This is a genomic window from Bradyrhizobium sp. UFLA03-84, from assembly GCF_002289535.1.
GTDB classification, from domain to species: Bacteria; Pseudomonadota; Alphaproteobacteria; order Rhizobiales; family Xanthobacteraceae; genus Bradyrhizobium; species Bradyrhizobium viridifuturi.
The window spans coordinates 54233-109174 of the sequence record NZ_NSJY01000003.1 but is presented as its reverse complement, the minus strand read 5'-3'; the positions used below and the strand labels follow the sequence as shown (position 1 = coordinate 109174).

Annotated in this window: 57 protein-coding genes and 2 tRNA genes (1 of these 59 running past the window's edge); 35 read left to right on the top strand and 24 right to left on the bottom strand. The window is 64.8% G+C overall.

What is annotated here, in order from left to right:
- Window positions 1–44 precede the first annotated feature (44 nt).
- Window positions 45–572, top strand: a complete 528-nt coding sequence (locus CK489_RS00605) for a tautomerase family protein (protein WP_095730930.1) — start codon at window positions 45–47, stop codon at window positions 570–572.
- A gap of 14 nt (window positions 573–586) precedes the next feature.
- Window positions 587–1570, top strand: coding sequence for a carbon-nitrogen hydrolase family protein (locus CK489_RS00600; protein ID WP_095731172.1), 984 nt, complete (start codon window positions 587–589; stop codon window positions 1568–1570).
- 52 nt (window positions 1571–1622) lie between these two features.
- Here CK489_RS00600 and CK489_RS00595 read toward each other — a convergent pair whose 3' ends face one another.
- Entirely contained in the window at window positions 1623–2597 is a 975-nt protein-coding gene (locus CK489_RS00595) for a threonine/serine dehydratase (protein WP_095730929.1), read from the bottom strand.
- Window positions 2598–2624: 27 nt separating this feature from the next.
- Between CK489_RS00595 and CK489_RS00590 the strand changes: the two genes are divergently transcribed.
- Together CK489_RS00590 and CK489_RS00585 are read left to right on the top strand one after the other, a co-directional pair.
- Window positions 2625–2942 (top strand): ArsR/SmtB family transcription factor, encoded by a 318-nt coding sequence (locus tag CK489_RS00590; RefSeq protein ID WP_095730928.1) that lies wholly within the window; start codon window positions 2625–2627, stop codon window positions 2940–2942.
- A gap of 249 nt (window positions 2943–3191) precedes the next feature.
- Window positions 3192–4886 (top strand): vWA domain-containing protein, encoded by a 1695-nt coding sequence (locus CK489_RS00585; protein ID WP_095730927.1) that lies wholly within the window; start codon window positions 3192–3194, stop codon window positions 4884–4886.
- A 93-nt stretch (window positions 4887–4979) separates the two neighbouring features.
- Here the strand turns inward: CK489_RS00585 and CK489_RS00580 are convergent, their stop codons facing one another.
- The 3 genes from CK489_RS00580 to CK489_RS00570 form a co-directional block, all read right to left on the bottom strand.
- Window positions 4980–6347 (bottom strand): MFS transporter, encoded by a 1368-nt coding sequence (locus CK489_RS00580; protein WP_198960793.1) that lies wholly within the window; start codon window positions 6345–6347, stop codon window positions 4980–4982.
- A 74-nt stretch (window positions 6348–6421) separates the two neighbouring features.
- On the bottom strand, window positions 6422–7951 hold the full coding sequence (locus CK489_RS00575) for an aldehyde dehydrogenase (RefSeq protein WP_095730925.1): 1530 nt from the start codon (window positions 7949–7951) through the stop codon (window positions 6422–6424).
- A complete protein-coding gene (locus CK489_RS00570; protein ID WP_095730924.1) occupies window positions 7948–8601 on the bottom strand; it encodes a GntR family transcriptional regulator in 654 nt (217 codons plus the stop codon). Before CK489_RS00570 ends, CK489_RS00575 begins: the two co-directional genes overlap by 4 nt.
- A 142-nt stretch (window positions 8602–8743) precedes the next feature.
- On the opposite strand from CK489_RS00570, the gene CK489_RS00565 reads away from it, so the two are divergent.
- Window positions 8744–9538, top strand: a complete 795-nt coding sequence (locus tag CK489_RS00565) for an alpha/beta fold hydrolase (protein ID WP_095730923.1) — start codon at window positions 8744–8746, stop codon at window positions 9536–9538.
- Window positions 9539–9669: 131 nt separating this feature from the next.
- On the top strand, window positions 9670–10155 hold the full coding sequence (locus CK489_RS00560; protein ID WP_095730922.1) for a Crp/Fnr family transcriptional regulator: 486 nt from the start codon (window positions 9670–9672) through the stop codon (window positions 10153–10155).
- Here CK489_RS00560 and CK489_RS00555 read toward each other — a convergent pair.
- A complete protein-coding gene (locus CK489_RS00555; protein WP_095730921.1) occupies window positions 10094–10921 on the bottom strand; it encodes a metallophosphoesterase family protein in 828 nt (275 codons plus the stop codon). The two genes, CK489_RS00560 and CK489_RS00555, sit on opposite strands and share 62 nt — an antisense overlap.
- A gap of 153 nt (window positions 10922–11074) precedes the next feature.
- Window positions 11075–15127: a PAS domain-containing protein gene (locus tag CK489_RS00550; RefSeq protein ID WP_095730920.1), complete on the bottom strand. Its 4053-nt coding sequence runs from the start codon at window positions 15125–15127 to the stop codon at window positions 11075–11077.
- 357 nt (window positions 15128–15484) lie between these two features.
- Here CK489_RS00550 and CK489_RS00545 point away from each other — a divergent pair, with 357 nt between their 5' ends.
- The 4 genes from CK489_RS00545 to tenA all read left to right on the top strand — a co-directional run bounded on the left by CK489_RS00545 (window position 15485) and on the right by tenA (window position 17885).
- Window positions 15485–15883, top strand: a complete 399-nt coding sequence (locus CK489_RS00545) for a phasin family protein (protein ID WP_095730919.1) — start codon at window positions 15485–15487, stop codon at window positions 15881–15883.
- 257 nt (window positions 15884–16140) lie between these two features.
- A complete protein-coding gene (locus CK489_RS00540) occupies window positions 16141–16578 on the top strand; it encodes a phasin (protein WP_050626002.1) in 438 nt (145 codons plus the stop codon).
- A gap of 186 nt (window positions 16579–16764) precedes the next feature.
- Window positions 16765–16841: transfer RNA gene (locus tag CK489_RS00535), tRNA-His, on the top strand.
- A gap of 369 nt (window positions 16842–17210) precedes the next feature.
- Window positions 17211–17885: a thiaminase II gene (gene tenA / locus CK489_RS00530; protein WP_095730918.1), complete on the top strand. Its 675-nt coding sequence runs from the start codon at window positions 17211–17213 to the stop codon at window positions 17883–17885.
- A 29-nt stretch (window positions 17886–17914) separates the two neighbouring features.
- Here the strand turns inward: tenA and CK489_RS42835 are convergent, their stop codons facing one another.
- Complete coding sequence (locus tag CK489_RS42835) at window positions 17915–18106, bottom strand: helix-turn-helix domain-containing protein (RefSeq protein ID WP_095731171.1); 192 nt, start codon at window positions 18104–18106, stop codon at window positions 17915–17917.
- Between the two features lie 116 nt (window positions 18107–18222).
- Here CK489_RS42835 and CK489_RS00520 point away from each other — a divergent pair, with 116 nt between their 5' ends.
- Window positions 18223–18423 (top strand): hypothetical protein, encoded by a 201-nt coding sequence (locus tag CK489_RS00520; RefSeq protein WP_095730917.1) that lies wholly within the window; start codon window positions 18223–18225, stop codon window positions 18421–18423.
- Between the two features lie 631 nt (window positions 18424–19054).
- On the opposite strand, the gene CK489_RS00515 is transcribed toward CK489_RS00520, so the two are convergent.
- On the bottom strand, window positions 19055–19549 hold the full coding sequence (locus tag CK489_RS00515) for an Lrp/AsnC family transcriptional regulator (RefSeq protein ID WP_095730916.1): 495 nt from the start codon (window positions 19547–19549) through the stop codon (window positions 19055–19057).
- A 304-nt stretch (window positions 19550–19853) separates the two neighbouring features.
- On the opposite strand from CK489_RS00515, the gene CK489_RS00510 reads away from it, so the two are divergent.
- The gene (locus CK489_RS00510; protein ID WP_095730915.1) at window positions 19854–20336 is read left to right on the top strand and encodes a GAF domain-containing protein; all 483 of its coding nucleotides are present in this window, start codon (window positions 19854–19856) and stop codon (window positions 20334–20336) included.
- An 83-nt stretch (window positions 20337–20419) separates the two neighbouring features.
- Here the strand turns inward: CK489_RS00510 and gabT are convergent, their stop codons facing one another.
- Together gabT and CK489_RS00500 are read right to left on the bottom strand one after the other, a co-directional pair.
- A complete protein-coding gene (gene gabT, locus CK489_RS00505; RefSeq protein WP_095730914.1) occupies window positions 20420–21724 on the bottom strand; it encodes a 4-aminobutyrate--2-oxoglutarate transaminase in 1305 nt (434 codons plus the stop codon).
- Between the two features lie 156 nt (window positions 21725–21880).
- Window positions 21881–22225 (bottom strand): tRNA-binding protein, encoded by a 345-nt coding sequence (locus CK489_RS00500; protein WP_095730913.1) that lies wholly within the window; start codon window positions 22223–22225, stop codon window positions 21881–21883.
- A gap of 178 nt (window positions 22226–22403) precedes the next feature.
- Between CK489_RS00500 and CK489_RS00495 the strand changes: the two genes are divergently transcribed.
- Entirely contained in the window at window positions 22404–23873 is a 1470-nt protein-coding gene (locus CK489_RS00495; protein ID WP_095730912.1) for an NAD-dependent succinate-semialdehyde dehydrogenase, read from the top strand.
- Window positions 23874–23893: 20 nt separating this feature from the next.
- Here the strand turns inward: CK489_RS00495 and CK489_RS00490 are convergent, their stop codons facing one another.
- Entirely contained in the window at window positions 23894–24463 is a 570-nt protein-coding gene (locus CK489_RS00490) for a PAS and helix-turn-helix domain-containing protein (protein WP_095730911.1), read from the bottom strand.
- Window positions 24464–24660: 197 nt separating this feature from the next.
- Here CK489_RS00490 and CK489_RS00485 point away from each other — a divergent pair, with 197 nt between their 5' ends.
- The 7 genes from CK489_RS00485 to CK489_RS00455 are packed head-to-tail and all read left to right on the top strand — an operon-like array spanning window position 24661 to window position 31848.
- Window positions 24661–25437 (top strand): ABC transporter ATP-binding protein, encoded by a 777-nt coding sequence (locus CK489_RS00485; RefSeq protein WP_095730910.1) that lies wholly within the window; start codon window positions 24661–24663, stop codon window positions 25435–25437.
- Window positions 25434–26168, top strand: a complete 735-nt coding sequence (locus tag CK489_RS00480; protein ID WP_095730909.1) for an ABC transporter ATP-binding protein — start codon at window positions 25434–25436, stop codon at window positions 26166–26168. The genes CK489_RS00485 and CK489_RS00480 overlap by 4 nt, the downstream gene beginning before the upstream one ends.
- A 34-nt stretch (window positions 26169–26202) precedes the next feature.
- Entirely contained in the window at window positions 26203–27414 is a 1212-nt protein-coding gene (locus tag CK489_RS00475) for an ABC transporter substrate-binding protein (RefSeq protein WP_095730908.1), read from the top strand.
- 22 nt (window positions 27415–27436) lie between these two features.
- Window positions 27437–28324: a branched-chain amino acid ABC transporter permease gene (locus tag CK489_RS00470; RefSeq protein WP_095730907.1), complete on the top strand. Its 888-nt coding sequence runs from the start codon at window positions 27437–27439 to the stop codon at window positions 28322–28324.
- On the top strand, window positions 28321–29277 hold the full coding sequence (locus tag CK489_RS00465) for a branched-chain amino acid ABC transporter permease (RefSeq protein WP_095730906.1): 957 nt from the start codon (window positions 28321–28323) through the stop codon (window positions 29275–29277). The genes CK489_RS00470 and CK489_RS00465 overlap by 4 nt, the downstream gene beginning before the upstream one ends.
- Window positions 29264–30844 carry an amidohydrolase family protein gene (locus CK489_RS00460; RefSeq protein WP_095730905.1) on the top strand — a complete coding sequence of 527 codons (1581 nt, stop codon included), beginning with the start codon at window positions 29264–29266 and terminating at the stop codon, window positions 30842–30844. Before CK489_RS00465 ends, CK489_RS00460 begins: the two co-directional genes overlap by 14 nt.
- The gene (locus tag CK489_RS00455) at window positions 30841–31848 is read left to right on the top strand and encodes a CobW family GTP-binding protein (RefSeq protein WP_158226394.1); all 1008 of its coding nucleotides are present in this window, start codon (window positions 30841–30843) and stop codon (window positions 31846–31848) included. The genes CK489_RS00460 and CK489_RS00455 overlap by 4 nt, the downstream gene beginning before the upstream one ends.
- Window positions 31849–31898: 50 nt before the next feature.
- Here the strand turns inward: CK489_RS00455 and CK489_RS00450 are convergent, their stop codons facing one another.
- A complete protein-coding gene (locus CK489_RS00450; RefSeq protein ID WP_245350206.1) occupies window positions 31899–33209 on the bottom strand; it encodes an FAD-binding oxidoreductase in 1311 nt (436 codons plus the stop codon).
- A 483-nt stretch (window positions 33210–33692) separates the two neighbouring features.
- Between CK489_RS00450 and CK489_RS00440 the strand changes: the two genes are divergently transcribed.
- Window positions 33693–34418: a haloacid dehalogenase type II gene (locus tag CK489_RS00440; protein WP_095731169.1), complete on the top strand. Its 726-nt coding sequence runs from the start codon at window positions 33693–33695 to the stop codon at window positions 34416–34418.
- Window positions 34419–34648: 230 nt separating this feature from the next.
- Here the strand turns inward: CK489_RS00440 and CK489_RS00435 are convergent, their stop codons facing one another.
- Together CK489_RS00435 and CK489_RS00430 are read right to left on the bottom strand one after the other, a co-directional pair.
- Window positions 34649–36019: a tyrosine-type recombinase/integrase gene (locus tag CK489_RS00435; protein ID WP_095730902.1), complete on the bottom strand. Its 1371-nt coding sequence runs from the start codon at window positions 36017–36019 to the stop codon at window positions 34649–34651.
- Between the two features lie 212 nt (window positions 36020–36231).
- A tRNA-Leu gene (locus CK489_RS00430) sits at window positions 36232–36316 on the bottom strand.
- Window positions 36317–36472: 156 nt separating this feature from the next.
- Here CK489_RS00430 and CK489_RS00425 point away from each other — a divergent pair.
- On the top strand, window positions 36473–37045 hold the full coding sequence (locus tag CK489_RS00425; RefSeq protein WP_095730901.1) for a disulfide bond formation protein B: 573 nt from the start codon (window positions 36473–36475) through the stop codon (window positions 37043–37045).
- A 138-nt stretch (window positions 37046–37183) separates the two neighbouring features.
- On the opposite strand, the gene CK489_RS00420 is transcribed toward CK489_RS00425, so the two are convergent.
- A complete protein-coding gene (locus CK489_RS00420; protein ID WP_095730900.1) occupies window positions 37184–38269 on the bottom strand; it encodes an AbrB family transcriptional regulator in 1086 nt (361 codons plus the stop codon).
- 121 nt (window positions 38270–38390) lie between these two features.
- The gene (locus tag CK489_RS00415) at window positions 38391–38669 is read right to left on the bottom strand and encodes a PsiF family protein (protein WP_050629811.1); all 279 of its coding nucleotides are present in this window, start codon (window positions 38667–38669) and stop codon (window positions 38391–38393) included.
- A 209-nt stretch (window positions 38670–38878) separates the two neighbouring features.
- Here CK489_RS00415 and CK489_RS00410 point away from each other — a divergent pair, with 209 nt between their 5' ends.
- A complete protein-coding gene (locus CK489_RS00410) occupies window positions 38879–39370 on the top strand; it encodes a hypothetical protein (protein ID WP_050629766.1) in 492 nt (163 codons plus the stop codon).
- Between the two features lie 67 nt (window positions 39371–39437).
- Here CK489_RS00410 and CK489_RS00405 read toward each other — a convergent pair whose 3' ends face one another.
- On the bottom strand, window positions 39438–39995 hold the full coding sequence (locus CK489_RS00405; protein ID WP_095730899.1) for a TetR/AcrR family transcriptional regulator: 558 nt from the start codon (window positions 39993–39995) through the stop codon (window positions 39438–39440).
- Window positions 39996–40169: 174 nt separating this feature from the next.
- Between CK489_RS00405 and CK489_RS00400 the strand changes: the two genes are divergently transcribed.
- From CK489_RS00400 to CK489_RS00375, 6 genes are all read left to right on the top strand, one after another.
- On the top strand, window positions 40170–40604 hold the full coding sequence (locus CK489_RS00400; RefSeq protein ID WP_050629764.1) for an acyl-CoA thioesterase: 435 nt from the start codon (window positions 40170–40172) through the stop codon (window positions 40602–40604).
- A 5-nt stretch (window positions 40605–40609) separates the two neighbouring features.
- The gene (locus CK489_RS00395; protein ID WP_050629810.1) at window positions 40610–41050 is read left to right on the top strand and encodes a PaaI family thioesterase; all 441 of its coding nucleotides are present in this window, start codon (window positions 40610–40612) and stop codon (window positions 41048–41050) included.
- Between the two features lie 257 nt (window positions 41051–41307).
- Entirely contained in the window at window positions 41308–41694 is a 387-nt protein-coding gene (locus CK489_RS00390) for a CidA/LrgA family protein (protein WP_050629763.1), read from the top strand.
- Window positions 41691–42413: an LrgB family protein gene (locus CK489_RS00385; RefSeq protein WP_050629762.1), complete on the top strand. Its 723-nt coding sequence runs from the start codon at window positions 41691–41693 to the stop codon at window positions 42411–42413. The genes CK489_RS00390 and CK489_RS00385 overlap by 4 nt, the downstream gene beginning before the upstream one ends.
- 220 nt (window positions 42414–42633) lie before the next feature.
- Window positions 42634–43371 carry a sulfite exporter TauE/SafE family protein gene (locus tag CK489_RS00380; protein ID WP_095731168.1) on the top strand — a complete coding sequence of 246 codons (738 nt, stop codon included), beginning with the start codon at window positions 42634–42636 and terminating at the stop codon, window positions 43369–43371.
- Window positions 43372–43407: 36 nt separating this feature from the next.
- Window positions 43408–44085 carry a DsbA family protein gene (locus CK489_RS00375; RefSeq protein ID WP_095730898.1) on the top strand — a complete coding sequence of 226 codons (678 nt, stop codon included), beginning with the start codon at window positions 43408–43410 and terminating at the stop codon, window positions 44083–44085.
- Here CK489_RS00375 and CK489_RS00370 read toward each other — a convergent pair.
- Window positions 44082–44684, bottom strand: a complete 603-nt coding sequence (locus CK489_RS00370; RefSeq protein ID WP_095730897.1) for a CGNR zinc finger domain-containing protein — start codon at window positions 44682–44684, stop codon at window positions 44082–44084. The two genes, CK489_RS00375 and CK489_RS00370, sit on opposite strands and share 4 nt — an antisense overlap.
- 68 nt (window positions 44685–44752) lie before the next feature.
- On the opposite strand from CK489_RS00370, the gene CK489_RS00365 reads away from it, so the two are divergent.
- Both CK489_RS00365 and CK489_RS00360 read left to right on the top strand, forming a co-directional pair.
- Entirely contained in the window at window positions 44753–45430 is a 678-nt protein-coding gene (locus CK489_RS00365; protein WP_158226393.1) for an AzlC family ABC transporter permease, read from the top strand.
- Window positions 45431–45437: 7 nt separating this feature from the next.
- Window positions 45438–45725, top strand: a complete 288-nt coding sequence (locus CK489_RS00360; RefSeq protein ID WP_143278059.1) for an AzlD domain-containing protein — start codon at window positions 45438–45440, stop codon at window positions 45723–45725.
- A gap of 10 nt (window positions 45726–45735) precedes the next feature.
- Here the strand turns inward: CK489_RS00360 and CK489_RS00355 are convergent, their stop codons facing one another.
- Together CK489_RS00355 and CK489_RS00350 are read right to left on the bottom strand one after the other, a co-directional pair.
- Window positions 45736–45942, bottom strand: coding sequence for a hypothetical protein (locus CK489_RS00355; protein ID WP_050629757.1), 207 nt, complete (start codon window positions 45940–45942; stop codon window positions 45736–45738).
- Between the two features lie 63 nt (window positions 45943–46005).
- Window positions 46006–46893, bottom strand: a complete 888-nt coding sequence (locus CK489_RS00350) for a LysR family transcriptional regulator (protein ID WP_095730895.1) — start codon at window positions 46891–46893, stop codon at window positions 46006–46008.
- 120 nt (window positions 46894–47013) lie between these two features.
- Between CK489_RS00350 and CK489_RS00345 the strand changes: the two genes are divergently transcribed.
- Window positions 47014–47754 (top strand): SDR family oxidoreductase, encoded by a 741-nt coding sequence (locus tag CK489_RS00345; protein WP_095730894.1) that lies wholly within the window; start codon window positions 47014–47016, stop codon window positions 47752–47754.
- A gap of 49 nt (window positions 47755–47803) precedes the next feature.
- Entirely contained in the window at window positions 47804–48703 is a 900-nt protein-coding gene (locus CK489_RS00340; protein WP_095730893.1) for an SDR family oxidoreductase, read from the top strand.
- A 21-nt stretch (window positions 48704–48724) separates the two neighbouring features.
- Here CK489_RS00340 and CK489_RS00335 read toward each other — a convergent pair whose 3' ends face one another.
- From CK489_RS00335 to CK489_RS00325, 3 genes are all read right to left on the bottom strand, one after another.
- On the bottom strand, window positions 48725–49807 hold the full coding sequence (locus CK489_RS00335; RefSeq protein WP_095730892.1) for a carboxylesterase family protein: 1083 nt from the start codon (window positions 49805–49807) through the stop codon (window positions 48725–48727).
- 22 nt (window positions 49808–49829) lie between these two features.
- A complete protein-coding gene (locus CK489_RS00330) occupies window positions 49830–50801 on the bottom strand; it encodes a S1C family serine protease (protein WP_050629752.1) in 972 nt (323 codons plus the stop codon).
- A gap of 265 nt (window positions 50802–51066) precedes the next feature.
- Window positions 51067–52575, bottom strand: a complete 1509-nt coding sequence (locus tag CK489_RS00325) for an AMP-binding protein (RefSeq protein WP_095730891.1) — start codon at window positions 52573–52575, stop codon at window positions 51067–51069.
- Between the two features lie 321 nt (window positions 52576–52896).
- On the opposite strand from CK489_RS00325, the gene CK489_RS00320 reads away from it, so the two are divergent.
- Entirely contained in the window at window positions 52897–53217 is a 321-nt protein-coding gene (locus tag CK489_RS00320; protein WP_158226392.1) for a PilZ domain-containing protein, read from the top strand.
- 78 nt (window positions 53218–53295) lie between these two features.
- Here CK489_RS00320 and CK489_RS00315 read toward each other — a convergent pair whose 3' ends face one another.
- Entirely contained in the window at window positions 53296–54177 is an 882-nt protein-coding gene (locus tag CK489_RS00315) for a LysR family transcriptional regulator (protein ID WP_095730889.1), read from the bottom strand.
- Between the two features lie 108 nt (window positions 54178–54285).
- On the opposite strand from CK489_RS00315, the gene CK489_RS00310 reads away from it, so the two are divergent.
- Window positions 54286–54942, top strand: partial view of an aldo/keto reductase gene (locus CK489_RS00310; RefSeq protein ID WP_050629749.1) — the 5' portion only. 336 nt of this gene lie beyond the right edge of the window; only the first 657 of its 993 coding nucleotides appear in the window; it begins with the start codon at window positions 54286–54288; its stop codon lies beyond the right edge, outside the window.

Genomic DNA, 54942 nt, shown 5'->3' with positions numbered 1-54942 from the left:
CCCGGCGCATAGACCCCGTGTTGACAACAACAGGAGGTCTCTCAATGCCGATGATCGACGTCACAATTCCCGAAGGAGCCCTGAAGCCGGACGCGGAAGCGCGGCTGATCAAGGAGCTCGGCGATATCCTGATCGGTCACGAGGGCTTCGACCCGGCCAACAAGGTTGCGCAAAGCGTCACCGTCGTGTTCCTGCATCGGCCGGCCGCAGTTTATGTAGCAGGAGCGCCGTCGCCGTCGCCGCGGTATCGCATCGTCCCGACGGTGCCCGAGGGGCAGTACACCGAAGCGTCGCGCGCGGCTCTCGTGAAGGACGTGACGGCCGCAGTGGTGCGCGCCGCCGGCGGCTCGTTCGAGGATGTGGCGCCGCAGGTCTGGGTGTTTCCAACCGAGATACCCGACGGCCAATGGGGCAGCCGCGGTGTCATTCGTCCGCTGCCGGACATCCAGGCCTTCATCGCCGGCGAGCACGAGCGCGAGGTCGGCGTGCAGCGTCTTGCGCGGCGGCGGCGTGTCAAGGCGCTGGAGCTGCTTGCGGGCGCGCTGGATGCGGCCCGCAAGGGCGTCGAGTGACGCGGCGGCCGGCGATGACAATCGATACGCATTTCAGGCTCGCGGCGATCCAGGCCGCTGCGGTGCCGTTCGATCGCGAGGCTTCGGTGGAGAAGGCCTGTCGCCTGATCCGCGAGGCCGGCGCCATGGGGGCAACGATCGCCGCGTTCGGCGAGACCTGGTTGCCGGGCTATCCGTTCTTTTGTCACGCACCGACCGGGCCGCTGACCTTTCGCGCCATGGCGGAATATCTCGACAGTGCCGTCGAGATTCCGTCGCCTGCGACTGATCGGCTCTGCGATGCCGCAGAGAGCGCAGGTATCGATGTCGTGATCGGCGTTGCAGAACGCGACGCCGTCACCAAGGGTACGGTCTATTGCACGCTGCTGTTCATCGGCCGCGAGGGGCGGATTCTCGGCCGCCATCGCAAGCTCAAGCCGACCTTCAACGAGCGCTCGGTGTGGGCCGACGGCGACGCGGTCGGCCTGCGCGTGCATCAGCGGCCGTACGGCAGGATCAGCGGGCTCAATTGCTGGGAGCACAACACCATGTTGCCCGGCTATGCGCTTGCCGCGCAGGGAACGCAAATCCACGTCGCCGCGTGGCCGGGACGAGAGCCAGCGGTGGCGCCACCGTCGCCGACGCCGCTTTGGCCCCGCCAGCTCCTGCTGTCACGCGCGTTCGCCTCCCAGGCAGGCTGCTACGTCATCGCCGTCGGCGGCATGCGGTCGCACGAGGCGACGCCCGAACGCTATCGCGAACTGTCGACGATCGAGTACACCGGCGACAGCGTGATCATCGATCCGCGCGGCGAGATCATCGCCGGGCCGGCACAGGGCGAGACCATCCTGATCGCCGACGGATCGCGGGAAATTGTACTCGCCGCCAAGGCTCTGTGCGATATCGGCGGCCACTACTCGCGGCCGGACCTGCTGCGGCTGCTCGTCGACCGCGATCCGCAGGATCGTGTCATCGATTGCGGCCTTGCCGGGCGTGTTCGTCCGGATATGTGGGAGTGAGGCTCCTCGATCGATCCACTCGACGCTCGGTCCCGGAATGACATCGGAAAGATCAGCGCGCGTGGCCAAAATCCACCGCGGCGGTGTTGCCGCCGCTGATCACGACGGCGATGCGTTCGCCGGCCTCAGGCTTGTAGGCACCCGACAGCAGCGCTGAGAAGGCTGCGGCGCCGCCCGGCTCGGCGACGATGCGCAGCGTGCGCCACAGCGTCTCCTGTGCCGAGGCAATCGCGTCGTCGGACACCAGCACCGTGCTGCGCACATATTTTTCCGCAATCGGATAGACGTGGTCGCCGACCCGGCGCGGCGCCAGCGAATCCGCCGCAATGCCGCCGGCCTCGGAATCGACCGGATGGCCGGCCGCAAGCGCGCGGGTTAGCGTCGGTGCCGCCGCCGGCTCGACGCCGACTACCTTGATGCGGCCGGCGAACCAGGCGGCGATGCCGGCGATCAGGCCGCCGCCGCCGACCGCAACCAGCACGGTGTCGATGTCGGGCGTTTGTTGTTCGAGCTCGAGGCCGAGCGTCGCTTGGCCCATGATGGTTTCGCGCTGGTCGAAGGCCGGCACCGGCATTGCGCCGCTTTGCCGCGCCCAGATCTCGCTGGCGGCGAGCGCGTCGGCATAACGGTCGCCCTCGATGACGAGGTCGGCGCCGTAATCGCGGATGCGCTGCACCTTGGCCGGCGACGATACGCTCGGCACGTAGATGCGCGCCGGCTTGCCGAGCTTCATCGCGGCGTAGGCGGTGGCCGCGCCATGATTGCCGCCCGATGCCGCAACGACGCCGGCCGCCGGCACCTCGCGGGTCAGCAGATTGGCGAAGGCGCCGCGGGTCTTGAATGCGCCGGCATGCTGCAACAGCTCGAGCTTGAGCGTCAGCGCATTGGCGGTGAGGCCGAATTCGGTGCCATCGATCGCGACCACCGGTGTCCGCCTGATGTGCGGCCGGATCAACGCCGCGCATCGTTCGATGTCTTGCGATGTGATCCCGGTCACGGTGTCCTCCTCGGTACAGCGGATTGACATTACTTAGCCATTTAGCTAATTAGCAATATGCCTACTTCACCTGATGATGTCGAGTCCACCCTGCGTGCGCTGGCGAGCGATCGCAGGCTGTTGATCCTGGAGTGGCTGAAACGTCCGAAAGCGCATTTCCGGCCGCAGGTCGATGGGGATCTCGTCAAGGACGGCGTCTGTGCAGTGCTGATCGCCGAGAAGCTCGGGGTCAGCCAGCCGACGGTGAGCGAGCATCTGAAGATCCTGGCGCAGGCCGGCCTCGTGACCACCAAGCGCGTCAAGCAGTGGACATTCTACAAGCGTGACGAGGCGCAAATTGCGCGGGTGAAGACCGCGATTATCGAGAAAGTCTAGGCCGGTACGGGCGCGAGAGCGTTTCGGTTGTCGCGCCGTGGGCGCTGACCAATGCACGGCAGCGTGCAAAGGAGCGTCATCCGTGATGGCGCTCACATCTGCGGTCATGGCCGCATCTCGCAAAACAATCTAATTGTCATCCGCGTGTCGCGTCAGTCCAAACGCTTGTCGCGATAGTCCAAGTGTCAGGACGCCGGCCGTCGTAGTCGTCTCCGCCCTCCGATTGTCTCCATTATCGAGGATCGATCCGTGATTAAGGTTTTTCGCCGCTCGTTCGTTGCCGGTCTGCTGTCGCTTGGCCTGGCGTTGCTGTCACCTCACGGCGCCAGGGCGCAGGCGCAGGGGACCGACACCATTCTCGTGCTCGATGCCTCCGGCTCGATGTGGGGCCTGGTCGACGGGCAGAGCAAGATCTCGGCTGCGCGCCAGGCGGTCGATGCGATCCTGTCGAAATGGAATCCGGCCGATCGTCTCGGCGTCATGGTCTATGGTCATCGTTCGAAGGGCGACTGCAAGGACATCGAGCTGATGGTGCCGGTCAGCAAGTTCGATCCGGCGAGGATCAAGGCCGCGATCGACGGCATCAACCCCAAAGGCAAGACGCCGATCTCGGATTCACTGCGTGCCGCGGCCGAGGCGCTGCACTCGACCGAGAACAAGGCCAATGTGATCCTGGTTTCCGACGGCATCGAGACCTGCGCGCCGGATCCGTGCGCGGCGGCGGCCGAACTGAAGAAGGCCGGCATCGGCTTCACCGCCCATGTGATCGGCCTCGATGTCGCCGATCCCGCGGCGAAGAGCCAGCTGCAATGCATCGCGCGGGCGACCGGCGGCGTCTATCTCGATGCCGGCAACGCCGCGAGCCTGACCGGCGCGCTGACCAAGGCGGTGGCGGCGACGCAAGGCGCCAAGGTCGCGAGCGAAGCGCCGCCGAAGCCGGCGGCCGCCGATCCCTATCTCGGCAAGAACCTCCGCGGCGTGGCGCGGCTCGCCGAAGGGCTCGATCCGATCAGCGACGAGGACGTCAACTGGGGCATCTACAAGCGTGCCGGCGACGAGAAGGGCGAGCACGTCAACACCTTCTACGGTGCGCCGTTCGCCGACAACATCGCGCCCGGCGACTACATCGTGGAGGTGAGCTACCGGCAGCTCAAGCGTGAGTTTCCGCTCAAGGTCGAAAAGGGCAAGCCGGCTGTGCTCGACGTCATCCTCGATGCCGGCTACGTCACCAGCGAAGGCGCCGTTGCCGGCGGTGCGGGCAAGGTCGACGACGTGGTCTGGCAGGTCGCCGACAAGGGCGGCAAGGTGGTTGCGCAGGAATACGACGCGGTGCCGCGCTTCGTGCTCGCCGCGGGCAGCTATACGCTGACGCTGACCAAGGGGCAGTCGAAGACCAGCAAGCCGTTCACGGTCGCCGCCGGCGATTCCAGCAACGTGCAGCTGACGATCGACGTCGGCAAGCTGATCGTCACCACCACCTATGCGGAGGGCGGGCCCAAGGTCGAGAAGGACCTCGTGGTCGCGGTCCACCAGCCTGCGAAACCCGATGGCGACGATGGCGACAAGGTCGCGCAGGAATACGATCCCGAATCGAAGTTCGATCTGCCCGGCGGCAGCTACGAGGTGAAGGTGACGGTCGGCGAGGCCAGGGGCACCGCGAGCACGGAAGTGAAGTCCGGCGCGCCGACCCGCGTTACGGTCAATCTCAATGCCGGAGTGGTCGGGATCAAGACCGACGGCGCCCAGCAGGTCGACATCTACAGCGCCGAGCGCGATCTCAACGACGAGCGCAAGCACGTCGCGGTCAACTACGATGCGACCTACAACGTCGCGCTCAACGCCGGCGACTACGTCGCGGTCGCCACCTATGCCGACGGCCAGAAGGCCGAGAAGCCGTTCTCGATCGCAGCCGGCAAGCGCCAGACGGTGGAGATCAAGCAGTAGGGGCGGATTACGTGGCGTCGTCGCCCAAGTCTCGGTCGCGCATTCCGGCGCGCGCTGGAATGCGTGACGAGCAGCCGGTGGGACTGTGGCGGCTCACGACGCTTCTTGCGGGACCGCGGACGGCGCCTCCTCGCCCTTGAGCTCCTCGAGGCTGCGGTGCCGTGGCTCGATGCCGAGCGCCCAGACCGTGATGATCTGCACGATGAGCAGCCCGATCATCAGGGCCATCACGCCGGCGACACCGCGCGCTTCGAACAGCATCACGACCAGGAACGGCGTCACGATGGTGGCGCCGCGGCCGAGCGTGTTGACGATGCCGGACGCCCGCAGCCGCACCTCGGTCGGGAACAGTTCGGGGATGTAGATGCCGAACAAGAGCGCGACCAGGACATAGATCGGTACCGTCAGCGCGAAGCCTGTGGCCGGCAGCAACAACGGATCCGAGATCATCGGGTAGATGGCGCCGAGGATGATCGAGATCAGCGATGCGCCGATGATCGTGGGCTTGCGGCCCCAGCGGTCGGCGGTCAGGGCGCCGATCGCCGATCCGATCGGCGCGCCGAGCGCCATCAGCAACGAGTAGCCGAACGAGGTCGCGATCGAGAGGCCCTGCTTGATGAAGAACACCGGCAGCCAGGTCACGAAGCCGTAGAGCAGCGTATTGATGGTGATCAGGCAGACAGCGCCGACGATCATGCGTGACAGCAGCGGCGCGGTGAACAGCGTCGCAAGATCGGGTGATACCGGCACCGGCGTTGCCGCCGCGGGAGCAGGCAATGGTCGGCCCTGAGCCGCTTCCTTTTCGATCGCCTGCATCAGCGCCTCGGCCTCGGCGGTGCGTCCCACCGCCTCCAGCCAGCGCGGCGATTCCGGCAGCGATTTGCGCAGGTACCAGACGATCAGGGCGCCGACGCCGCCGAGCACGAACATCGCGCGCCAGCCGAACTGTGGGACGACGACGGAGGCGACCAAAAGCGCGATGGGCAGCCCGGTCACGACGCAGACGGCGGTGAAGCCGAGCCACTTGCCGCGGCTTCGGGCCGGCACGAACTCGGTCATGGTGGAGTAGCCGACGACGTTCTCGGCGCCGAGACCGACCCCCATCACGAAGCGGCAGGCGATCAGGAAAGCCATGTTCGGCGCAAACGCCGCCGCCAGGGAAGCGATGCCGAAAAGCAGCAGATTGAACTGATAGGTGAAGCGCCGGCCGTAGCGGTCGCCGAGAAACCCGGTGCCGAAGGAGCCGAGCATCATGCCGACGAAGGTTGCCGAGATGAACGCCGCGTTCTGGGCAAGCGTCGAGAACCCGGTCTTCAGCGTCACGCCGAGCACGGTGCCGGCGATATAGATGTCGAAACCGTCGAAGAACATCCCGATCCCGATCAGGATCATGATGCGGCGGTGGAATGGTCCGATCGGCAGCCGATCGAGACGGCTCCCCGCATTGACCGATGTCGACATATACGCTCTCCCCTTGACTGTTTCCTCGCGCTGCGGCCCGCCATCTCCGGGCGGTTTGCCGCTCCTGACTGTAGTTAGTTCAACCGGCGCTGGCTGGCCGTGTCGCGGTACCAGTCGAACGGCTGTTCGTGGGTCGCCACCATCACGCTCTTGGTGTTGAAATGGTCGTCGAAGCTTTCGGTACCGCACTCGCGGCCGATGCCGGAATCGTCGACGCCGCCCCAGGGCGAGGCCGGATCGAGCCGGTGGTGGTCGTTGATCCAGACGATGCCCGCCTTGACCGCGGCGGCGACGCGATGGGCGCGCGCGACGTCGCGGGTGCGAATGGCGGCGGCGAGGCCGAAGGGCGAGTCGTTGGCGAGCCGCAGCGCGTCGGCCTCGTCCTTGAACGGCGTGACCGAGGTGAAGGGACCGAATACCTCCTCCTGGAAAATCCGCATGTCGGACCTGACGTCGGCGAACACCGTCGGCTCGACGAAATAGCCGTTGTCGTGACCCGCTACCCTCGCGGCCACGCCGCCAGTGAGGAGCCGCGCACCGTCTTCATGGCCATAGCGCGCGTAGGTCAGCACGCGGTCGCGCTGACGCGCCGAGATCACGGGCCCAAGCTGGGTGTTCGGATCGAAGGGATCGCCGATCCGGATGCTGCGGGTCTTGGCTTGCAGCTTTTCGACGAACTCGTCGTAGATCGAGGCCTGCACAATGTGGCGCGACGCGCAGACGCAGGTCTGTCCAGCGCCGATGAAGGCGCCGAAGGCGGCATAGTTGACGGCGCGGTCGACGTCGAAATCGTCGAAGATCATCACCGGCGTCTTGCCTCCGAGCTCCATGGTCTGGTGCGCGAACACCTTTGCCGCGGCGCTGCCCGCGATGCGGCCCGCCTCGGTGCCGCCGGTCAGCACGAGCTTGTTGATGTCGCTGTGCTCGGCCAGCATCCTGCCCGCGCTCTGGCCGAGCCCGAGCACGATGTTGAACACGCCGGGGGGAAGGCCAGCCTCGCTGAATATCTGGGCGAGCTTCAGCGTCGTCAGCGGCGTGTATTCCGACGGCTTGACCACGGTGACGCAGCCGGTTGCCAGTACCACGGCAAGCGACTTGCACAGGATCATCAGCGGGTGATTGAACGGCGTGCAGTTGGCGACGATTCCGATCGGCGTGCGCAGCGTGTAGTTCAGATAGGCGCCTTCGACCGGGATCACGGAATCGCGGCGAGATAGCGCAAGCCCGGCGAAATAGCGGAAGAAATCCGGCAGCCGCGACAACTGCGCGCGGGTCTCGTTGACGGGGCGGCCATTGTTCAACGTCTCCAGCCGGTACAGGGTGTCAAGATTGGCCTCGAACGCGTCAGCGAGCCTGTTGACGAGCCTCGCGCGCGACCTGGTATCCATCCCGCCCCACGCCTTGCCTTCGAACGCCGCGCGCGCGCTCTTCATCGCGCGGTCGATATCCGCTGCGGTCGAATTCGGGATCCGGGCGATGACGTCGCCGGTCGCGGGATTGCGAACGTCAAGCATCTCGCCATTGCCGGCCTCGACCTCGCGTCCGTCGATGAAGTTGCCGTGAATCTCGACGTCGATCGTCGCGGGCTTCGACGAAATGTTCATGATGACCTCTCTTCGACGATGACGGCATTGCGCTTGAGTGCCGGCAGCACGCGCTTTTCGGTCGCCGCGATGTGAGCCTTGATGATGCGGGCTGCGGTGCGCCCCTCGCGCTGCTGCATGGCGTCGATCAGGGCGACGTGTTCGGCCACGAGCTTCGCCGGATCGTGGCCTTTCAGGTTGGAGACGCTGACCCGCACCAGCCGGTCAGCCTGGCCGATCAGGTCGCAGAGGGTCGCCGCCATGCGGCGGTTGCCCGATGCGTGCGCGAGCGCGGAATGGAAGCCGCGATTGTAGGCGATGAAGTCCTCATGGCTGCCGGAGAAGCGGCGGAATTGATCGAGCGATTTCAGGATGCTGTCGGGCGCGCTCTCGATCGCTTCGGCGACGCAGGCCGGCTCGAGCGCAAGGCGAAAGCGCAGCAGGTCGCGTGCGTCGGACAGCGAGATCGGGTTGACCCGGTAGCCCTGGCGCGGCTGCACCGTGACGAGATGCTCGCGTTCGAGCCGCAGCAGAGCATCCCGCACCGGTTGGCGGCTGACCGCGTAGCGCTCCGCCAGATCCTGCTCCCGTATTTCATCTCCCGGTGCAAGCTCACAAGATAAAATATCAGAACGCAGGTTTTCGTAGATATTTTCGCGTAGAAGGATCATATGGCTCGGTACTCCTGCTATTAAACTGCATGCCGTGAAATATCACGTCAAGGCCAAAATCCTTGAAATCCGTGTGATTTGATTTATCAATCGTCGCGCAGGGGCGCTTCCGAGCCCCGGCGCGATCTGAAAGAGACCGGCAATGGACAGGCTTTTCGCCAACCGCACAGTCAACGCAGCCCAAATCGGCGAGGGGCCGCCGCTGCTGCTGTTTCACTCGCTGCTGTCGGATCGCGCCAGCTTCGATGCGATCGTGCCGGAGCTTGCCAGGTCGTTTCGGACCATCGTGCCGGAACTGCCGGGGTTCGGCCGGTCGATCGCGGTCGAGGGCGGCCTTGCCGCCGTTGCCGACCGGATGGCGGAAGTGGTGCGTGATGCGACTGAGGGCGTCCCGGCCATTGTGCTCGGCAATGGTTATGGCGGATTCGTCGCGCTGCAGATGGCGATCCGTCACCCGACGATCGCGAGCAAGCTGATCCTTGCCGACACCGGCGCGGCGTTCTCCGAGCCGGGCCGCGAGGCGTTTCGCAACATGGCGAGGATCTCGCGCGAGAAGGGGCTTGCCGCGATCACCGACGTCGCGATGCGCCGGCTGTTCGCACCGGATTTCCAGGCGCAGCACCCGGCGCTGATGCGGGATCGCCGCGACGCCTTCCTGCGCACCGATCTCGACGTGTTCTGCGCGGCCTGCGACGCGCTGGCGGGCCTCGATCTTCGTGCCGGACTGCGCGGCATGACCGTCCCCACGCGTGTCGTGGTTGGCGAATATGACGAGGCGACGCCGCCGGAGATGTCGTACGAACTGGCGGCCGGGCTGCCGCGGGTCGAGCTCAGGATCATCCCCGGCTGTGCGCACGTCCCGCAACTGCAATCGCCACGACTGTTTCTCGATACGATCGGCGATTTCCTCGCGCTCAAGTACAATGTGCCCGCCTGAGCGGCGCGCAAACGGCTGGATCGCGTCGCGGCCGGTCCCTCGTCTGCCGACAATTTGGGCAGTCCGCCCAGCTAATCCGGTTCATCTCGACGGCATCTCTGCCTAGTCTGGCTGACACGGAGGCGCACAGCATGCGAGCGATCCTTGATCACTGCACGGGCGGGGCCAGGCGCAGCCTGCCGGCCGGCACGGATTTCGTCGAGGAGGGCGGCAAGACCGGTCATCTGTTCGTGCTGCTCGAGGGCAAGGTCGAGGTCATGAAGGGCGACAGCCTGGTCGCAGTGATCGACGAGCCCGGTGCCGTGTTCGGCGAGATGAGCGTGCTGCTCGACCGGCCGCACAGCGCGAAGGTGCGCACGGCGTCCGACTGCGTGCTGTATGAATTCGACGATGCGGCGTCGTTCCTGCGTGAGCAGCCGGCGGTGGCGCTGTTGATCGCGCAACTCCTGGCGCAGCGGCTGCACGTCGCGACGACCTATCTGGCCGACCTGATGCACCAATATGCCGACCACGGCACCCATCTGGCGATGGTCGGCGAGGTGCTGCAGAGCATGATCAACCTGCCGCCGATGCAGGTCGCGCCAGGCTCGGATCGGCAATCCGATCCAAGGATATGAGCCAGTCCGGCGCTTCGCGCACCGGCGCCGCCGGCCGCGACAACGGCGCCCTGAGATCGACGATCTGCGCATCGCCGGCGGCGAGCCAGAAGGCTTTCTCCTGTGCGAGATCGAGCACGATGTAGACCGGCGGCCGGCCGGGCTGCAGGCCGGTGTTGAACACCCAGGTGGTGCCGATCCGGTCGAACCACGAACCGCTTTGAATGAACGGTGATTGATGGACGTGGCCCGAGATCACCATCGCCGGATGGTGGCGCTCGATCCAGTGCTTGAGCTCGACGTCGCCGAAGAAGCGCTTGCCGCCCCAGCTGATCGGGGAATCCGCCGGCGGGGCGTGATGGACCCAGACCCAGCGTCCGTGCGGCATCGCCGCCGCCGCGCGCAGCTGATCGTCGATCCGCGCCTTGACCATCGGGCCGTCCCACCACGGGCACACCGTGAACAGCGTGTCGCCGACGGTCAGATTGTCGCCGTCACAGGCAATGCCGAACTCCCTGATGCCGGCGACCCAGCGCGCGATCTTTTCACCCTCGGCGCTGCGCTCGTCTAGATCATGATTGCCCGAGCAGAAGATCACGCGCGTAAGGCTGGCGAGCCGCGCGAGATATTTGGTCACCACCACGATCTGGGCCCGGAAATCCACCGCCGAGCCGAGGTTGAGCGCATCGCCGGCGAAGATCACGAGATCGAATTGCGGCGCGGCCGCCAGCAGCCAGTCGAACTGCGGCAATGAGTAGTGCAAATCGGCGACGACCAGACAGCGCATCCGCCAGATCCAAATGCCCGCAAAGCGGGCGCTCTACACGGCAATGAATTATTCAAACAATCTGAATCGCAGCAAGATCCATGCCGCGCTGCGCGGAACAGGCGCGACAGATTTTCGCAGTCGCGCTCCCGCGGGAGAGGGGCGGATCGTTGCTCACGCCCTTGCGGCGGCGTGGGCGAAGGTCACCTCGATCAACGTGCCGGTGCGGCCGCCGGTCTTGATCTGGAATTTGGCGCGGTTGGCTTCGACCAGTGCCTTGGTCAGCGACAGGCTGACGCCGCCGGAGCCGGCCTGGTCGGACGGGGTCGGCGCACGGAACGGCTCCAGCGCGGCGGCGACCTCGTTGTCGTTGAGGCTCTGGCCGGTGTCGCGCACCCGCAGCATCACCTCGCCGAAATCCGACAGCGCGGTCGAGACGATCACCTGGCCGCCGGCATTGGCGAGGTGGATCGAGTTGCCGATTAGGTTCAGCGTGATCTGGCGCAGCGCGCGGGCGTCGGCGACCACAGGCGGCAGCGTGTGCGCGAGCGAGGTGCGGATGATGATGCGTTCGCGGTTGGCCTGCGGCTGCATCACCGCGACGCAGCTCTCGACCATCTCGTTGAGGTTCTGGCTGGTGAAGGCGAGGTCGAGCTTGCCGGTCTCGATCCGCGACAGGTCGAGCAGGTCGTTGACGATGGCGATCACCCGCTCGCCGGAGGCGCGGATGTCCTTCATGTATTCGACATAGCGCTCGTTGCCGAGCGTGCCGAAGCGCTCGCCGATCATCACCTCGGCGAAGCCGATGATGGCGTTGAGCGGCGTGCGCAGCTCGTGGCTGATCCGTGCCAGCATGTCGGACTTGGCATTGGCCGCGCGTTCCGCGAGCCGCCGGGCCTCGCGCAATTCGCCCTCGCTCTTTTTGGTTTGCGAGAGATCGCGGAATACGGCGAAGAAGTTCGGTCCGTCGGCGCGGGTACGGCCCATCGTCACCGAGAGCGGGATGATACCGCCCTGGCGGACGCGGCCGAGCGTCTCGCGGCCATGGTCGAGCAGGCTGGCGACGCCGGCCGATTTCACGCCGGTGAGATAGTCGAAGATGCCGTGCTGGCTCTCCGGTGCGAACAGATCGGCGAGATTGCGCGTGACGAACTCGTCGCCGTCATAGCCGAACAGCGCCTCGGCGCTGCGGTTGCAGGAATGGATGTTGCCCTCGGCATCGAACATGATGATGCCTTCGGCCGCAGTGTCGAGGATGGCGCCGAGCTCTTCGGCGTCGGCGTGGCCGGCCTGCGGCAGCGGTGGCGCGAGCATGGGCTCTGCGGCTGCTGCCGCCGGCTCCGGATCGGACAGCGCAGCCGCGACCGCGGCGTCCTCGTCGAGCGTGCGCGAGAAGATCAGCGCCAGCGCGGAATCGTCGTCCCAGCTGATGGTGTGCAGCCGCGCCTCCGCGGACAGCTGCTCTGCCCGGCCGTTCTGGTTGGCGGAGATCGTCACCGGCGTGCCGGTGCCGGAGCTGCTGCTCGCCTGAGAGACGCCGGGCTCGACATAGAGCGCATCCAGTCCACCGGCGGCTTCCAGCGCGTGCAGGCTGTCATAGCCCATCCGCGCGAGGAAGGCGTGGTTGGCATAGAGCAGGCGGTCGAGCCGGTAGATCAGGATGCCGACCGGCAGCAGATCGAGCAGCGCGCGGTCGCGCCGTGAATCTGCGCGCGGCGCAGGCTCGGCGGCGGCGAGCCAGCCGGCCTTCGGTACGGCGGCGGGCGTCTCCAGTTGCGCGGCCGGCGCGTGCTGCGATGGGGTCTCCGCAGGTTGCGGCGGCTCGCTTGCGGGCGGCACTTCGGCAACCGGCTCGGCGGTGGCGCCCGCGTTCGTCGTCGCAGTGAGGCCGGCCTCGCTCTCGAGCCGGGCCGACAATTGGCGCGCCAGCTCGTTGAAGGCGTTGTTCTCGACCGGCGTCAGCGACGGCGGCCTGGTGTCGCCGGCGGGGCGGAACGGCACCACATTCGGTGGCGGGTCGTGACGCACTTCGTGCGTTTCCTCGTGCGTTTCCACGGCGTGATCCGGATCGGCTTGGTGTGAAGTCTCTGCTGCTACGGGTTCGGTCAATTCCTCGGGTGGTGCACTCGCGGTCGGGTCGGGCGGCGGCTCCGCGTGCGGCGGAGGATTTTCATGCGGCGCCGCCGCAGGGGCGGGCGGCGCATCGATACGCGGCAGAGGCGGAACGCCGGCCGACAGCGATCGCGGCGCGATCGAGCCGCTGAAGAACTCATAGCGGCGCAATGCGGCGAGTCGCGCAAGGCCGTCGAGGTCGCGACACACACCAAAGCCGCGATAGCCGGCGAAATTCCGGTTCCTGTCGAACACCGGCAGGCCGGACAATTCGACCGGCAGCCGGCCGCCGCCGTCGACCGGCCAGTTCAGCGTGATGCCGCTCCAGGTGTCGTGGCTGGCGAACGCCCGCATGACACGGCCCTCGGGATCGAGGCCGAAACTCTCGGCGATGTCGCTCCACAGCCGGCCGAAGCCGGCGGCGGTGTGCAGGCCGATCAGGCGGGTGAATTCATCGGAGCCGAGCGAGAAGCGCGTCTCATGGTCCATCTGCCACATGAAGCGCAGCGGATGCCGCCGCACCGGCAGCGGCTCGTCGAGCCAGGATGGCGGCGGCACCGGCGCCAATGTCGCGGGCTCCGGCTCGGCGGGAGGCCTGTCCGCAATCGCATAGGGCGAGGGCGCGGGATCGGCCGGCGGCGCCGGTGATTCCGAAGCGGGCGCGTGTGCGGTCGCTTCGATACCGGGCGCGGGCTCAGGTACGTGCGCTTCGACTTCTGCCTCGGCGGGTGCCTCGATCACCGCTTCCGACAGCGGCTCCTCGACCGCGGCGGTTTCGTCGGGCGTGGTGTCGAGAGGCGTGGTCTCGACCGGTGCTGGCGCGTCGTGCGCGCGTTCCGTCAACGCGAGAGGCGGAGCAGGGTGCGCAGGCGCTTCGACCTCTGCCTCGGCAGGAACGTCGATCAGCGCTTCCGATATGGGCTCCTCGACCGCGGCAGTTTCGTCGGGCGTGGTGTCGAGAGGCGTGGTCTCGACCGGTGCCGGCGCGTCGTGCGCGCGTTCCGTCAACGCGAGAGGCGGAGCAGGGTGCGCAGGCGCTTCGACCTCAGTCGCAGCAGGAGCGTCGATCAGCGCTTCCGATATGGGCTCCTCGACCGCGGCAGTCTCGTCAGGCGTGGTGTCGAATGCGGCGGTCTCGATGGGCGCTGCGTGCGTCTCTTCCGACGCTGGAGATGGAGCAACGTCTGCAGGCTCTGATCCAGTCGTGCCGACGACCGACTCGATCGCGGCCGGCTCTTCCGGCTGCGGATCCAGCGCATCGAACAGCGTGAAGGTGGCCGGCACTTCGCTGACCGGCGCGGGAGCTGCTTCATGCGCTGTTGGTTGCTCGACGGGGGCAGGCGCCGGCGGCGGCGCCACGGCTGCAGCCTCTTGTGGCTTCGCTGCTGCAGATTCCGGTGCTTCGGGCGCCGCAGGCGCAATCGGTTCAGGCACGATCGGCGCCGCTGGCTTGGCGGCGAGATGCGGCGCCGGCTTGATCAGTGCAATCAGCGCGCGATCGGCGCCGCGGCCGATCCGTTGCAGCACGATGCGGCCGACTGCAACGCTCGCGGCCGCGCGGCCCTGCGCCAGCGCCTCGCCGCGCGCGGCATCGAGGCCGGCTTCGGTGAGATCGTGCAGACCGGGCAGCGAACGCGCCGCCTCATTGGCTGCGATCAACAGCCCATCGCCGTTGAAGGCCGCGGCGGGACGCGGCAAGCCCTGCACCAACCGCTGCAGGCGCTCGGCGAGCGGCATGCTGCGGCCACTGGCATTGAGCGCCGTCATCAGGATGCCGTGGCTGCCGTCCGGGAGGTCGATGCGCGTGCAGCCGCAGGTCGCGAGCATGCCGGGCGCGGCGCCGAAGCCGCGCAGCCGCTCGAGCCGCACTGCGCCGCTCACGGCGAGGTTGTAGCCGAGCCGCGCAACCTGGCGGCGATGCGGATCGGCCGGGCCGAAAGCGCGCTTCGCCAGTTCGGCGCCGTTGGCGGCACCGAATACCTGCGCTCCGGCCGGATTGGCCCACAGAATCCGTGCGCCGTCGGCCGCCCACAGCCATGCCGGCAGCGCGCCGGTCGCATGGTCCGCCAGCCTCACATCGCCCAGTGCCTGGATCTGGAATTCCGCGTCACTCATCACGCAAGATTTGACCGCATAGGTTTGGCTTTTTCCTCGCATCGCCGAAGCGCCGGCAGCCGCAGGACGACAGCCTTAACAGAAGGTTAGTATCGCAAGCGGGGGGCGGCAGGTCCATGTCCGCCGCGAACCTGCCCCCGCCAAAGCCGGGATAACGTTAACCTGGCTGAACGATCCACAGCTGATTGGCGTTGTCAGTCAGAGGCGGCTGCGACAGCGTGTTGCGGAACCAGGGCGGCCGCGCGTCACATCTGTGAGTGCAGTGCCGCGATATTCTACCTGGTAGTCTACCCTGTATTCCACCTTGGGCCCGCAGGGCCAACCGGCGGGCCGATCACCAAGCGAGGGAGAGCGACCATGAGCGACAACGGGCGTGACCAGTTCGAGATTCCCAAGTTCGAGATTCCCAAGGACATGCGGTCGATGGCGGAGGCGAGCTTCGACCAGGCGCGCAAGGCTTTCGAGCAGTTCGTGACCAATGCGCGCGACACCGCCGGCAAGATCGAGGAGCGCAACGCCACGATGCGCGCCGGTGCCAAGGACCTGTCAGCCAAGGCTTTGTCCTATGCCGAAAAGAACGTGCAGTCCTCGCTCGAGTATGCCCAGTCGCTGCTCAAGGCCAAGGACCTCACCGAGGTGATGCGGCTGCACAGCGAATATGTGCAGGGCCAGATGCGTGCGCTCGCGGAGCAGGCCAGCGAAATGGGCCAGGCCGTCAGCCGCGCAGCGATGGATGCGGTCAGGCCGAAGAGCTGACAGGACCTCCGATCCGGGCCGGCTGGGCCGGCCCGGCGCGGTAACGCCATATTCCGTCTTACAAAAAATATGGCGTTGCACGCGATCTTACGTTGCGTTGCACAAAATTGACATGATATGGGTGTTTATTAGGCGCGCCCGACGAAGGGCACTCCCGTGAATCAAGGCAGCGTGATCCATTTCAGCGCTCCCGGCCTGCTGGCTCCGGGACGTCCGCAATGGTCACATCTACTCACCCGTTGCGAAGGATTACACGTATGACCAACCCGTCCGATCCGTTCTCCGCCTCGATCATCCCGTTCGAAGTTCCCGAGCAGGTCCGCGCGTTCGCCGAGAAGGGCGTGCTGCAGGCCCGCGACAGCTACGCCAAGTTCAAGGACGCTGCCGAGACCCACAACTCGACCGTCGAGGCCGTCTTCACCTCGATGAACAAGGGCGCCACCGCCTATTCGGCCAAGCTGATCGAGTTCTTCAAGGCCAACACCACCTCGTCGCTCGACTTCGCCCAGGAGCTGTTCAGCGTGAAGTCGCCGACCGAAGCGCTCGAGCTGTGGACGTCGCACGCCCGCAAGCAGTTCGAGACCTACACCGCGCAGGCCAAGGAATTGGCCGAGCTCGGCCAGAAGGTCGCCAGCGAGACCGCCGAGCCGATCAAGGCCAGCGCCGCGAAGTTCACCCAGCAGCCGGCCGCCTGATCGCGATCTGCCTGAGATAGCGAAAGGCCCGGGCCTTGTCGGTCCGGGCCTTTTTGCTGCCGCGGACCGTTAAGCGGCCCGAGATAAGACCGGAAATCGGCGCGTTAAGCGCTTGCCAAAGGCGGGCGTTGCACCTAGTTTCCGCCCGAAATCGCCGCCCCCTTTTGCGGGGCCGTGCGTCAGGATGCAGTTGTAGCTCAGTTGGTTAGAGCGCCTGTCTGTGGAACAGGAGGTCGGTGGTTCGAGCCCACCCAACTGTACCAGCAAAATCAACAACTTATTGTAGTCTACGCGCGAAGCCAACGACCGGTAGCTACCATGTAGCTACCACGGCGACGGATACGCAGTCAGGTTCTAAAAAGCAGTCATTCGTAGTTACGGGCCACAGGTTCGAGTCCTGTTTGCGACATCACTCAACCTGATGAAATTGCCCCCGAGTCCTTGCGCGATTCGCGGTGTGATAACGTGGGAACGCAAGTCAGTCCCGGCGACCGACGGCATTCCAATTCCCTACGCCGTCGTACCGACTGATCGCGGCGGCCCCTCAAGGTCAGCGTTCACCCAGTTCGCAAGGTGCAATCGGTAGCGAGCCAAAGACGGTTCATGCAAAAGCAAGCCAGCCGGAAAAGATCGTGAGTTTCTTCGAGCGGTTAAAGGCAGAAGCATCCGCTGAGTGGCGGGCCTACACCGAGCATCCCTTCACGAGCGGATTGGCAGACGGCTCGCTCCCCGAAGCGGCGTTTCGTCATTACCTCGTTCAGGACTACCTGTTCCTCATCGAGTTTGCTCGCGCCTACGCGCTCGCGATCTACAAGTCGCCCAAACTTGCCGACATGCGTGAAGCAGCGGCCGGCCTTTCGGCCATCCTTGATGTCGAGATGAACTTGCATGTGAAGCTCTGTGCGGGTTGGGGCCTGTCCCTGAGCGATCTTGAACAAACCCGTCCGGCGGTCGAGATGCTGGCCTATACACGCTACGTGCTCGACGCAGGAATGCGCGGCGATCTGCTGGCACTCAAGGTCGCGCTTGCCCCCTGCGTGATCGGGTACGCGGAGATCGCAACGCGGCTCGCCTCGCGACCCGATGCGGATGCTGCGACGAACTCTTATCGCGTTTGGATCGCCGAGTACGCCAGTGTACCGTACCAGGAGGTCGCGGCAAAAGCGCGGGCGCACATGGAACATCTCGCCGATCTCTACGCCACGCCGGCCCGCGAGGCGGAGCTGATTGCGATATTCAAGGAAGCCACCCGACTCGAGGCAGACTTCTGGGAGATGGGCTGGCGCGCGGGCCAGCGTGTTGAATAAGTTCGCGCCAGTAAGTCATTCGGAAGACGTTAAGCGGGGCTTACTTCAATCGACTTGTGGGCGTCCGGCAGCGTTTTGAGCCATACTCTCAAATCGTCCGGCGGGACGATCGTACGCCTCCCGCGCTTCTTGGCCTTGAGATCACCGCTGCTGATCGCCTCGCGAATGGAGGTCAGCCCGATCCCGGTGAGGGCGCTTGCCTCCTCTGGTGAGGCCGACAGCCGTTCCGAGAGCGGTACCTTTCACGGATCGGACGAGCATATTGAGTCAACTCATAGAGAGTTGCGCCTCAATGCGGCTGTGCTAGTACGCCCACTCTCGAATCGAGGAGCTAAAAGTGGCGAAGAAAGCAAAGAAGAAGGCTACAAAAAAGAAACCTGTGCGTCGAGAGTACACAAAGGCTGACGTGAAAGAGCTGCGCGCTCACTCGAAAGCGAAGACTCCGGTTGCAAAAATTGCAAAGCTCACAAAGCGCTCCGAAGGCTCACTCCGCCAAAAGGCGCTCAAGCTTGGAATCCGGCTCGGTCACCAGCGCTAGAAGGCGGCATTAAACGCTCTTCAATAGAGTGTTCTCGACCAGAACGTTGTTGCAAATCGTCTGCATTCTCGTTGCTGTTGTCGCAATGATGTTCTTGCGCACTCATTATGACTCCAGCCGAGCAGCCGCAGTTGGCGGTTGAGAAGAACACCTTGAAAGGCTGAGCAGAAAAGAAATGGCGGCTATCACGTGGCGTTCAGGCGTACGAAGTAATGGCGCCTTGAGAGCCGCAGGGTGAAGGAGATTACTCAAAAATCTAGCGCGGGCGATTTCCTCATATGTGCGGCAGGATTCGAATCGGCAACCAGGGCCGTTATGAGAGGCGGGATTGGGATCGGCTTCGTTGATGTTGCTGTTTCTGGTGCGAAACCGATGCGGTCACCCCTGCTCGTTCAGACGTGTCGGGATTGATATCTATAGAAATCTATCGCCGAATTCTTTTCAGGATGATCATCGAGTGGATCGACTTGGTTCTCTCAAGGCTGAAACAGAGCCTCGATTCCTCTGTTTAGGGGAGTGCCATGCTGCACGGTCAGGCTATTGCCTGAAACAGCAATTTAAGATGGTTGCATCTCCGGCGACAACCGCCTGATCCGAAGCGACGTTCGGCTGGCAGACTGTGGCAATCGGCTCACGAATCGCTGTCGAGGAGCACCTTCAAAGGCAGGGCGTGTTTCACGATCGGCGACTTGAGAACGATGTAGGAGAAATACTTTTCAATTCCGACGTTGCGTTCGAGGAGATTTTCCATGCGCTCTTGATAGTGAGAGATGCTTCGGCAGACGAATCTTAGAAGATAGTCATAGCCACCGCTGACGAGATGACATTCCAAAAGCTCGTCGACGTTGCGCATATTGGCTTCGAATTTCACGAAATCCTCTTTGCGATGATCGACAAGCGTGATTTCGGTGAAGACCGTGATGCTTTCGGTCAGCTTCGATAGGTTGATCTGGGCGCCGTAACCCGTGATGTATCCCGCGGATTCGAGCCGCTTAACGCGCTGCAAGCATGGGCTGGCGGAAAGACCCACGGCTTCCGCTAGATTGGCATTGGTCATCCGGCCGTCCTTTTGCAATTGGACCAGGATGTTCAGATCGATACGATCGAGTTTCGGAGCACCGTTCAATGGATCGCCTCCAGACCACCGGCCGATTTTCGTATGGCTCGGATACCCTGTCGGCATTTCCCGGACGACGTCCGAAGTCCCCATGCCGAACGCTTCGTTCCGTTCAAGATGCCGGAGCAGGAACAAATATCGCGGAAGGTCGTAGGTCGAGAGAGGGTTCAAACACTTAAGTGTTCGATGATGGGGAAGTCCGACCGCGGTGGCGATAGAAGCTCATTGAGTCTCCGTCATTGAGTCTCCGTCATCGTCTTGGCGGTCATCTTTGAATTAGCTATCCGACGCCCGGATAAAGCGTAAGGTACTGATGATGTCTCAGCGAGCGCTTGAGCTCTTCTCGGAAGCCGCAGATCACGTGCGGTCCGATTTCGGCCCGGAAAAGGCATACGGGCTGGTCGAGAGCGCCCTGAGCGATCTCGTCAGCTTCAAGCTTTTGACGATTCTGCGTGTAGACGGCACTTTGGTGCGTCGAATGCACTCTAGCGATCCGGCAGGTTACTCCGTCGGTGGTACGAAGGACGTAGCGGCGGATGCATGGCTACGGGCCATGCTCGACGCCGGTCGTCCCGTCGTCAGCGGGACACCCGAACTGGTGCGGGAACGGTTTCCCGACCACGACGCGATATTTTCGCTCGGCTGCGGCGCGGTGCTGAATGTTCCCGTGGTGGGGGCGGGAGCAACGCTCGGCAGTCTCAACCTTCTTCACGAAGCGGGTCACTTCAGTCGGGAACACGCTTTGGTCGCTCGTCCGTTTGCGATGCTTCTGGCGCTGGCGTGGATCGCCGAGTAGCGGAAGGCGAACGACTTTCCGAGCCCGGCTCAGTATAGCGAGAAGCCGGACGCCTGCGAATCCGGCCCTCACGAGCTGACGACCTAAGCGACGGCCTTCATGCTCTCGGCCGAGAGCGCGGCATCGATGATCTCGACAGCCTTGTCCACATCGTCCTCCGACACGACCAGCGGAGCCAGAAATCTGATGACGTTGCGGTGAATGCCGCACTTGATTACCAGTAGCCCGCGCTGGCGTGCCGAATCGATCACGCGCTGCGTCCGATCCGGATCGGGCGTCTTGCTCTTTTGATCGGTGACCAGTTCGATCGCCTGCATTAAGCCCAACCCGCGCACGTTGCCGACGATCGAGTGCTTCTTCGCCAGATCGCGCAGTCCTGCGTGGAGCCGCTGGCCGAGCTTTTCAGCGCGATCGAGCAGACCCTCATGCTCGAAGGCTTCGAGTACCGCGAGCGCTGCGGCGCAACTGACCGCGTTGCCGCCGTAGGTGCCGCCGAGACCACCGGGCAGGGGAGCGTCCATCATCTCCGCCCGGCCGACGACGCCGGAAAGCGGAAAGCCGCCGGCCAGACTCTTGGCGACCGTCACCAAGTCAGGCTGGATTCCGGAGTGTTCGAAACCGAATAGCTTGCCAGTCCGTCCGAAGCCGGTCTGGATCTCGTCGGCGATGAGGACGATTCCGTGACGTTTCGTGATTTCGCGCAGCGCCATGAGGAAGGGTGCGGGTGCCGGCAGAAAGCCGCCGTCGCCCTGCACGGGCTCGATGATGATTGCGGCGACGCGATCGGGAGCGATCTGGGTCGCAAAGACCTCGTCAAGGGCTTCGAGCGCACGCTCGGTCGTCATGTCGCGATAGGCGTCCGGGAACGGGGTGTGGAAGATCTCCGAGGCGAACGGGCCGAAGTTCTGCTTGTAGGGCTGGCTCATCCCGGTGAGGCTGACGCCCAGCATGGTACGTCCGTGGAAGCCGCCCCTGAACGCGATGACGGCGGAGCGGTTGGTGTAGGCGCGAGCGATCTTGACGGCGTTCTCGACTGCCTCGGCTCCCGACGTCAGGAAGATGCTCTTGTAGGGCTCACTCTTTCCGACCAGCCGATTGAGCTTTGCGGCGAGCTCAAGGTACGGCCGGTACGCCGTGACCTGAAAGGCCATGTGCGTGACGTCCTTTAGCTGCTTCTCCACCGCGGCGACGACGCGCGGATGATTGTGCCCGACGTTGAGGACGCCGATGCCGGCGACGAAATCGAGATACTGATTGCCGTCCACGTCCCAGACGTGCGCGCCTTGAGCACGGGCAACGGTGATCGGGTGCGCGGTGAGCACACCGCGCGGCACATTGGCATGGCGCAACGCGGCGAGTTCCGCTGCGGTGGATTGAACGGCTGACATGGCGTGATCCCTTCCTGGTGTATCGGCCCGGCCACCGGAGCCGGCCTTGACGGGATCCTATGCACCTCGCATCGATCAATTTGCCGAAGTTGGCGTCCAGACAGCATGCTCTGTCGTCCTTGGATCGCCAAACCGCAGGCCGTGCTGCGGCGTGCCCTAGAAGGTCGGCTCGCCGACCGCGACACCGCTGCGTGGGCTCAGCACGATCACCTTGCCATCGACATCCTTCGCGCCGAGGATGAGAAGCTCGGACGTGAAACCGGCGATGTTCTTCGGGCCCAGATTGCAGACGCAAACAACTAGGGAGCCGACCAACGCTTCTGGGGTGTAGTTCGTGATCTGGGCGCTCGACCACATGATCCGATCCGCCCCGACGTCCACCCCCACTTTGTAAGATGGATTTCTCGCTCTGGGGAACGGCTGGACTTCGACGACCTTGCCGATCCGGATATCGAGACGCGCGAAGTCGTCGTAGGTGGCCAAGGCCTTGAGGTCGGTCATTCGTGTCACTCCGTGGATCGCGGGCGATTGGCGCGGAAGCTCATTAGACCACATCGCGGCAGCAGGACATTCCGTAAGAGACCCTCAGACGGCATTATCCGCGCGTCGGACCAGATTCATCGGCAGAGCCTGCCGGGACTACGGTGCCATGCTGAGAGCCTCAACACTGGAGGTCTCCATGTCGCTGCGCGAGCGTTTGAAGGATTCAAGTCTATTCCGTGAGCAGGCCTTCGTGGGTGGCGCCTGGGTCCACGCCGCTGCGGGCACCAAGATCTCGGTCATCGATCCCGCCACAGGCGCCGAGATCGGCACGGTGCCGGCCTTGGGTGCGGAGGAGACCAGACGAGCGATCCTGGCGGCCGAGGAGGCTTGGCCGGCCTGGCGCGCGCTGCCGAGCAGCGAGCGAGGACGGCTGCTGGAACAGTGGCGTCGGCTGATGCTCGACAACATCGACGATCTATCCATGATCATGACCGTCGAGCAGGGCAAACCCTTGACGGAATCGGCCGGCGAGATCCGGTACGGTGCCGGCTTCATCAAATGGTTCGCGGAAGAGGCGCGGCGGCTCTACGGCGACACCATACCTGCCCCGACGTCGGATCGTCGGATCATCGTCCTTCGCGAGCCGGTGGGCGTTTCCGCCGCGATCACGCCTTGGAATTTTCCAAACGCGATGATCACACGCAAGGCTGGGCCGGCCCTTGCCGCCGGTTGTCCAATAGTCGCCAAGCCGTCGGAACTGACGCCATACTCCGCGTTGGCCTTGGCGGTCCTCGCCGAGCGCGCCGACATTCCGAGGGGCGTGTTTTCGGTGTTGACCGGGATGCCTCAGGAGATCGGAGGCGAACTCACTTCGAATCCTTCGGTGCGTAAGCTTTCCTTCACCGGATCGACGCGCGTAGGTCAGCTCCTGATGCAGCAGTCGGCTTCGACGGTCAAACGCGTCAGCTTTGAACTCGGCGGCAACGCACCCTTCATCGTCTTCGACGACGCGGACGTCGATCTCGCCGTCTCCGGATTGATGGCGAGCAAGTTCCGGAACGGCGGCCAGACCTGCGTCTGCGCGAACCGTGTCCTGGTTCAGGACAAGATCTACGACAAGTTCGCCGACCGTCTGCTGGCCGCGACGTCGAAGCTAGTCGTCGGCAGCGGGTTGCGCGAAGGGGTGACGATCGGGCCGCTGATCAACCGCGCCGCAGTCGACAAGGTCCGCCGCCATATCGACGACGCGCTCTCGAACGGCGCCTCCCTGATGCTCGGAGGAAAGACGGGGGCTAAGGACCAGTTCGTCGAACCTACGGTCCTTTCGAACGCGAACGTCAATATGCAGTTGGCGAACGAGGAGACCTTCGGGCCCGTCGCTCCGCTGTTCCGCTTCAAGCACGAAGACGAGGCGATTCAGATCGCGAACGCGACCCCCTACGGATTGGCTTCCTACTTCTACACCTCGGAAATCAATCGTTCCTGGCGCGTCGCGGAGCGGCTCGAGTTCGGCATGGTGGGTTTGAACACCGGCTCGGTTTCGTTCGAAGTGGCGCCGTTCGGCGGCATCAAGCAGTCCGGCATCGGCCGTGAAGGCTCGAAGTTCGGCATCGACGAGTATCTCGAGATCAAGGCGTTCCACATCGGCGGGCTGACCGCCTCGTGAGCCGGGAGGCCGCGATACGATTAGCCGGTCAGAAGCCTTTGAACCAGGTCCGGCGTATTCGTCACGCTGTACTTGCGAAGCAGGCGGGTCTTGTAGATGTCCACCGTCCTCGGACTGATCCCGAGGGAAAGCGCCGCTTCCTTGCCGGTCTTTCCCTCGATCAGAAGGGCCGCGATATCGCGCTCGCGCGGCGTGAGGGAGCCGCCGATCGTAACCTTCTTCGGTTGACGGCTGGAAAGCTCGGTAAAGACCCACAGCGTATTCCGATGAGGATCCTTGGGCGTGTAGGTGAACCCGCGCACGTGGACCCAGAACAGTTCGCCGTCGAGGCGCCGCATGACGCGATCATCCGAGAACACCTTTTCTTTCGCGAGCAGCGGCCCGACCCGCTCGCCGGCGCTCGCGAAGTGGGTGTGGCTCGGATAGAGCCGCTCGAAGGTCGTGCCGGTGAATTCAGACGGTCTTCCGCCGAAGATCTCCGCGAAAGCCTTGTTGCAGGCGGTGATGACGCGATTGTTCGCGATGGCCTGGCCGACGGGCGCGTCCTGAAACGCGCGTCGATAGTCGATGTCGACGGACGCAGCTTTCATGTTTCTTCCCCGGCCTTCGTTCCGGCCGAACACTTAAGTGTCCGACACCTATAGCATTAAGTGTATAGGTCTGGATACCCTAACCGAATAGGTGATGGGTGGGAACATCTAATTAGAAGCGCCGGAAAAACCGGCGGTTCGGCGCAAAGGCGCGCCGAAACCCAGTCTCGCCGGGTGGAACGTCATGAGGTGTACCGATGACGACGTCAGCGTCGTTGCTTGAGGTGAGCGATATCAGGGCGAGTTTCGGCGGCGTTCGCGCGCTCGACGGCGCGAGCTTCTCCGTGGAGGCCGGCACCATCACCGGTCTGATCGGTCCCAACGGCGCCGGCAAGACCACCATCTTCAATTGCATCTCCGGTCTCGTCGCCGGCTTCTCGGGCGCCGTACGCTTCGACGGTGTCGACATCTCGCGTGCTCGCCCCGAAGTCGTTTCCCGATCCGGTCTTGTGCGCTCGTTCCAGCTCGCGCGCGGGTGCCCGCTCATGACCGTCTTCGAGCATCTCATGCTGTACGGGCCGCGGCAGGCGGGCGAGGGCGTGTTCCGCGCTCTGACGAATCCCGGCGCGGTCCGCAGACAGGAAGAGGAGTTGCGCGAGCGCTCCTACGCGGTCGCGAAGCGCCTGCGGCTGGATCACGTGCTCGACAATCTCGTCACTGACCTGTCCGGAGGGCAGAAGAAATTGCTGGAGATCGGACGGGTGCTTCTCGCGGAGCCCAAGATGGTCCTACTCGACGAGCCGATGGCCGGCGTCAATCCGACCCTCGTTGGCGAAATCGCCGAGCAGCTCGCTGCGATCGGAAAATCGGGAGTCACCATCCTGCTGATCGAGCACGAAATGGAGCTCATCGAGCGGCTCTGCGACGACGTCATCGTCATGGCCGACGGAAAGTTCCTGACGAGGGGCGGCTTCGACGAAGTGACGGCCGATCGCCGCGTGCAGGAAAGCTATCTCGGAGTGCAACTGCAATGACGACGCTGAACGCGAGCGCGGTCTGCGGCGGCTACGCGACCGCCGATTTCATCGTGAAGGGCGTAGATATCAAGGTCGCGCCCACGGATCTCGCCGTCATCATCGGTCCCAACGGCGCCGGAAAATCGACCTTCCTGAAACTGCTTGCCGGCCTCCTGCCGAAGCGGACCGGCGACGTCTCGATCGACGGGACCGCGCTTCCTGCGGGAGACGCCCATGCCGCCTGTGAACGCGGTGTCAGCTTCGTGCCGCAGGAGCGGAACGTTTTCGGCAGCCTTTCGGTCCAGGAGAACCTGGAGATGGGCGGCTACCTGCTGCGATCCGGGTTGAAGACTCGGATCGAAGAGCAGTTGAACCGATTTCCGATGCTGCGCGGACGGCTTCGCGACAAGGCGGGAAATCTGTCCGGCGGCCAGCGGCAAGTGCTGGCGATGGCGGTTGCTCTCATGACCAACCCGAGCGTCCTGCTGTTGGACGAACCTACGGCTGGGCTCTCGCCGGCGGCGGCGAAAGAGATCTTCGTGCTGGTCCGCGATCTTGCGGCGAGCGGACTGGCGATCCTCATGGTCGAGCAGAATGCGCTCCTGGCGCTCGAGTACGGCACTCGCGGCGTCGTCCTGGTCGCCGGCAAGAAGGTCCGCGATGCCGCGGCAGCCACGGTGATCGAGGACGACGAGATCAGGCATCTGTTTTTAGGGCGGGCCGCTCCGGCGGCCGCGCACCGACATTGAATCGTTGCAACCCGTAAACGGTGAGGAGTTGGACATGTCGAATTTGAATAGACGTACTTTCCTGCAGGCCGGCCTGGGCGTCGGCGGGCTCATGCTCTCGTCGGGCCTCACCCGCGCTTGGGCGCAGCAGGGCGATCCGATCAAGATCGGTCTAATCATCCCGCTCACAGGGGCGACCAGCCAGTTCGGCGCCACCATGGGCCAGGCGGCCAAGATCGCGGAGACCGAAATCAACGGAGCTGGCGGTGTGCGCGGTCGCCCGGTCCAGATCGTCATCGAGGACGACCAGAGCAACCCGGAAGCCGCCGTCCGCGCGGCGCACAAGCTGATCGATGTCGACAAGGTGGTGTCCATCGGAGGTTCGTATGCTTCGGCGGTGACGTCGGCCATCGCGCCGCTGTGCTGGGAAGGAAAGACGGCGCTGCTGACATCGTCGGGGGCCGACAGCATCACCAAGCTGCCGCACCAGGGCTACATCTTCCGAACGTCGCCCACCGTCACGCTGCAAGGCACCAGCGTCGGCAAGTACGCGGTAGAGCTCGGCGGCAAGAAGATGTTCTTCCTCGGCCCGCAGACCCCCTTCGCACAGTCGTACATCGACATCATCTCCGCGATCTTCGAGGCCGCCGGCGGATCCGGCAGCGGGCTGATCTACGAAGACAAGAAGTCGAGCTACCGGTCGGAGGTCGACCAGGCGCTCAAGGAGTCGCCGGACGTCATCGTGCTCGGCGGCTACGTTCCGGACACCTCGGTCGTCCTGAAGGACCTCTATCGCGCCGGCTATGCCGGCAAGAAGCTCGGCTTCTCGTTCGGCATCAACGATGCATTGACGAAGGCCGTTCCTGCCGAGGTCTCCGAGGGAGCGTATTCCTTGATTCCCTCTGCCGCGGAGAATTCGGAAGCCTACAAGCGGCTCATCGGCAAGATGGGCAGGGCTTCCCTCGATAGCTACTCCTGTCAGGTCTACGATCACGTCGTCCTGACGTCGTTGGCGCTCGCGCGCACCAATTCCGGCGCGGTGAACGGCACCGCGGTCCGCGACAATCTGCGCGCGATCTCGGCGGGAGAAGGCAAACGAACCGACGACGCCGTCGATGCGCTGAAGACCGTCGTCGCCGGAGGGCAGGTGAACTACGACGGTCCGAGCGGTCCGCTCGAGTTCGCCGACAACGGCGACGTGAAGGGCGTGTTCTTCCGCTACGAACAGGTGCAGGACGGCAAGCTCTCGCTTCGCAAAGTCGGCTGACGCAACGAAGAGACCGGACGCCATGTTGACCGACCTGTTGCAGTACTTGGTGAACGGACTGATCGTCGGCGCGCTCATCGCGTTGCCGGCGCTCGGTCTGACGTTGATCTTCAGCGTGCTGGGTTTCGTCAACTTCAGCGTCGCTGCGCAACTCACGGCCGGCGCGTATGCGGGCTGGCTTGCGAATACGACCCTCCATCTGCCTCTGGTGCCCGTTCTGGTCATCGCCTTCCTGGTCGCAGGGGCGCTCGGCGTCGTGACCGACCGCATCGCGCTCGCACCGATCCGACGCAAGCCTGGCGCTCAGACTCCGTTGATGGTGGCTGTCGTCTCGATTGCACTCAACATGGCGCTGGAGAGCGCCTATCGCTTCTCCTTCGGGAGCGGGTTGAATAGCTTCGACATGCCGATCGCCCGCGACATGAAGATCGGAGGCATCCGGATCGGCCTGCAGCAGCTGCACAATCTCGAGATCGCGATCGGGCTCGCCGTCCTTCTGGCATTGTTCTTCTCGCTGACCAAGCTCGGCAAGGCCATGCGCGCCGTCGCCGACAACGCCGATCTGGCCCGTCTCAAGGGCATCGAGCCGGTACGTCTCGCCAATCTCGCCACGTTCATCGGTATGGGGCTTGCGGGTGTCGGCGGGGCGCTGCTTGCGATCGATACCAGCGTCGACCCGTCGACCGGTTCCAGGCTGATCCTCCTGATCTTTGCCGGCAGTGTCGTGGGGGGTCTGACGAGCCTTCCCGGTGCGGTCGCCGGCGCGCTCCTGATGGGGGTCATCGGCGAACTGGGTCTTCTGGTCCTCCCGCCGGTCTATCAGTCGCTGACGGCCTTCGTCGCGATCCTGATCACCCTGCTCGCGCGTCCGGGTGGCATCTTCTCCGGCGCATCGGGAGTCCGGAAATGATCTCCTATCTGATATTCGCCGGCACGATCGCCGGATTCTACTCTCTGCTTTCGCTCGGCCTGGTCACGGCATGGGGGCAGGGCGGACTGGTGAATCTCGGCCTGGTCGGGTTCGTGGGCCTCGGTGCGTATACGTCGGCGCTGCTGTCGGGCGCGGGCTATCCGATCTGGATCGATTGGATGGCGGCCGCCGCGGTTTCAGCAGCGGTTGGCGTTGCGCTTTGCTTCGTGGTCCGAAACCTGCGCGGCGACTATCTCGCGATCGTGACCCTCGGGTTCGCGGAAATCCTGCGCCTGGCTGAAACGAACGAAAAATGGCTGACGAAGGGCAGCGACGGGATCTCGGGAATCGTTGCGCCGTTCAAGACCCAACTGGGAGACAACTTCGCCGTCTTCTATCTCATTCTGACCTGGGTTCTCGTCGGCGTCGTCGTGTTCGTACTGAATGGGCTACTTCGAAGCCCCTTCGGGCGGGCGTTGCGCGCGGTACGCGACGACGAGCAGGTCGCGGCCGTGGCCGGAAAGTCTGTGCTCCGGCTCAAGCTTCAGGCGTTCGGAATTGGTGCGGCTCTATCGGGCCTCGGTGGCGCGCTCTATGCGCATTTCACCAGCTATATCGCGCCCGACGTCTTCATCACCCAACTGACCATCTACATCTTTCTCGCGGTCACCGTCGGCGGTTACACCCGCCTCGCCGGTGCCGTGATCGGCTCGGTGGCCCTGGTCGCACTGCTCGAGGCGACCCGCTTCGTCGCCGCGTTAGTCCCGGGCCTGGACGCGGTGCAGATCGCCTCGCTCCGCGAGTTCACGATTGCCGTGACCCTGATCGTCGTCATGCAATTGCGGCCCGACGGCGCGTTCCGCATGACCAATGAACGGTCGGGCTTCGGTGCTTCTCGCCCGGGTTCGGACGCTTGCCACGGAAAGAAAGCGGTACTCGATGACGCAACCTGATCTCGATGGTGCCGGCGAAGAGTTCGCCAAGATGTTCGCCGCGGGCGGCCTGCCTCAGGTCGAGGCCGCGACATCGCGGACCCGCGGGCAGGGGCCGTTCAAGCGGCTGGTACTGCGTGGCGCCTCCATCATCGACGGTACCGGTGCTCCTCCCTGGGGGCCCGCCGACGTCGTCGTCGAGGACGGACGGATCACGGTGCTGAAGAAGGTCGGCACGCCGAAGCTTCCGATCAATCCGGAGCGCCGTCCCGCTGCGGGCGATTTCGAGATCGACTGCACCGGCAAGTTCCTGACACCCGGCCTGGTCGATGCCCATGCCCACATCGGGGCGCCGTTCCATGCCGAGAATGGTCCCATGCCGAGCGCCGACTACGTCTACAAGCTTTGGCTGGCGCACGGAGTCACGACCATCCGCGAGACTGGCTGTTTCAACGGCCTGCAGTGGACGCTCCAGCAGAAGCAGGCGTCGGCCGAGCATCGCATCGACGCACCGCGCATTCTGGCCTACGCGCCCTTCCCGGGCACGAATGACTACGTCAAGACGATCCACACGCCCGATGACGCGCGCAATTGGCTTCAGGCGGTAAAGAAGCGGGGAGCGGACGGCATCAAGTTCTTCGGGGCTCCGCCGGCGATGATGAAGGCCGCGCTTGAGCAATGCGAAAGTCTTGGCTTGCGTAGTTGCTGTCATCACGCGCAACTGGCCGTCGGCAGGATGAACTCGCTGCGAACCGCGCAATGGGGGTTGACCAGTACGGAGCATTCCTACGGGATCCCCGAGGCGCTCCTGGACGGTCAGACGCTGCAATCCTTTCCGCCCGAGTACGACTACAACGACGAATACCTGCGCTTCTCGACTGCCGGACAGACGTTTCTGCAGGCTGCGAAGCCGGGGTCGCAGAGGTGGAGCGACGTCCTCCACGCATTCCTCGAGGCCGGTCACACCTTCGTTCCTACCTTCAACGTCTACGACGGCAACCGGGACCTGATGCGGACTCGCCGTGCGGACTGGCACGATCGCTTCACCGATCCGACCCTCTGGGCTTACTTCCAACCACAGCGCGGCGGACACGGCGCGTATTGGTACCGTTGGTCGACGACCAATGAGGTCGAGTGGCGCGAGACGTTCCGACTGTGGATGAGGTTCGTCAACGACTACAAGAACCTCGGCGGGCGCGTCTGCGTCGGCTCGGACTCCGGCTTTATGTTCCAGACGTACGGCTTCGGCCTCGTCCGGGAACTCGAACTGCTTCAGGAGGCCGGCTTCACGTCGCTCGAGGTGTTGCGGGCAGCGACCACGTGGGGCGCGGAGCTTCTCGGCATCCAGGACGACGTCGGAACGCTGGAAGTCGGTAAGCTCGCCGACATCCTCGTTCACGACGAGAATCCGCTCAACGATTTCAAGCTGCTCTACGGGACCGGCGCGATGCGACTCGATGACCCAACGGCGTCGGTCATGTGGAAGCGCAGCATCTCCAGCGTCATCAAGGAGGGTTCCATCTTCGATCCGGCCGAGCTGCTCGCCGACGTCGAGGAAATGGTCGAAGCGCGCAGGAGGGCGGCGTGAGAACCAGCTCGCCCACGACGCCGGAGTTCGTCCTGCTGACCGGAAGCCTCGGCAGCGGAAAGACGACACTGCTTTGCGACTATCTTTCGCTACCCGATTCCGCTGACGCCGGCGTGATCGTGAACGAGGCCGGCGAGATCAATGTCGACGGAGCTGTCGTGTCCTCCGGACGGCGCGATCTGCCGATGACCTTGCTCGGGAATGGTTGCGTGTGCTGTTCGTTCGGCGAAGATCTCCATTCGGCGATCGACGAGTTGCTCGCCGCTCGGCGGCAATCTGGTGCGGGCGAGTTCCGCCGAATTATCCTGGAGACCAGCGGCCTGGCTATGCCGGGCCCCATTCTGCGGTCGTTGATGCGCTATGACAGGGCCGAATATCGACTGCGTATCGTCTCGACGCTCGATGCCGTCGCCCCTCGCGCGGATGAGGTGACGTTCCCGATCCGGTCGGCACAATTGACCGCCGCTCAATCCATCGTCCTGACGAAGCTCGACCGGGTCTCTCATGGCGCGATCGCCGCAGCCGAGCGCATCGCCAGAGAGTTCAATCCGGCCGCCGTTCTGGTGACGACCGAGGACAGGTCGGCTCGCGCTCGCGCAGCATTTGCGCCAAGCGAGCTCGAAGCAAAGACGGTGGCGAGCCAATTTCAGGCGATCGCCACCACCGACCACGCACGGCTCGGCGTCTTCTTCGCGCAATGGCCGTGCACCGTTCCGTGGGCGGATTTGGGCGACTGGCTTGAAGATCTCGCCGGGCTTTGCGGCGATCGACTGCTGCGCGTCAAAGGACTGGTGTCGGTGGGGGGCGAGCCCCGACCGATCCTGATCGACGGTGTCGGTACGACGTTCGCGGAGCCTCGCTGGACGGACGCCGAACTCGCGGTGGGACGGGGCATCGTCATTATCGCCCGCGACGTCGGCCTTGATGAACTGACTGACATGTCGGGCGCCTATTCGTCGGATGTCAGGCCGTCTCTGAGAGCTACGTCGAGGCGCGCCGTCTGAACGCCACGGAAGGACGGTCGATGTCTCGCGGGCCAGAAACTCCGAACGTCTCAGCGGATGTTGTCGCGTTCGAGCGGATCGACGACCGCGCCGGCGTTCAGCAGGTTCGATGGGTCGAAGGCGGTCTTGATCCGGCGCATCGCGGCGACGCGTCCGGCATCGCCGTACTTCTCCAAGAGATGTCTCTTGAATCGGCCGACGCCATGTTCCGCGCCGAAGGTGCCGTCGAGGGAGGCCGCGATGTCGTAAAGCTGCAGCGACAGGCTGCTCTCGATCTCGCGGCTGAATTCGATCCGGTCGACGCCCGCGGGGACAAGAACGTTGTAATGGAGATTGCCGTCGCCGACGTGGCCGTAGACGGACAGTTCGAGGTCGGCGGCATAAGTCCGCACCTGCAAGCCCGCGAGCTCCAGAAAACGCTGAATGGCGGAGAGCGGAACCGAGATGTCGTGCTTCACCGACCCGTTACGGCGCTTCTCGCCCTCGGGAATTGTCTCGCGGACCTCCCACATCGCCGCGCGCTGGGATCCGCTTTGGGCCAGGTAAGCATCGTCGATCCACCCGGATTCCATCGCCTCGCCGAGAACGGCTTCCATCAACCCGTCGAGATCGAGATGGTCGGAGGAAGAGGCAAGCTCGATGAGGACGGCTCCGCCCGGGCCGGCCCCCACGGAGGGAGGATTGATCATTGCGTCGGTCGCGAGCGCGATCGACGTGGCCGTCATGAATTCGAACGCAGTGAGAAGGTCGGCCGACTGGCGTCGGACCAACGCGAGGAGTTCGGCGAGCGGAGCGCCTGCGGCGAGCTTCAGCCAGGCGGTCGCGCGGCGCACCGGGAGTGGCGCGAGCCGCAGCACGGCGCCCGTGACGATGCCGAGGGTGCCTTCGCTTCCGACGAAGCATTGCTTGACGTCGTAACCGGTATTGTTCTTCCGCAGCTTGCGCATATCCGAGACCACGGTCCCGTCCGACAGGACCGCTTCGACGCCGAGGATCAAGTCGCGGGTCATTCCGTATTTGACGACGGACAGGCCGCCGGCGTTCGTGCCGATGTTGCCGCCTATCCGGCAGCTTCCCTCCGCGCCGAGGCTGAGCGGCAACAGGAGACCTGCGGCCGCCGCAGCATCCTGCACATTCTTCAGGATGGCGCCGGCGTCGACCGAAGCGGTCATCGAGACCGGATCGATTTCGCGGATCCTGTCCATCCCCTCGAGACTGACGACGATCTGGCTTCCCGTAGCGTCCGGCGTCGCGCCCCCGCAGTAGCTGGTGTTGCCACCCTGCGGAACGAGCCCGACGCCGAGCCGCGCCGCCAACTTCACGATGTCCGCGACCTGTTCCGTAGTCGCCGGCTTCAGCACGGCGAAGGTCGTGCCGGTGAAGAGCCGGCGCTGATCCGTGGTGTAGGTGGCGATGCGCTCCGGATCGTCGACGACACCCGTCCGGCCGATAAGATCGCGAAACGCTTGGATGTGTACCGAGTAGGACATGCCGCTGCTCCCGATTGGCGTCGGGTGATCTTCGCGCGTTCGCGCGGCAGCGCTTGCCGTTCGACCTCAATTTCGAAGAAGGCTCTGCCGAATTCGCGTGATGTTCGGCAATTCCGACTTCCTGGGCATTGTATTGATCGCGTGCCGCGCTATCGATCGGTGTGCAGCGTGTTCGCGACGCCAAGGGAGCCAGGGGCTTGTTTCCCTAGAGCGTCACCCACTTGTCGACGCCGACGGCAGATTGTGCTGCGCCGGGGACGAATTCCGATCGGTTCTGCGTCTAGGCCCCTTCGGACGCGGGCATTCTGCCATTCACCTGACCTACACTGACAACATCAACGAGGAGACATGACCATGTTGCTCACGGATTTCGACGCTCTTACCTTCGACTGCTACGGCACCTTGATCGATTGGGAGAGCGGAATGGTCGAGGCCCTGAAAGGCCTCACGGATCGTGTGAAGCGTCCGCTCACGCGCGACCAGATTCTGGAGGCGCACGCGCGTCACGAATCGAGCCAGCAGAAATACACGCCGGCGAAGCGCTACCGCGACCTGCTGCCCATTGTCTTCAAGCGCCTCGGCGAAGAATGGGGCGTGCACGTCTCCCACGAGGATTGCGCCGAGTACGGCCGGTCCGTCGGAAATTGGCCGGCGTTCGAGGACTCCCCGGGAGCGCTTCAGTATCTGAAGAAGTACTTCAAGCTCGTCATCGTCTCCAACGTGGACAACGAGTCCTTCCAGGTAAGCAACCGCAGGCTCCAGGTGGAGTTCGACGCGATCTACACCGCCGAGGACATCGGCTCTTACAAGCCGTCGCACCGCAACTTCGACTACATGATCGAAAAGCTGGGCGAGATCGGCGTGAAGAAGGAGAAGATCCTGCACACCGCCGAAAGCATGTTCCACGACCACAAGCCTGCGAACGAGCACGGTCTGAAATCCTGCTGGATCTATCGCCGTCACGCCCAGGAGGGATTCGGCGCCACGATGAATCCGGGCCAGATGCCGCACTTCGACTTCCGATTCAACAGCATGCACGATCTCGTCAAAGCCCATCAGGAGCAATTGCGAGTGAAGTGATGCGTTCTCTCCCGTGGCGGTCGCCCCATGGCCGGGAATTTCGCAAGCGGAGCACTGAATTGGGTGCGCTGCTAGAGATGACGGCGCATTTAGTGGGCGCCGCATAGTGCGAGACGCAGGGCCCGGGCGGTGAGGTGGCGACTTGGACCAAATGTCGGTATCGGTGGTTGCGCTTCCCCGCAACCACCGAATCTTGCGATATCGGTGTAGGCGACCCGGCTTTAGGTGACTCACGCCTGCGCGCCTCCCTTGATCGGCGTCACCTTCTTGGGATCGAGCAAGTGGTCGATCCGATCAGCCCAATGCTGCATCAGCTTTGTGCGCGAGCCGATCAGCGCGAGCGGTCCGTGCTTCTTGTAGAGACCTTCCACAGTAGAGTTATCGAGATGCGCAAGCTGCAGCTCGACGACATCGCCATCCCATGCTTTGGCGTCCTTGATCTCTTCGTGGTGAGACAGGGTCGAGAAGGTGGTCCGGAATCCGTGGGCACAGTGATCTGTCTTGGTGTCTATCCCAAGCAGCCGTAATCGCTTGTTGAGCGTGTTGTTTGATAGCGGCGCGTCCTTCGAGCAGGAAAACGCGTATCGGCGACGGCCCGTTATCTTCTGAACGCTCCGCAGGATTGCGAGTGCCTGCCGTGACAAAGGCACAACATGGTCCCACCCGGTCTTCATCTTCAAGGCTGGAACAGTCCAGCGTTCGGCAACCCAATCGACCTCGGTCCACTCCATTTCATTGACCATGCCGGGGCGGGGAATGGTCAGCGCATTGAAGCGCAAGGCAAGGCCAACAACGTCACCAAACCTCGCTCTCGTCCACGGTGCGCTGATGAGCTTGAAAACGCGTGTCACGTCACGTGGTTCAGTGACGCCGGGACGCGGCGTCGAGATGTTGGCCATCATCTGCCCATTCAAGTTGCGGAATGGATTATAGCCGTCGCCTTCGACATCGGCATAGTCGCAGATTTGCTCACCGATACTGCGTACACGGTCGCGGGTTTCCAGCTTTCCCTCGGCTTCGTATGAACGCATGAAAGCGAGCACGTCCGGACGCTTGATCGCCTGCCTACTAAGCTTGCCGAACCGGCCCTTGACGTAACCGACGCGCAGCTCAAGGACCTCAATGGTCTTGGGATCGCGCACCGCGACAATCCTACCGCGTTTGACTTTCTCCACTTTCTTCTTCGCGAGCCATTCGTCGGCCCATTGCCCGAAAGACCGGGCGGCCGCCTGCCTGTGCTTGTCGAGCTGCTTCTCCGTGCTTGGGTCTTTGCCTTCCTTGAGCAGGTCTTTGGCCTTGTCGCGCTCCCGCCGCGCGTCAGCGAGCGAGAAGGTGCCATCCTTGCCGTTGCCGTAAGGGCCGATGGAGTATGTTTTCCGACGGGTGTGGAAGCGGTAGTCCATCCGCCAGAGCTTGGAGGCAGCGTTGCCGGGCCTGCTCTGGTCCGGGGTGACGAAGAGATAGAGGCCGCCGCCCGTCACGTCGGATATCTTGGCGGGGCTGCACATGCCATTGTCGAATTTCGGTCGGGCGGCGCGGCAGTCGACGTCTGTTTTGATCTGCTTGGGGTTGGCGCACGCGCCATCATTCTTGCCGGCCATCTGCTCAAAATCCCTCGTTCGGAATAGCGAAAGTCGCCGCGAACGTTTGTTCTCCAGATACCGTCAAAAATACCGACAGATCGGGCGGCTGGGATCGGATGAGAACAAACGGTGACGAACACCGATGTACGCGGACGAGCCTATTTTTCAAGGGTTTCCGCGCACTACGCGGACGGTTGCGGACGCTTGAGAACGGGCTTGAACAGTCTGGTTGGTGCCCCTGGCCGGAATCGAACCAGCACTCCTTGCGGAACTCGATTTTGAGTCGAGCGCGTCTACCAGTTCCGCCACAGGGGCATTCGCGATGATCCCGGCCCGGTAGGGCCGGGGGTCACGAAGCGCGGCGGACTATAGCGGGCGGCCCGTCACGGTCAACCCGCGCGGATGTGATTGTCCCGCGCCTCGACAGCGGTATTTCCACGCGATACGACCCGGTGCGGGCATGTGCGGGTCATGACCCTGCCGAATGATGCCCGCAGGAGGACCGCCGTGACGACCGCCACCGCCCATCCGTCGGATGCTTCCGCCACCGGCAATCCGGCGCTGACCTCGGCCCTGGCGATTGCCGTGATCGCTGCCGTGACCTTGGCCGGCGCCTGGTTCTTCCAGCTCGTACTGGAGATCCTGCCCTGTCCGCTCTGTCTCGAGCAGCGCTATGCCTATTACCTCGCGGTCCCGCTCGGCGCCCTGGTGGCGATCGCGGCCGCCCGCGGCGCGGCGCGTCCGGTGCTGCTGGCGGGTCTTGCGATCCTCGGCCTCGCCGCGCTCGCCAATGCCGGGCTTGGCGCCTATCACGCCGGCGTCGAATGGGGGTTCTGGCAGGGGCCGACCGATTGCACCGGCCCGATGGTGGATTTCGGCAAGGCCAGCTCGCTGCTGAATCAGCTCGACAAGGTCAAGGTGGTCCGCTGCGACGAGGTGCAGTGGCGCTTCCTCGGCATCTCGCTGGCCGGCTACAACGTGCTGATCTCGCTCTTGATGGCCGCGATCGCCGGCTGGGGTCTGGCGAGGGGCGCGAAGGCCTGAGGCACGGCTTCCCGTGATCCGTCATGCTGAGGAGGCCGCGAAGCGGCCGTCTCGAAGCATGCACGGCTACCAGCCGGGCCGTTCATCCTTCGAGACGCGCTTCGCGCTCCTCAGGATGACGGACTAGACAAGCCAAAGCTAATCGTCGACGTCGTCCTGCGGCCGTCCGAACAGATGGATGATGCCCGGCGTCGAGATGGTGACGAACAGAAACCGCGACAGGTGATGCGCGCCGACGAAGATCGGGTCGATGTGCAGCGTCAGGGCCAGAGCCAGCATTGCGTCCATCGCGCCGGGCGCGAAGGCGACCACGACGTCGGCAAGCCGTACGTGGGTGGTGAAGGCGATCACCGCGACGAACACGGCCGAGATCAGGATGGCGATCGCAAACGAGCCGAGCCCGGCATTGACGTGGCTGAGCAGGGTCGAGGTCTTCATCCGCGCGAAACGGGTGCCGATCAGCGCGCCGATGCCGACCAGCGCGATGTTGCGGAGCCAGGGCGGCAGGCCGCCATCGACCAGGCCCGAGCCGTGCAGCAGGCTGGAGGCGAGCATCGCACCGAACATCCAGCTGGCGGGGAATTTGATCCAGCGCAGCAGCAGCGAGACGCCGATCGATCCGGCGACGAGGGCCGTGAGGCCGAGCGGCGAGGCGACCGTGGTCGGCAATGGCGGCGGCGCCGCATGCGTCACCCCGGTCAGCGCCAGCACCAGCGGCAGCGCCGCGGTCAGGATGATGACGCGCATGGTCTGCACCACGGCGATCGCCGCGACGTCGGCGCCCTTCTCCGCGGCCAGGATCGTGATCTGCGACAGCGCGCCCGGGCTGCCGGCGAGGAAGGCCGAGGTCTGGTCCCAGCCATGGATGCGCTGAAGGTACAGGCTCGAGCCGAAGGTCGAGCAGAACGTCGCCAGCGCCAACAGAGCGATGGTGAGCGGATAGGAGCTCATGTGCTGCAGCAATTGCTGCGACATCAGCGAGCCCAGCGAAATACCGAGCAGCAGCAGCACCGATTGCGTCAGCACCGGCGGCACCGCGAGCGGCCGGCCGGCCAGTGCGGCGATCGCGACGGCGCACATCGCCCCCGAGATCAGGCCGCCCGGGAATCCCGCCCATAAGAACAGCAGCCCGCCGCCGGTGCCGATGACGAGAGTCTCGAGCCCGTTCAGAACTTTGCTGCGGTCGGGAATGGCCGTTGCCATCGAAGCGCGGATCAGGGTCACGCCGCCTTATGGCAAATTCGCAATCACGGGACAAATGCATCTCGCGATTGCAGCATTGCGCCCCGAATTCTCGGGGAATCCACCCTCCCCCTTCAGGGGAGGGTGGCAAGATCGTGCGATCTTACTTCGTTGCCGCCGGCGCGGCTGCGCCGCCGCCCGCCGCGTTCTTCTTGCACTCGGAGCGGAATTTCTTGCGCTCCTTGCCGTGCAGGCCCTTGGCGTCGGCCTCCTTCGAGCATTCCAGCGACTCGGCGGTACGCGGCTTGGCTTCCTTGGCCATCTTGGCGTCGGCCTTCGGAGCGGCGTCCTTGGCGGCGGGCGCGGCAGTCTGCGCGAAGGCGCCGCCGATCAGCAGCGCGGAGGCAAGGGCGGTCACGGTCGCAAGGGAGGAGATCTTCATCATGGGGCACCTCTGAGGAAAGGAGGCCGAAACGTTGCGCGGCGATGCTGAACCGTGGATGAACATGCGGTGGTCCCGCCGCCACAATATTTTAATGCTCGGGCGCGCCCGCACGTTGTCGCAAGTCGGGGTTGCGCTAGGATAATGGTCTTACGCCACTGCCCCCCAAGGGAAACCAGCGGGAAACCAGGGATGACGGGAGACCAGGGATGACCATTCAGACCAGATTGTTGTGTGTGATTGCGGTGTCGGGCTTTGCAGCCTTTGCGGCGAGCGCGCCGGCGCAAGCCCTGACCGCGCAGGAATGCAGCGCCAAGTACCAGGCGGCCAAGTCGGCCGGCACCCTCAACGGCCAGAAGTGGAATGATTTCCGCAAGGCGCAATGCGGTGCCGACGCAACCCCGGCTGCGGCGCCCGCCGCGCCGCCGCCCGCTGCTGCCGCGCCCGCACCGGCCGCGCCGAAGGTAGCCAAGCGGGAAGCCGCTCCGGCCGCGGCACCGGCAATGCCGGCTGGACCCGCCGTGTTTCCGAACGCGGTCGATCCCAAATATGCCAAGGAGACCGAAGGCAAGCAGCGCATGCACAGCTGCCTCGACCAGTACAACGCCAACAAGACCACGGGCGGTAATGGTGGCCTGAAGTGGATCCAGAAGGGCGGCGGCTATTACAGCGAATGCAACAAGCGCCTGAAGGGCGCCTGAGCCCTTCGCGATGCGTCTTCGACCAAGCGGCCGGCGTCAGCCGGCCGCTTTTCTTTTGGCTGTTGCTCTACTGGCCTTCCGTAAGCAGCTTGTCCGCCGATTGCGCCAGCAGTTGCGCGCGCTTGCGCGGGCCGCGCTCGAGAAACAGCAGGCTCTGGCCGAAGATGAAGCAGTAGAACAGGAAGGCCTGGGCATCGGCCTCCTCGGTCGGCAGCCCGGTGGCGCGATAGAGCTGGCCGACCTGCTTCAGGCGCGCCGCATCGACACTCGCGGCGGCGGCGGCGGCGGCCTCGTCGGTGCGCGCCCATTGCCGGATCGCGAGCTCGACCGCCATCGCCTCGGTGTTCATGCGCTCCGAATAGAGCGTGATGATCGACTTCAGCCGTTCGCGCGCGCTCGCACCGTCGAGGGCGGTCTGCTTCTCGATCGCGGCGATGCGGCCGTCGCGCCAGCGCGTCAGCATGGCCTCGAGCAGCGCGGCGCGATCCTTGAATCGGCGGTAGAAGCCGCCCTTGGTGACGCCGAGATTCTTCGCCAGCACCTCGACCCGCACGCCGTCGACGCCGCTATGGGCGAGTTCGGCAAAGCCGGCCGCAACCCAGGCATCGCCCTTGCTCTCAGTCATGTGATCTCCGCGGAGCCCAATGCGCGATCGGGTCATCGCGCATTAGTCGCTTGTTTGAGCACGATCTTTTCGGAAAACCGCTGCCACTTTTCCGGATCGTGCTTGATACGGTACCGTATTGCTAGCCCGCCTTGCGCTTGATACGCTACCGTATCACAATCGGGGAGGAGCAGGATGGAAGGCGAGGCGACCTATCGCGGCACGGTCTATCCCTGGCACTGCGACCACATCGGCCACATGAATGTCATGTGGTATGTCGGCAAGTTCGACGAGGCGAGCTGGAATATGTTCGCGCGGCTCGGCCTGACCCCCACCTATCTGCGCGAGTCCGGCCGCGGCATGGCCGCCGTGCAGCAGAACATCGCCTACAAGCGCGAGCTGCTCGCCGGCGACCTCGTCGAGGTCAAGAGCCGGCTGGTCGAGTTCCGCGACAAGTCGATCCGCATCCTGCACGAGATGCGCAACGCCGAGACCGGCGAGGTCGCCGCGACCTGCGAGATCGCAGCCGTGCATATCGACCGCGCCGCGCGCAAGGCGGCGCCGTTTGCGCCGGCGATCCGCTACGCGGCGATGCCGCATCTCGTCCCGTCAGAGCCCGCGATCGCATGACCGCGATGCCCCGCTTCGAGCCGAAGAATCCCAACTATCGCGCGGTTGCTGCCGAGACGTTCGCGCGGCAGCGCGCGATGCAGACGCTCGGGATCTCGATCGCACGCATCGAGCCGGGCGAGGTCGATCTCGCGATGGCCTATGCACCCGAGTACAGCCAGCAGAACGGCTTCGTGCATGCCGGTGTCATCACCGCGGGTCTCGACAATGCCTGCGGGATCGCGGCCTTCACGCTGATGCCCGAGGGCTCCGACATCCTCACCGTGGAGTTCAAGACCAATCTGCTGGCGCCGGCGCGTGGCGAGCGGTTCGTGTTCCGCGGCGTTGTGGTCAAGCCCGGCCGTACGCTGACCGTCTGCGACGGCCGCGCCTACGCGGTGCAGGACGGCATCGAGACGCTGGTCGCGACCATGAGCGGCACGCTGATGGCGCTGCAGCGGCGATAGGGGTAGGGGGAACGCACCGTTCCATCCACGTCATTGCGAGCGAAGCGAAGCAATCCATCGTTCCGCAAGGGGAGGAATGGATTGCTTCGTCGCTATCGCTCCTCGCAAATGACGGCCGTGATAGCCTGATAGCCTCTCGGCATTTTGGAGCGGAAAACCGACGTGCCCAGCATTTGCGCACCCATCTAAGATCGGCGCATTGACAAGCCTCCGTCGCGCCGACCTGATAGGCGGATGTTTCGCGTGAGTGCCTTGTCATGATTGCCAGCCTCAGCCTGATCCTGCTTTGTCAGCTCGTCGGTGAGGTTGCCGTGCGCGCGCTCGCCGTGCCGGTGCCGGGTCCGGTGGTTGGCCTCGTGCTCCTGCTGTTGCTGCTTTTGGCGCGCGACCGCTATCCGGTGCTGGCGCGCGGGCCACTCGGCAATGACGGCGTCGAGAGCGCGAGCCGCGGCATGCTCGCCAATCTCTCGCTGCTGTTCATCCCGGCCGGCGTCGGCGTGGTGCAGAAGCTCGATCTGCTCGCCGAGCACGGCATTGCGATCCTGGTGATCCTCGCGGTTTCGGTCATCGTCACGCTGTTGGCGACGGTCGCGACCTTCGTCGCGGCGAGCAGTGTCTTCTCGGGCGAGGACGAGACGCCGTGAGCGACAATCCGTTCTCGCTCTGGGTCTATCTCTCGCAGTCGCCGCTGCTCTGGCTGACGGTGACGCTCGTGACCTATGCCGTGACCGATGCGGTGTCGCTGAAGACGAGGCGGCATCCGCTCGCCAATCCGGTGCTGCATTCGCTGTGGATCATCGGCCTGTTCCTGCTGCTGACCGGGACCTCCTACACCACCTACTTTGCCGGCGCGCAGTTCGTGCACTTCCTGCTCGGGCCGGCGACGGTGGCGCTCGCGGTGCCGCTCTACGAGAACCGCAGGCGGGTCGCAGCGGCGGTGCTGCCGATGCTGGTTGCGCTCGCGGTCGGCTCGCTCACGGCGATCGTCTCGGTGGTGCTGCTGGCGCGGGCCTTCGGCCTGCCGCGCGACATCATCCTGTCGCTGGCGCCGAAATCGGTGACGGCCGGCGTCGCGATGGGCATCAGCGAATCCCTGCATGCCGATCCCTCGCTGACCGCGGTGTCGGTGATCCTCACCGGCATCATGGGGGCGATCATCGTCACGCCGCTCATGAATTTCACCGGGATTGCCGACTTCCGCGGCCGCGGCTTTGCCGCCGGGATCGCCGCCCATGGCATCGGCACTGCGCGCGCTTTCCAGGTCGACGAGGTGGCCGGCGTCTTTGCCGGCATCGCGATGAGCCTGAACGCGCTGGTCACCTCGCTGCTGGTGCCGTTGGCCGTGACCTATCTGTTGCGCTGAGCATGATCCGGAAAAGTGGGGACCGGTTTCCCCTCGCGACAAACCCGGAACGCGGTTGCGCGGAGATCATGCTCAAATACAGAAAAGCCAATTTCAGGACAATTTTGTGCTATAGGTATGGCGCCGGGCAGCAAATCCTTCTAGGATTTCCGCTGCAAACGCGAGTCTGTTCCCCTTGGTCTTCTCCGCAACCCAGAGCGTGCTTGGGCTGGCATCGGGCATGCTGGTCGGTTTTTCGCTGGGCCTGGTCGGTGGCGGCGGGTCGATCCTTGCCGTGCCGCTGATGGTCTATGTGGTCGGGGTGCCCCAGCCGCATGTTGCGATCGGTACCTCGGCGATCGCGGTCGCCGCCAACGCCGCGATCAACCTGTCCAACCACGCCCGCGGCGGCACCGTGATCTGGTCCTGCGCGCTGCTGTTCGCGCTGTCAGGCATGTTCGGCGCTTTCGGCGGCTCGATCCTCGGCAAGATGCTGGACGGGCAGAAGCTGCTGGCGCTGTTCTCGATCGTGATGCTTGTCATCGCGGGCCTGATGCTGAAGACCCGCGCGCGGGTCGGGCTGACCGACGTCAAGATCTCGATGTCAAACATGCCCGCGATCATCGGTCTCGGGCTTGCCACCGGAACCATGTCCGGCTTTTTCGGCATCGGCGGCGGCTTTCTGATCGTGCCGGCCCTGATGCTGGCAACCGGGATGCCGATCATGAACGCGGTCAGTTCCTCGCTGGTGGCCGTCACCGCCTTCGGCGTGACCACGGCCCTGAGCTATGCGTGGTCCGGGCTGGTATCATGGGGCCTGGCGGGGTTATTCATCGCCGGCGGCATCGCGGGCGGCCTGCTGGGCACAAGGAGCGCCCGGCACCTGTCGGAACGCCGCGGTGCCCTCAATATCGTATTTGCGACTGTGATTATCGTGGTGGCGATCTATATGCTGCTGCGTAACATCAATGTGTCCTGAACGTAGGAGGGCGAGGAGCCCTTCCGGAAGCCAGCCATGAAGCATCTGACGAAATCACCCCTCGACAACGCCGGCGCCACCCGCCGCGGCGCGCTCGGCCTCATCGGCGCCGGCATCGCGCTGCTGGCCGCGGGCGGCGCGCGCGCCGAGGACGAGAAGGTCCTGACCGAGGAGCAGGTGCTGCGCGATCCCGAGATTCCGGTGATCGGCAACCCCAAGGGCGACATCACGATCGTCGAATGGTTCGACTACAACTGTCCGTACTGCCGCAAGCTCGCGCCGGAACTCCGCCAGGTGGTGCAGGACGACGGCAAGGTCCGCCTGGTGCTGAAGGACTGGCCGATCCTCGGGCCGGTCTCCAAGGTCGCGGCGCGGATGGCGCTGGCGGCGAAGTACCAGGGCAAGTTCGAGGCCGCGCATGAGGCGATGATCTCGGTCAATTCGCGCATCACCGAGCCGCGCATCGCCGAGTTGCTCGCGGGCGCCGGCCTCGACATGGACCGGCTGAAGAAGGATCTCGACGCCAACGCCAAGGCGATCGACGCGATCCTCGCGCGCAACGACGAGCAGGCGCAGGCGTTCGGCTTCAACGGCACGCCGTCATTCATCGTCGGCAAGTATCGCGTGCCGGGCGTGCTCAGCATGGACCAGTTCGAGCAGGTGATCGCCGACGCCCGCAAGGCCAATATGGGCCGCAAGACCGAGCAGAATTAGCGCGAACCTCTCCGCTTGGCATAGGCGCGCCGGGCGCGCTCGCGATTGCCGCAGACTTCGCTCGAGCACCATCTGCGGGTCCGGTTCGGGCTCTCGTCGACGAAGAACCAGCCGCAGCCGTCAGCCTCGCAGCACCCGATCCGCCTGGCGTCGTCGGACGCCAGCAGCGCGGTCAGCGACCACAGCACGGGCCATAACGGCTCTGTCACGTCGCGCCCCGCGAAGGCGTGGCGATAGGCTCGATCCTGCCGCACGAGGTCGGGTTGCCGGGGCGCCGTCGAAAGCAACTGATTGACGAGGTGAAGATCCGCGCCGCGGCCGCCGCGCAGTGCGTCCGAGATGGTCCAGATGTCGCGGCGCAGATCATAGGCCTGCTGCATCGCAGCCGCGGCCTCGCTGCTTGCCGAACGCGCCTTCAGCTTCCTGGTCGCGGCAAGCGGCAAGGTCCCGCGGCGTTCGCTCCAGGACAACAGCGCCGCATAATCCGGGATCAGCTCCTGCGGATCGTCCGAGGTGCGCCAGTCCAGCGTATTCGCGAAGTCAAGGCAGACGCGTCCACCGAAGAACTGCGTCGCTGCCCGCGCGGGATCTCTTGACATCACGGCCTCTCACAAAGTCTAATCTAATGGTCATGACCATTACAAGTGTCTCGCCACGAGCCTCAACGATGACCGCCGCCGGGTTTAGGCGCGGCCTGGTCGCGGCGCTGCCGTTCCTGCTCAGCAATGGCGCCGCCGGCCTCGTGATGGGACTGACCTACAAGGGGCTCGGGCTGGGGGCAGAGCACGCCATTCTGTTCAGCCTGCTGGTCTACTCCGCCACGGCGCAAGCGATCACGCTGAGCATGTGGGCTCATCCGCTGCCGGTCGTCGCCATGGTCGTCGCCTGCATCGCCACGAATTCGCGATACTTACTGATGGGCGCCCATCTGCGCCAGCTGTTTGGCGGCCTGGCCCCGCGCAAGATGCTGCCGACGCTGTTTCTGCTGGCGGATGCATCCTGGCTGATGACGAGTTCAGACGCCGATCGCGACGGACCCGATGCGGGCTACCTGCTCGGATCGAGCATCCCGATGGCGATCGGCTGGGTCGGCGGCACCGCGCTTGCCTATGCCGCCCCGCTCGCGGCCAACGAACCGCTCAGGCTCGCCGCTGCACTGCTGCCGACGATGTTCATCGCGACCCTGCTGCCCAGCCAGTGGAAGAATGTGAGATCGCTGTGGCCGTGGCTGACCTCGGCCGTCGCAGCGCTGCTCGTGGCCCGGTTCGTGGATCCCAGCTGGTCCATGTTGATCGGAGGCGGGTGCGGCACGCTCGTGAGCATGATGGAGCGAAGCGATGGATGATTTGCGCGTGCTTGGCGTGATCTGCATCCTCGGCATCACATGCTATGCCATGCGTGCCGGCGGCTACGTCCTCGCCGCGTCGATGCGCGACGATGGCATCGCCGCCCGGTTTCTCCGCCTTGCGCCCGGCAATCTATTCATCGCATTCATTGTCGGTGGCTGCCTGTCGGGCGGGCTGGCAGGCCTTGTCGGCACCATGGTCGCGCTCGTGACCATGGCGATCACTGCGCGAGAATGGGCCGCGTTGGGCGCCGGGTTCGGCGCGGCCTTGGCCGCGTCCGCGATCGGATTGTGAACGTCGATCGTTACTTGGACGCGATCTTGTCCCATTGCTCGCGGGTGCGGGTCTTCAGCAGGTTCCAGTCATGCGCGGCAACGTCCCAATTGACGATGGTGCGCGTGTCCTGCGCGACCTCGCCATTGGCCACGCTCGACGTTCGCATCGAATCGGCGACATAGACGCCGCATACCAGCAGCAGCGCGCCCAGAATCATTCCGAAAAACGTCCGCATCACTTTATCCCTCCGGTGTCTGCGAGATAACGTTGGAGGGTTCGCTGTGGTTCCGGCGTTCGATCAACTGCGCACGAACACCCGCATCACATAGTCGATGAACACGCGCACGCGCGGCGAGAGCTGGCGGTTGCGCGGATAGAGCAGGTTGACCGGCACCATTGGCGGCAGCCATCGCTGCAGCACCGCCACCAGCGTGCCGCTGGCGAGATCGGCTTCGGCGTGGAAGCGCGGCACCTGCACGAGGCCGAGGCCGAGCTTGGCGCTCGCCAGATAACTCTCGGGGCCGGTCACCGCCATCGGCGCGGGCAGCGGAAATTGCTTCAGCTCGCCGTCGATCACGAACTCCATCGGCCGCAAGCGTCCCGTCGTCAGCGAGCGGATGCCGATCATGCGATGGCCGTCGAGCGCGAACGGATCGGTCGGCACACCGAAGCGCGCGAAATAGTCCGGCGTGGCGCAGGTCAGCCGCTCCAGCATCGTGACTTGCCGCGCGATCATGTCGCTGTCGGGCAGCTTGCCGAAGCGCAGCACGCAGTCGACGCCTTCGCGGATCAGATCGATGAAGCGGTCGCTCTCGCTCATGTTGATCTCGATATCGGGATATTCCGCAAAGAAGCCCGGCAGGTTCGGCAGCAGGAAGTGTCGCGCCAGCGTGCCCTGCACCTCGAGGCGAAGCAGCCCCTTCGGCCGCGCGCCGCCGAACGCACCCTCGGCGTCCTCGAGATCGGCGATCAGCGAAAGGCAGCGGCGGTAATGCGCCTCGCCGTCGAGCGTCGGGCGCACCGTGCGCGTGGTGCGCTCCAGCAGCCGCACGCCGAGCCGCGCTTCCAGCCCTTTTACCGCGTCCGTCACCGTCGAGCGCGGCAGCCCGAGATCGTCGGCAGCCAGCGAAAAGCTGCGCCGCTCGACCACCCGGGTGAACACACGCATCGCATCGAAGCGATCCATCTATTGTCCGATAATACCGAATAGTGATGCCAAAAGATGCACGATTATCCGGCTAATGCCAAGGCGTAGTGTTCTCCCATCGAGCGCGGCCCCAGCCGCGCAACTGATGGGAGACTGAAAATGACCAACCAAACCAACAAGGTAGCTCTGGTGACGGGCGCCTCGCGCGGGATCGGCGCGGCGGTTGCCGAGCGCCTCGCCAGGGACGGCTTCACCGTCGTCATCAACTATTCCGGCGATGCCAGGCCGGCCCAGGCGGTGGTCGACCGGATCGAGGCCGCCGGCGGCCGGGCGCTGACCGCGAAGGCCGATGTCAGCGACCCCAACGCGGTGCGCGGCATGTTCGACGCGGCGGAAGCGGCGTTCGGCGGCGTCGACGTGCTGGTCAACAATGCCGGCATCATGAAGCTCGGCAGGATCGCCGACAGCGACGATGCGACCTTCGACCAGCAGGTCGCGGTCAATCTGAAGGGCAGCTTCAACACCATGCGCGAGGCGGCGCGCCGGCTGCGCAACGGCGGACGCATCGTCAACTTCTCGACCAGCGTGGTCGGCACCAGGCTCGAGAGCTACGGCATCTATGTCGCGACCAAGTCCGCGATCGAATCCTTGACCGCGATCCTGTCGAAGGAGTTGCGCGGCCGCGGCATCACCGTGAATGCGGTCGCGCCGGGCCCGACCGCGACCGATCTGTTCCTCAACGGCAAGTCGGACGAACTGATCGAGCGCTTCGCCAAGATGGTCCCGCTGGAGCGGCTCGGCACGCCCGACGACATCGCCTCCGCCGTGTCGTTCCTCGCCGGTCCCGACGGCTCCTGGATCAACGGCCAGACCCTGCGCGCCAATGGCGGCCTGGTCTGACGCTTTCAACCCAACACTCGTTCAACTCGTCATCGCAAGGACACGTGTCATGAAACAGGTCATCGTCATCACCGGCGCCTCGAGCGGCTTCGGCCGCCTCACCGCCGACGCGCTCGCCAGGGCCGGCCACACCGTCTATGCCTCGATGCGCCACACCACCGGCCGCAACGCCGCGGCCGTTGCGGATATCGAAGAGTTCGCGAGGGATAACAACGTCGACCTGCGCTCGCTCGAGCTCGATGTCGGCTCGCAGGCTTCGGTCGACAAGGCCATCGCGCAGATTGTTGCAGAAGAAGGTCGCCTCGACGTCGTCATGCACAATGCCGGACACATGGTGTTCGGCCCGGCCGAAGCCTTCACGCCGGAGCAGCTCGCCGAGCTCTATGATGTCAACGTGCTCTCGACCCAGCGCGTCAACCGCGCGGCGCTGCCGCAGCTGCGCAAGCAGGGCAGGGGACTTGTGGTCTGGGTGTCGAGCAGCTCTTCGGCCGGCGGCACGCCGCCCTATCTCGCGCCGTACTTCGCGGCGAAGGCCGGCATGGATGCGATGGCGGTGATCTATGCCCGCGAGCTCGCGCGCTGGGGCATCGAGACCTCGATCATCGTGCCCGGCGCCTTCACCGGCGGCACCAACCACTTCGCGCATTCCGGCCGTCCTGCCGACGAGGCGCGGGTTGCCGAATACGAAGCCGGTCCCTATGCCGGCTTTGGCGAGGAGATCATGAAGGCGTTCGCGGCGATCGTGCCCGAGGATGCCGATGCGTCGCTGGTCGCGGACGCGATCGTCGAGGTCGTCGACACGCCGTTCGGCAAGCGGCCGTTCCGCGTCCACGTCGATCCGACCCAGGACGGTGCCGAGGTCGCCTTCGGCGTGATCGACCGCGTCCGCAACGAGATGCTGCACCGGGTCGGCTTTTCAGACCTGCTCAAGCCGCGGATGAACGAGTAAGGCAAAGCGGCCGGCGGCGCATCATACGCCGTCGGCACGCTCGCCGTTCAGCCACCGCAAGATCTCCGAGTTGATTTCGCGCGGATAGGTGTGGCTGAGATCGTCGATCTCGCGATAGGTCACCCTGGCGCCTGCGGCCGACAGCAGGCCCTGGGTCTGCCGCGCGGTCTGCACCGGGAACATCCAGTCGAGCCGGCCATGGGTGATGAAGATCGGCAAGCCGCGCAGCCGATCCGCATCGGCCATTTCCGCCATCAGCGGATGGAAGGTCGCCGCGACCGGCGCCAGATGCGTGAAGCGCGACGCGCCGTCGAGCCCGGTGACATAGCTGAAGGTGCCGCCGTCGCTCATGCCGGTCAGCAGCATCCGTGTCGCGTCGATATTCCAGCGCGCGTGCACCTGGTCGAGAATGCGATTGAGGTTCGGCGTGTCGGTGTCCTCGCCCATCAGCGCCCAGGTCTGGCCGGTCGCGGTCGGCGCCACCAGGATGGCGCCGCGGCTGCGCGCGTCACGCAGCCAGCTCCACAGGAAGCCGCGGCCGTTGCCGCTGCCGCCATGCAGCGCCATCACCAGCGGCCAGGCGCGATCCGGCGTGTAGTATTCCGGCACGTACATCGAGAAGCCGCCGCGGCTGCCCGGTTCGTTGTGCTCATGAAAGATGCCGGTGTCGTCGTTCGGCGTTGCCGCGAGCTTTGCCTGCAGCCCAGGGTCCTCGCGCAGGTCGGGCGCGATGAAGAAGCCGCTGACCGGCGGCAGCTCGGTCAGGGGATAGAGCGCCTCCTGTGCGCGCGGCAGATAGCGCAGCGCGCGGAATACGCCGACGAGGTCGCCTTCGCCGTTCTGCACCGCGCGCAGTCCCGCATAGCCGGCCAGCGCCGCGTCGATCGCCGCCTCCAGCGCGGTCTTGATGTGCGCGAATTTCTCCGGCCAACCGGCCAGCCGCGGCCGCACCGCCTGCAACGCTTTCTCGGGCTCGCCCGCGATCTGCATCACGCGATCGAAGTCCGGCGGGTTGAGGTTGCGCGCGACAAAGGACAGCGATTCCAGCGTCTGCAACAGCGGCGGCAGCACGGCCACGATATCGTCAACCACGGCCTCGCTCATCGCCGCTGCCTCTCGTTCTGTATCAATGCAGTTGCGGCGCCTTCAACAGCTTCATGCGGTCGATCGAGGTCAGTGTCACATCGAAGGTGACGCCCTCGTGATAGACGGTCAGCGGCACGTCGACGCCGGCGGTACCGAGTGACCAGAGCTTGCGGTAGAAGCCGGTCTGGCTCGTCACCTTGTCGCCGGCGACCGCCAGGATCACGTCGCCGGTCTTCAGCTCGGCGCGCGCCGCCGGCCCCTTGCTGGCGACGCCGACCACCACGAGGCGGTTGTCGATCTCGGTCGTGTACATGCCGAGCCACGGCCGCGCCGGCCTGTCGACGCGGCCGAACTTGCGCAGGTCGTTCAGCACCGGCTTGAGCAGATCGATCGGCACGATCATGTTGACATGCTCGGCGCGGCCCGAGCGTTCGCGCTCGAGCTGCAGCGAGCCGATGCCGATCAGCTCGCCGGCATTGTTGATCAGTCCGGTGCCGCCCCAGTTTGGATGCGCCGGATAGGTGAAGATCGCCTCGTCGAGCAGATATTCCCAATAGCCGGCGAATTCCTGCTTCGCCGCGATCTGGCTTGCGACCGAGCGCGTGCGGCCGCCGGCGCCACCGAGCACGACATTGTCGCCGACCTGCGTTGCCGCCGACGAGCCGATCCGCAGCGGATCGATGTCGAGCCTGCCCAGCGCCTGCACCAGGCCAAAGCCGGATTCGAAATCGAAGCCGAGCGCGTGCCCCTCGACCGCGCGGCCGTCGCCGAGATGCAGCCACACCGTGGCGGCTTCGGTGATCAGATAGCCGATCGTCAGCACCAGCCCGTCGTCGATCAGCACGCCGTTGCCGGTGCGTTCGGTGCCGAGCGTCTCGGCGCTGAACGCATCGGGCGGAATGATCGAATGCAGCCCGACCACGCTCATCAGTGCACGATCGAGGTCATAGCGGTAATCTTCGGGGCGAGGCTGAAAGGCCGCTGGCACTTTCGGTTCGGTCGTGGAAGGCATCCGGGATCTCCTGGCGTGCAGGGCGCTGGAACCCCAAGCTAATCCGAGGTTCTGCCGGCAGGGAAGATGAAATGATATACCCTGCGCGGCGGCCTGCACAGCTCATCTGGCGTGCAGACCTGCCCCTCGCAAGATAGATGAATCTATTCGCTTCTGGAGCGCGCCGAGATCTGTCGTCGCGCCTTAGCTTCTTGTTTGGGCATGATCTCCGCGCAAATCCGTTCCGGGTTTGTCGCGAGGGAGAACCGCCTTGCGCTATTCCGGATCATGCCTTCGCGCGCGCCGGCATGATGCGGAAGGCGCGGTTGTCCTTGATCCACCCGGCGCGCTCGTCGCGCAGCATGGTGCGGCGGACCTTTCCGGAATCATCACGCGGCGCGGTGCCGACGCGCTCAAAGCTTTCCGGATGCTTGTAGCGGCTGAGCCGGTCCTTGAGGAAATCACCCATGCCGTCGGCGATCTCCTGCGCGTCGGTGTCGTCGGCGAGCTCGAGGATCGCATGCACGCGTTGGCCGAATTCCGGATCGGGCAATCCGACCACGACGCAGGAGCGCACCTTGGGATGTTCGCTGACCGCGGCCTCGACCTCGGCCGGATAGATGTTGGCGCCGCCGCGCAGCACCATATCGGCGAGCCGGTCGCCGAGATAGAGATAGCCCTCTTCATCCAGACGTCCGATATCGCCGAGCGATTCCCAGCCGTCCGGCCGCCGTTTCGGCGTGGCGCCGAGATAGTGATAAGTCGAGCCCGCGCCGTCATTGGGCAGGAAGTAGATCTCGCCGGTTTGGCCGGGCGCGACGTCGTTGCCGTCCTCGCCGATGATGCGTAAGCGCGCGGTCTCGCCAATCTTGCCGACCGAGCCCTTGTGGGCCATCCATTCGACGCCCGAGATCACGCAGGCGCCCTGCCGTTCGGTGCCGCCATAGAGCTCCCAGACCCGCTCCGGCCCGAGCCATTCGATCCACTTCTCCTTCAGCCAGGGCGGCATTGGCGCCGCCATGTGAAACACGATCTGCAGGCTCGAGACATCGTAGCGGTTGCGCACCTCCTCGGGCAGCGCCCAGATCCGGTGCATCATCGTCGGCACGAAGTTGACCCATTGCACCCGTTCGCGCTCGATCAGCCGCAGCGTCTCCTCGGCGTCGAACTTTACCATGCCGGTCAGCTTGCCGCCGCCGAACAGCGCGGAGTGCGACAGGATGAACGGCGCGTTGTGATAGAGCGGGCCCGGGTTGAGTAGCGAGGCCTGATGCGGAATCCCCAGCATCAGCGGCGTCGTGGTCTCGATCACCGCGGGGTTGTGATCGAGGATCACCTTCGGCCGTCCGGTCGAGCCGCCGCTGGTCATCGCCTTCCAGTAGCGCGCAATCGGCGCATCGAGCGGCTCCTCGGAAAATCCCTCCGGCACGAAATTCACCGGCAGCGAATTCGGTGCGTTCCAGTCGGCCTCGCCGCCGACCACCAGCGACGGCTTCAGGATCTCGAGCACCGCGGCGGCCTCGCCGCGCGGCAGCCGCCATGACAGCGAGGTCGGCGTCGCGCCGCATTTCCACACCGCGAACGTGGTCTCGAAGAATGCGTTGCTGTTGGGCAGCCCGATCGCGACGAAGTCGCCGGGCTTGACGCCCTTGGCGGCGAAGGCCCGCGCCCGCGCATTGGCGCGGCGCTCGAGCTCTAGCCAGGTCAGCGCATCCGCACCGTGGCTGACGGCGATCGCATCCGTGGGCTTGCGTTCGGCATACCAGCGCGGCACGTCGGCTAAGGGAATCAGCATGGGTCGTTTCCGTCGGAGAGGGGCGGTTGAAGCGCTCTTGTTGCAGGGATGTGGCCGAAGCCACCGCCGTCACTTCACCAACAGTGCGGTCGCGGTGTCAAGGTCCGAAGCGCCAATATGGGCGGTATCCCGCTGAGGGAATTGCAGAATCCCCGTTTGCTAAAAGCCCCGTCAAGATTCCGGTAAAGTTCAAGCGATCGCGCTAAGCCGGACTTTACGGGGGAACGGCATTGTGGCCCGTGCGGTTATGTGCCGGGCGCGTCGATCGACCTGCGCGGTCTTGCAAGTTTTCAATGACCAATGTCTTCAAGGACGACGACGATGGCGAGCAATGGAGCACGGATCAAGGTCAGTCGCGAGCCGCGGCGCCAGCTCAACAACCGTGCGGCCTGGATCACGGTCGACGATGGTGTGACCGAGAACGCCTGCGCCGTGGTCGACATCTCGCCCGGCGGCGCCAAGATCACCACCGAGGTCGAGTTCGACGTCAAGGATCGCCTCGCGCTGACGCTGCTCGCCGACCATGCCAAGCGCTACCCCTGCGAAGTAGTCTGGCGCCGTGGCAAGACCTACGGGCTCAAATTCGTGACCGTGGAGGCGGAGCCGGACGCACCGGCCGCGGAGCCGGTCGGCGCGGTCTAGAACATGGTCCTCTGAACCGAACGGCGGACAGGCGGCTATCGCAAGCGCACTTCGTCTTGGCCGCGTTGCCGTTCGCGATCAGCCGCGATAACGCAGCGCATCGACCAGCAGTGCGAAGGCCGGAGCGGATTGCCGCCGGCTCGGATAATAAAGGTGATAGCCGGGAAACGGCGCGCACCAGTCGTCGAGCACCTGGATCAGCTGCCCCTTGGCGAGTTGCGTGCGCACCTGGTCCTCGGCGACGTAGGCAAGCAGCGCCGCCTTGATCCGCAATGTGGTGCTGTTGAACACCAATTGTCCGTCGACGCGGACCTTGAGCGGGCGGCCACGCCGCTCGAATTCCCAGGCATAGATGCCGCCATGGGTCGGCAGGCGGATATTGATGCAGGCATGCTGGGTCAGGTCCTGCGGCCGTTTCGGGCGCTCCCGCCGCTTGAAGTAGGAGGGAGCACCGACCACGACCATGCGGAAATCGGGACCGATCCGCACCGCGATCATGTCCTTTGCAAGCTGCTCGCCGAGCCGGACCCCGGCATCGAAGCGCTCCGCGACAATGTTCGCTAGGCCGTTGTCGACGGTGATCTCCACCTTGATGTCGGGATAGCGCGGCAGGAACTCGGCCAGCGCCGGCCACAGGATCGTCTCGGCGGCGTGCTCGCCGGCGTTGATGCGGATGGTGCCGGCGGGCTTCTCGCGCAGCGCGCTGAGTGCGGTGAGCTCGGCCTCGATCTCCTCGAAGCGCGGGCCGATGCCCTGCAGCAGCCGTTCGCCGGCTTCGGTCGGCGCGACGCTGCGGGTGGTGCGGGTCAAGAGCCGCACGCCGAGCCGCTCCTCCAGCGCGCGCATGGTGTGGCTGAGCGCCGATTGCGAGACGCCGAGCTGCGCCGCGGCGCGGGTGAAGCTGCGCTCGCGCGCGACGGCGAGGAAGGCGATCAGGTCGTTGACGTCAGGCCGCGGCATTCATGAACCCTGCTCATAAGTTCATCCCGATTTCTACGTCTAATGGCCTGCCGACGCACGTCCTAAATCCCGCTGCGACGAATCCAGTCATCGATGCGGAGAGACATCATGCAGACGCGCAAACTCGGCAACAGTAACCTCGAAGTCTCGGCGATCGGCCTTGGCTGCATGGGGTTGAGCTTCGCCTACGGTCCGGCGGTGGAGAAGCCCGCAGGCATCGCCATGCTCCGCGCCGCCGTCGAGCGCGGCGTCACTTTCTTCGACACCGCCGAGGTCTACGGCCCCTTCGTCAACGAGGAACTGGTCGGCGAGGCGCTGGCGCCGGTCCGGAGCGAGGTCGTGATCGCGACCAAATTCGGCTTCGACATCGGAACCATGGCCGAGCGGCACCGCTCGCTGAACAGCCGGCCCGAGCACATCAAGGCGGTCGCGGACGCCTCGCTGAAGCGCCTCAACATCGAGGTGATCGACCTGTTCTATCAGCACCGTGTCGATCCCGACGTGCCGATCGAGGACGTGGCCGGCGCCGTGAAGGACCTGATTGCCGCCGGCAAGGTCCGGCATTTCGGCTTGTCGGAGGCCGGCGTGCAGACCATCCGGCGCGCCCATGCCGTGCAGAAGGTGACAGCCTTGCAGAGCGAATATTCGCTGTGGGAGCGCGGGGTGGAAGCGGAGATCCTGCCGCTGCTGGAAGAACTCGGCATCGGCTTCGTGCCGTACAGCCCGCTCGGCCGCGGCTTCCTCACCGGTGCGATCAGCGCCAGC

Coding starts and splice junctions, on each gene's coding strand:
- CK489_RS00325 (WP_095730891.1), bottom strand. CDS start 52,575: ATGCTGATTCCCTTAGCCGACGTGCCGCGCTGGTATGCCGAACGCAAG.
- CK489_RS00320 (WP_158226392.1), top strand. CDS start 52,897: ATGGCGAGCAATGGAGCACGGATCAAGGTCAGTCGCGAGCCGCGGCGC.
- CK489_RS00500 (WP_095730913.1), bottom strand. CDS start 22,225: ATGACCGACCTCAAGGCCTTGGCCACCTACGACGACTTCGCGCGTCTC.
- CK489_RS00395 (WP_050629810.1), top strand. CDS start 40,610: ATGCCCCGCTTCGAGCCGAAGAATCCCAACTATCGCGCGGTTGCTGCC.
- CK489_RS00465 (WP_095730906.1), top strand. CDS start 28,321: ATGATCTCCTATCTGATATTCGCCGGCACGATCGCCGGATTCTACTCT.
- CK489_RS00425 (WP_095730901.1), top strand. CDS start 36,473: ATGACCCTGCCGAATGATGCCCGCAGGAGGACCGCCGTGACGACCGCC.
- CK489_RS00370 (WP_095730897.1), bottom strand. CDS start 44,684: ATGTCAAGAGATCCCGCGCGGGCAGCGACGCAGTTCTTCGGTGGACGC.
- CK489_RS00470 (WP_095730907.1), top strand. CDS start 27,437: ATGTTGACCGACCTGTTGCAGTACTTGGTGAACGGACTGATCGTCGGC.
- CK489_RS00540 (WP_050626002.1), top strand. CDS start 16,141: ATGACCAACCCGTCCGATCCGTTCTCCGCCTCGATCATCCCGTTCGAA.
- CK489_RS00410 (WP_050629766.1), top strand. CDS start 38,879: ATGACCATTCAGACCAGATTGTTGTGTGTGATTGCGGTGTCGGGCTTT.
- CK489_RS00560 (WP_095730922.1), top strand. CDS start 9,670: ATGCGAGCGATCCTTGATCACTGCACGGGCGGGGCCAGGCGCAGCCTG.
- CK489_RS00460 (WP_095730905.1), top strand. CDS start 29,264: ATGACGCAACCTGATCTCGATGGTGCCGGCGAAGAGTTCGCCAAGATG.
- CK489_RS00365 (WP_158226393.1), top strand. CDS start 44,753: ATGACCGCCGCCGGGTTTAGGCGCGGCCTGGTCGCGGCGCTGCCGTTC.
- CK489_RS00550 (WP_095730920.1), bottom strand. CDS start 15,127: ATGAGTGACGCGGAATTCCAGATCCAGGCACTGGGCGATGTGAGGCTG.
- CK489_RS00590 (WP_095730928.1), top strand. CDS start 2,625: ATGCCTACTTCACCTGATGATGTCGAGTCCACCCTGCGTGCGCTGGCG.
- CK489_RS00605 (WP_095730930.1), top strand. CDS start 45: ATGCCGATGATCGACGTCACAATTCCCGAAGGAGCCCTGAAGCCGGAC.
- gabT (WP_095730914.1), bottom strand. CDS start 21,724: ATGTCAGCCGTTCAATCCACCGCAGCGGAACTCGCCGCGTTGCGCCAT.
- CK489_RS00375 (WP_095730898.1), top strand. CDS start 43,408: ATGAAGCATCTGACGAAATCACCCCTCGACAACGCCGGCGCCACCCGC.
- CK489_RS00400 (WP_050629764.1), top strand. CDS start 40,170: ATGGAAGGCGAGGCGACCTATCGCGGCACGGTCTATCCCTGGCACTGC.
- CK489_RS00330 (WP_050629752.1), bottom strand. CDS start 50,801: ATGCCTTCCACGACCGAACCGAAAGTGCCAGCGGCCTTTCAGCCTCGC.
- CK489_RS00415 (WP_050629811.1), bottom strand. CDS start 38,669: ATGAAGATCTCCTCCCTTGCGACCGTGACCGCCCTTGCCTCCGCGCTG.
- CK489_RS00580 (WP_198960793.1), bottom strand. CDS start 6,347: ATGTCGACATCGGTCAATGCGGGGAGCCGTCTCGATCGGCTGCCGATC.
- CK489_RS00390 (WP_050629763.1), top strand. CDS start 41,308: ATGATTGCCAGCCTCAGCCTGATCCTGCTTTGTCAGCTCGTCGGTGAG.
- CK489_RS00495 (WP_095730912.1), top strand. CDS start 22,404: ATGTCGCTGCGCGAGCGTTTGAAGGATTCAAGTCTATTCCGTGAGCAG.
- CK489_RS00475 (WP_095730908.1), top strand. CDS start 26,203: ATGTCGAATTTGAATAGACGTACTTTCCTGCAGGCCGGCCTGGGCGTC.
- CK489_RS00315 (WP_095730889.1), bottom strand. CDS start 54,177: ATGCCGCGGCCTGACGTCAACGACCTGATCGCCTTCCTCGCCGTCGCG.
- CK489_RS00570 (WP_095730924.1), bottom strand. CDS start 8,601: ATGATCCTTCTACGCGAAAATATCTACGAAAACCTGCGTTCTGATATT.
- CK489_RS00490 (WP_095730911.1), bottom strand. CDS start 24,463: ATGAAAGCTGCGTCCGTCGACATCGACTATCGACGCGCGTTTCAGGAC.
- CK489_RS00340 (WP_095730893.1), top strand. CDS start 47,804: ATGAAACAGGTCATCGTCATCACCGGCGCCTCGAGCGGCTTCGGCCGC.
- CK489_RS00435 (WP_095730902.1), bottom strand. CDS start 36,019: ATGGCCGGCAAGAATGATGGCGCGTGCGCCAACCCCAAGCAGATCAAA.
- CK489_RS00595 (WP_095730929.1), bottom strand. CDS start 2,597: ATGTCAATCCGCTGTACCGAGGAGGACACCGTGACCGGGATCACATCG.
- CK489_RS00485 (WP_095730910.1), top strand. CDS start 24,661: ATGACGACGTCAGCGTCGTTGCTTGAGGTGAGCGATATCAGGGCGAGT.
- CK489_RS00600 (WP_095731172.1), top strand. CDS start 587: ATGACAATCGATACGCATTTCAGGCTCGCGGCGATCCAGGCCGCTGCG.
- CK489_RS00480 (WP_095730909.1), top strand. CDS start 25,434: ATGACGACGCTGAACGCGAGCGCGGTCTGCGGCGGCTACGCGACCGCC.
- CK489_RS00350 (WP_095730895.1), bottom strand. CDS start 46,893: ATGGATCGCTTCGATGCGATGCGTGTGTTCACCCGGGTGGTCGAGCGG.
- CK489_RS00510 (WP_095730915.1), top strand. CDS start 19,854: ATGATGTCTCAGCGAGCGCTTGAGCTCTTCTCGGAAGCCGCAGATCAC.
- CK489_RS00545 (WP_095730919.1), top strand. CDS start 15,485: ATGAGCGACAACGGGCGTGACCAGTTCGAGATTCCCAAGTTCGAGATT.
- CK489_RS00405 (WP_095730899.1), bottom strand. CDS start 39,995: ATGACTGAGAGCAAGGGCGATGCCTGGGTTGCGGCCGGCTTTGCCGAA.
- CK489_RS00380 (WP_095731168.1), top strand. CDS start 42,634: ATGCTGGTCGGTTTTTCGCTGGGCCTGGTCGGTGGCGGCGGGTCGATC.
- CK489_RS00575 (WP_095730925.1), bottom strand. CDS start 7,951: ATGAACATTTCGTCGAAGCCCGCGACGATCGACGTCGAGATTCACGGC.
- CK489_RS00335 (WP_095730892.1), bottom strand. CDS start 49,807: ATGAGCGAGGCCGTGGTTGACGATATCGTGGCCGTGCTGCCGCCGCTG.
- CK489_RS00355 (WP_050629757.1), bottom strand. CDS start 45,942: ATGCGGACGTTTTTCGGAATGATTCTGGGCGCGCTGCTGCTGGTATGC.
- CK489_RS00345 (WP_095730894.1), top strand. CDS start 47,014: ATGACCAACCAAACCAACAAGGTAGCTCTGGTGACGGGCGCCTCGCGC.
- CK489_RS00565 (WP_095730923.1), top strand. CDS start 8,744: ATGGACAGGCTTTTCGCCAACCGCACAGTCAACGCAGCCCAAATCGGC.
- CK489_RS00555 (WP_095730921.1), bottom strand. CDS start 10,921: ATGCGCTGTCTGGTCGTCGCCGATTTGCACTACTCATTGCCGCAGTTC.
- CK489_RS00440 (WP_095731169.1), top strand. CDS start 33,693: ATGTTGCTCACGGATTTCGACGCTCTTACCTTCGACTGCTACGGCACC.